Below are 55,471 nucleotides of genomic sequence, written 5' to 3'. Positions count from 1 at the left end.
CGAGCATCGCGTCCAGGTCGAAGGTGTGGTCGGTCAGCGGCACCTGCACCGGGGTGGCGCCGGCGGTGCGGACCTGCAGTGGGTAGATCTCGAAGCTGCGCCAGCCGAAGAGCACCTCGTCGCCGACGGTGGAGGTGATCTGGATCAACTGCTGACACAGGCTGACCGAACCGCATCCCACGGAGATGTGCTCCGGCGCGAAGTTGACGTGCTTGGCCAGGCGCTCCTTGAGCTCGACGTATCCGTTGTCGGGGTAGCGGTTGATGCCGTCGATGGCCGTCGCGATCGCGGCCCGCACGCTGGGCAACGGTCCGTGCACCGTCTCGTTGCTGGCGATCTTGATCGCGCCCGGCACCGTTCTGCCCGGGGTGTAGGCGGGGATATCGGCGAGCTCGGGGCGTAGGCGGACGGACACCCGATCAGTTTATGGCCCGCGCCCGCACCCCCTGCATCTGCTTTGCCTCCCGAGGTGGCCCCTGTGTACTCTCATCCAGCGGCGGTAAACGTCGGGAGGCGTGCCAGAGCGGCCGAATGGGACTCACTGCTAATGAGTTGTCCGTCTTAAAGCGGACCGGAGGTTCAAATCCTCTCGCCTCCGCGTACAACTGAACATGTAAGCGCCCGTAGCTCAACGGATAGAGCATCTGACTACGGATCAGAAGGTTAGGGGTTCGAATCCCTTCGGGCGCACACACACGAGCCGCGCCTAGTGTGCGGCCAGAGCGGAATTCGGGGCCGTCCGACGCGCTGAGTACACACTCGGTGAAGATGGTGACGTGCGCCTGCTGCTGATCGCCGACACGCATGTCCCGACCAGGGCGCGCGACCTGCCAGCAGTGGTCTGGGACGAGGTCGACGCCGCCGACGTGGTGATCCACGCCGGTGACTGGATGGCGCCGGAACTGCTCGACGCGGTGGAGGCCCGCTCCCGGCGGTTGGTGGCCTGCTGGGGCAACAACGACGGCGACGAGCTGCGAACTCGGCTGCCCGAGCGCGCCGACGTGGTGCTCGGCGGGCTCCGTTTCACCGTCACCCACGAGACGGGTGTCTCGACCGGTCGCGACGAACGGATGGCGAAGATGTACCCGGACACCGATGTGCTGGTGTTCGGACACAGCCACATCCCCTGGGACGGACTCTCGAAATCCGGTCTGCGGCTCCTCAATCCGGGTTCGCCGACCGACCGCCGCCGTCAGCCCCATTGCACGTACATGACTGCCACCGTGGCGGACGGTGAGCTGACCGGCGTGGAGCTGCACCGGTTGGACCGCAATGCGTGACCGGCCCGCCACCGAGGCGGACGTCCACGAGATCGCCTCGTCGATGCCGCACGTGACCCGGATCGAGGGCCCGAAGGCGGGCAACCCGATCTACCAGGTGGGCGGCAAGTCCTTCGTGTTCTTCCGCACACCGCGCCCGGATGCCGTGGATCCGGACACCGGGGAGAATTACCCGGATGTGATCGTGTTCTGGGTGGAATCCGAGGCCGACAAGCTCGCGCTGGTTCAGGACCCGGTGTCACCGTTCTTCACCACGGCGCACTTCGACGGGCACCTGTCGGTGCTGATCCGCGCCGCCAGGTTGGGCGAACTCGGGGTCACCGAGCTGCGGGAGGTCGTTCAGGATGCGTGGCTCTCACGGGCGTCGAAGCGCCGCGCGCAGCGCTGGCTCAACCGGGGCGCTTGACCTTTTCGTGGTGAGCCCCGCACACGAAGAGGGCCAGCCGCGCAGGCACGTCGCCCGGGTTCTTCCAGCGGTGCCGGGTGCCGTTCTGGACGACGGTGTCACCAGGGTTCAGTGTCATCTCGACCCCGTCGTCGAGTTCGAGGATCACGGTGCCGTCAAGGACCACCTCGAAGTCGATGGTGTCGGTGGTGTGCATGCCCGGATCGTCGAGTTCCATGTAGCCGAGCAGGCCGGGTAGCTTCTGCTCGCCATCGGCGATCGCCTCTTCGGTGCTGAGGTCGTCCGTCCTGGCCTCGGCGGTGCCGGGCGGCAGCGTGAACATCGAGAACCGGAATCCGCCGACGGGGGGAAAGTAGTTGTGCCAGTTGGGCATCGATCCGTCATCGGGGAACTGCGGCGTCGTGTCGCCACCCCACAGCATGGTGAACTCCGAACCGGGTAACAGCACCGGCTTACGTGGCGCGACGGACTCGTCGCTGACAAAAACTGACCTGCCGGACGCGTTGTGCCCGGTGACCACTCGGCGGACATCCATTACCTCAGTCAACCACCGGGGGCGACGCCGGCGTGGCAATCTCTGCAGACATGCAGAACAACCCGCCGACTCCAACCATCGAGGCCGCCCACCGTGAGCATCTGGGCGCTCTACCCTTCGACGACACCAGGGACTTCGCCGACGCCGACCGCGGGTTCATCGCCGCTCAGCAGCCATGCGTGATCAAGGCGGCCGACGGGCGGGTGGTGTGGGACAACGACGCCTACGCCTTCCTGAACGGCGAGGCCCCGACCAGCGTGCACCCCAGCCTGTGGCGGCAGTCGGCGCTGGTGGCCAAGCAGGGGCTCTACGAGGTCGTCGAGGGCATCTATCAGGTGCGGGGATTCGACCTGTCGAACATCACGTTCGTGGAGGGCGACACCGGCATCATCGTGATCGACCCTCTGGTGTCCACGGAGACCGCGGCGGCGGCACTGGCCCTGTACCGCCAGCATCGCGGCGATCGTGCCGTCCGGGCGGTGATCTACACCCACAGCCACGTCGACCATTTCGGGGGCGTGCTCGGCGTGACGACCCAGGCCGACGTCGATGCCGGAAAGGTCGCGGTGCTGGCGCCGGAGGGCTTCACCGAGCACGCGGTGCAGGAGAACGTCTACGCCGGAACGGCGATGGCGCGCCGCGCCGGGTACATGTACGGCGCCGTCCTGGAACGCGGCCCCCGGGGTCAGGTGGGGTGCGGGCTCGGGCAGACGCCCTCGACGGGTGAGGTGGCCATCATCGTGCCGACCCTCGACATCTGCGAGACGGGGGAGACCCACACCATTGACGGGGTGGAGATCGAGTTCCAGATGGCGCCGGGTACCGAAGCGCCGGCCGAGATGCACTTCTACTTCCCGCGCTTCCGCGCGCTGTGCATGGCCGAGAACGCCACCCACAACCTGCACAACCTGTTGACGCTGCGCGGGGCGCTGGTCCGCGACCCGCATGGCTGGGCCGGTTACCTCACCGAGGCCATCGACACCTTCGCCGACCGCGCCGACGTGGTGTTCGCGTCACACCACTGGCCCACGTGGGGTAGGGACCGGATCGTCGAATTCCTCTCCCTGCAACGGGATCTGTACGCATACCTGCACGATCAGACCTTGCGTCAGCTCAACCAGGGGTATACGGGGATCGAGATCGCCGAGACCTTCGCGATGCCGCCGGCGCTGGAGCAGGCGTGGCACGCTCGCGGGTACTACGGCTCGGTGAGCCACAACGTCAAGGCCGTCTATCAGCGCTACATGGGCTGGTTCGACGGCAACCCCGCCCGGCTGTGGCCGCACCCACCGGAAGCGATCGGACCGCGGTACGTCGCGGCGATGGGCGGTCTCGATCGTGTCGTCGAGATCGCCCGCGAAGCCTTCGGCGACGGTGACTTCCGCTGGGCGGCAACCCTGCTCGATCATGCGATGTTCACCGACGAGAACCACGCCGGGGCGCGGCAGCTCTACGCCGACACACTCGAGCAGCTGGCCTACGGCTCAGAGACGGCGACGTGGCGCAATTTCTTCCTCGCCGGGTGCACCGAGTTGCGGGACGGCAACTTCGGTACCCCGACAGCGACGTCGATGGCGATGGCGGCGCAGCTCTCGCCGGAGCAGATGTTCGACCTGCTGGCGATCAGCGTCGACGGGCCGCGCGCCTGGGACCTCGACCTGACGGTCGATGTCGTGTTCCTCGATGTCGACACCAACTACCGCCTCTCCCTGCGCAACGGAGTGCTGGTCTACCGGAAGACACCCGCCGACGAGTCCACGGCACAGGTGACACTGCGGCTGGCGACCAAGCTGCGGCTGCTCGCGCTCGCGGCAGGCGACAACACCTCACCCGGCCTGGAGATCACCGGCGACGCCTCAGTACTCGAGTCACTGGTCGGGGTGCTCGACAGGCCCGATCCCGGCTTCAACATCGTCACCCCGTAGGTCCTGGTCACGCCCCGCCGTCCGCACGCAAGATGGAGCCGGTGGTGAAGCTGGATGCGTCGGACATCAGAAACAATGCGGCACCGACGATTTCGCTGGGATCACCCGCACGTTGCAGCGCACTGCCCGCAAAGGGCGTGGCAGTGTCGTCGAACTTCCAAGCCTTGCTCACGTCGGTGAGGAACGGTCCGGGCATCAACGTGTTGACTCGCACCGTCGGTCCGAATGCCTTCGCCAGGCCCTCGGTCAGAGTGTTCAATCCCGCCTTCGACGCGGCATAGGGAAGGAAGGACGGGTCCGGCCGAAGCGAACCGTGCGTGCTGACATTGATGATCGACCCGCCGCCGTCAGCGACCATGCGCTCCCCGATCAGCGCCGACAACCGGAACGGGCCCTTCAGGTTGAGGTTCATCACCGCGTCGAACAACCTCTCGGTGACGTCGGTGAGCTCGTCGTAGAGCGGAGACATGCCGGCGTTGTTGACCAGTACGTCGACCCGGCCGAACCGGTCGTAGCACGCGTCGACCAACCCGTCGAGTTCGTCCCAGTGCCCGACGTGCACCTGGTACGGGAACACGGTCCGGCCGGTCGCGGCGCTGATCTCCTCGGCGGTGGCCACGCAGGCGTCGTACTTGCGGCTGGCCACGATGACGTCGGCACCGCACCGCGCGGCGGCGAAGGCCATCTCACGGCCCAGGCCGCGACTGCCGCCGGTGACCAGCACCACCCGGTCGGTCAGATCGAACAGCTGATCTGCATATCCGTCCATTGGCCATATGGTGTCACGGTGCAATTGCTTCTCGTCCGACATGCGCTGCCGTTGCGCAGCGAACCCGGGCAGGGTTCGGATCCGCACCTGTCCGCCGAAGGCGCCGAGCAGGCCGGCAGGTTGCCCGACGCCCTGGCCCGTTTCCCGATCCAGCGGGTGGTCAGTAGCCCCCAGGTGCGCGCAATCGAGACCGCGCAGCCGCTGGCCGACTCGCTGGGGGTGCGGGTCGAGGTCGACGAGCGCCTCGCCGAGTACGACCGCGACCTCGCCCACTACATCCCGGTGGAGCAGATCGCGAAGGAGAACCCGGCAGAGCTGGAGCGGCTGATCAACGGAAAGTTGCCCAGCGGTGTCGACGAGGCCGAGTTCCTGGGGCGCGTCGACGCGGCCGTCGCGGACCTGGTGGCCGCCGCCGCCCACGACGACACCGTCGCGGTGTTCAGCCACGGCGGCGTGATCAATGTGCTGCTGCACCAGATCCTGGGCACCGAGCGGCTGCTGTCGTTCCACGTCGACTACGCATCGGTGACCCGGCTGCTGTCGTCGCGCACCGGCCGGCTGGCCGTCGCCGGAGTCAACGCCACCGAACACGTATGGGACCTGCTCCCCGGAAAGCAGCGATGAGCGCTCGCGCGAAGAGCAGACAGCTGCAGGTGGTAGACAAGTCCGGTGACTGATCTCGATGGCCTGGATCTGGCCGCCCTGGATCGACACCTGCGCGAGACCGGGATCCCGCGCTCCGGAGAGCTGCGCGCGGAACTGGTCTCCGGCGGTCGGTCCAACCTGACGTTCCTGGTCTCCGACGACGCGTCGCGATGGGTGCTGCGCCGTCCGCCGCTGCACGGCCTGACACCGTCCGCGCACGACATGGCCCGGGAATACAAGGTGGTCGCGGCGCTGGCCGGGACTCCGGTGCCGGTCGCCCGTGCGGTGGCGATGCGCAACGACGACTCGGTGCTGGGTGCCCCGTTCCAGATGGTGGAGTATGTGCCGGGCCGGGTGGTGCGCCACACCGAACAGCTCGAGGCGCTCGGCGACCGGGCCACCATCGAATCGTGCGTGGACGCACTCATCACGGTGCTCGCCGACCTGCACGCGGTGGACCCGGACGCGGTAGGACTCGGCGATTTCGGCAAGCCCAGCGGTTACCTCGAACGCCAGGTGCGGCGCTGGGGCTCGCAATGGGACCTGGTCAGGCGCGACGACGATCCGTGTGACGACGATGTTCGCAGGCTGCACACCAAGCTCGGCGAGGGACTGCCTCCGCAGAGCCGGTCGGCAATCGTGCACGGCGACTACCGCATCGACAACACGATCCTCGACGCCGAGGACCCGACCAAAGTGGTCGCGGTGCTGGACTGGGAGATGTCGACACTCGGCGACCCACTCAGCGACGCTGCGCTGATGTGTGTGTACCGGCACCCGACCTTCCACTTCGTGCACGCCGACGCCGCATGGGCCAGCGAGCTGATCCCGCCGGCCGAGGTGCTCGCCGAGAAGTACTCCCGCGCGGCCGGTCAGGAACTGGACCACTGGGACTTCTACATGGCGCTGGCCTACTTCAAGCTCGCCATCATCGGGGCGGGGATCGCCTACCGGGCCCGCGAGAGCGGGGTCACCGACGACACCGACAAGGTGGCGGAGGCGGTCGCGCCGCTGGTCGCGGCCGGCCTCACCGAGCTTTCCTGACGTTTCGCTCCTAGTCTGCGTGGGTAGAGAGTCGCGTGGCCCGAAGAAGCGCCGTGAGACTGTTCCCCCGAATAGGAAGAAGGCGTGCGGCCATGAAGCGTGATGTCGCTGCGGAGTTGGACGTGGAAATCACCGCGCCGACCACTCTCGAGTTCCAGATCGCGGTGGCCCCCCAACCGGGCGCCGAGGTCACTGAGTCGCTGACTTTCGTGTTGGACGGCAAGGAGATTCCGGCCACCGGACCCTCGGGGGTCCAGGAGATCTCGGGCGAGCACGGCAACCGGATCCACAAGTTCGACGCCCCGGCGGGCAATCTCGAGGTCCGGTACTCGGCGACCGTGCTCGGCCATGCCGAGCCGGCGCCGCTGCGCGACATCGACCTGTCGACTTACCTGCGGCCCAGCCGCTACGCCGAGGCCGACAAGTTCTTCGGTTTCGCCGCAACCGAGTTCGGCGAGTTCGCGGACACCACCACCCTGCTGGAGAAGGTGTCGTCCTGGGTGGGCACCCGGTTGAGCTACGTGCCGGGGTCCAGCGACCCGATCGACGGTGCCGCCGACACGGTCCTGGCCGGCGCCGGGGTGTGCCGCGACTACGCGCATCTGGTGATCGCACTGCTGCGCGCGGTGAACGTGCCTGCCCGGCTGGTCTCGGTATACGCACCGGGCTGCCAGCCGATGGATTTCCACGCGGTGGCCGAGGCGTTCGTCGACGGACAGTGGCGGGTGGTCGATGCCACCTGCCTGGCGCCGCGGCAGTCGCTGGTGCGGATCGCGACCGGCCGCGATGCGGCGGACACCGCGTTCCTGGACAACCACAAGGGCGCCATCACGCTGAACAACATGACGGTCACCGCGACGGTCGACGGCGATCTCCCGCGCGACTCGCTCGAACAGCTGGTGTCGATCCGGTGACCGCTACAAGCCGGCCTTGAGGTTCGTCTTCGCCGCGCGGCGCAACTGGTGGATGCGCACTGCGCCTACCGCCACGGTGAGCAGCCCGCCCGCCACCGCCGCGAACAGGATCGCCACCCCCAGGGGCAGTGACCAGTGCCAGCCGAGGAAGGCGAACTCCGCCGACTCGGTGTTCTGCGCGATGAAGATCAACAGCACGATCAGGACCAGGAAGCCCAGGATCAGGGACACCCACATCGCAGCGGCCCTGGTGAACTTCACTGCCGACTCGGGGGGAGGCGCGGCGCGATCGCCTTCCGGAGGGTCCGAGTGGGCTCCTGCGGGCGGCGGATCCGCTGACGCGAACGGTTCGCTGGGCATAGCTCCAGTTTTGCCCTTTTGCCCTTCGAATGAAACCTCCACGCTGATGGAGTTATGGTCACGAAAGGCCTGTCGAGGCGAAAGGACGCCCGAGTGAGAAGTTCCCGACCGAAAATGCGGTACCGGATGCTCGCGGCATCGGTGGGCCTGATGGCACTGCTGACTGCACTCACCGCGTGTGGCAGTTCGAACCCGCTGGGTGGTGGCGAGGTCTCCGGTGACCTGAAATCGATCGTGGTCGGATCGGCCGACTTCCCGGAATCGAAGATCATCGGCGAGATCTACGCGCAGGCACTGGAGGCCAACGGTTTCACGGTGGGCAGGCAGTTCGGCATCGGTAGCCGGGAGACCTACATCCCGGCGGTGCAGGACAACTCGATCGACCTGATCCCCGAGTACACCGGGAACCTGTTGCAGTACTTCGACCCGGAGACCACGGTCACCACCCCGGATGACGTGCTGCTGGCGCTGTTCCGGGCGCTGCCCGGTGACCTGTCGATCCTCAACCCGTCGCCGGCCGAGGACAAGGACACCGTCGCGGTCAGCGAAGAGACCGCGCAGCGGTGGAACCTCACGACGATCGGCGATCTGGCGGCGCACTCCGCCGAAGTGAAGTTCGGTGGGCCGTCGGAGTTCCTCAACCGCGCCGAGGGCATCCCGGGGCTGCGGGAGAAGTACGGACTGGACGTGGCGCCGAGCAACTTCATCGCGATCAGCGACGGCGGCGGACCGGCCACCGTACGGGCGCTGACCGACGGAACCGTGACCGCGGCCAACATCTTCAGCACGTCGCCGGCGATCCAGGAGAACAACTTGGTGGTGCTGGAGGATCCGGAGAACAACTTCCTGGCCGCCAACGTGGTGCCACTGGTCAGCTCGCAGAAGAAGTCCGACGAACTCAAGACCGTGCTCGATGCGGTCTCGGCGGAGCTGACGACCGAGGATCTGATCGCGCTGAACACTCAGACATCGGGCAACGCCGGTATCAACCCGGACGAGGCCGCAGAGAACTGGGTACGGGACAAGGGCTTCGACAAACCGCTCCAGCCGTGAGCAGCAGAGGGTATCGATGATCGAATTCGCCGGTGTCACAAAGCAGTACCCTGACGGCACGGTAGCCGTCGACGACCTCGACCTGGTGGTTCCTGACGGTAATCTGGTGGTCTTCGTCGGTCCGTCGGGCTGCGGCAAGACCACTTCGATGCGGATGATCAACCGGATGATCGAGCCGACGTCGGGGACACTGACGGTCAACGGTGAGGACGTCAGCAAGGTCGATCCGGTGAAGCTGCGTCTGGGTATCGGGTACGTCATCCAGAGTGCCGGTCTGATGCCTCATCTGCGGGTGGTGGACAACGTCGCGACGGTGCCTGTGCTCAAGGGTGAGTCGCGACGCGCGGCCCGCAAGGCCGCACTGGGGGTGCTCGAACGGGTCGGGCTGGATCTCAAGCTCGCCGACCGCTACCCGGCGCAGCTGTCGGGCGGTCAGCAGCAACGGGTCGGGGTGGCCCGCGCGCTGGCCGCCGACCCGCCGATCCTGCTGATGGACGAGCCGTTCAGCGCGGTCGACCCGGTGGTGCGCGAAGAGCTGCAGACCGAGATCCTGCGCCTGCAAAGCGAATTGCACAAGACCATCGTGTTCGTCACCCACGACATCGACGAAGCCATCAAGATCGGGGACACCGTCGCCGTCTTCGGGCGTGGCGGCGTGCTGCAGCAGTACGACGAACCGCAGCGGCTGCTGTCCAACCCGGCGAACGATTTCGTCGCCGGGTTCATCGGTGCCGACCGCGGCTACCGGGGGCTGCAGTTCCGGCACGCCACCGGCCTTCGGATGCACGACATCCGGTCGACCGACGAGGCCGGAGTCGACGCACTTGAGCTTCGCGACGGGGAGTGGGTGCTGGTGACCAGACCCGACGGCGCCCCGTATGCGTGGATCGATGGCGCCGGCGTGGCGCTGCACCGATCGGGAAAGTCGTTGTACGACAGCACGACTGCAGGTGGCTCACTGTTCCGCCCGGACGACTCGTTGCGGCAGGCGCTCGACGCCGCGCTGTCCTCGCCGTCTGGACTCGGGGTGGCAGTGGATGCCGGCGGCAAGCCGATCGGCGGTGTGCTCGCTGACGACGTACTCGACGCGCTGAGAGAGCAGCGTTCGCGGTGAACTATCTGCTGAGCAACCTGGACGACGGGTGGGAGCTGACGGTCATCCACCTGCGGCTCTCGCTCGTCCCGATTGTGCTCGGGCTGCTGATCGCGGTCCCCCTGGGGGCGGTGGTGCAGCGCACCAGGACGCTGCGCAGGCTGACGACCGTCACCGCGAGCATCGTCTTCACGATCCCGTCGCTGGCGCTTTTCGTTGTGCTGCCGCTGATCATCCCGACGCGCATCCTCGACGAGGCCAACGTCATCGTCGCGCTGACGCTCTACACGACAGCACTTCTGGTGCGCGCGGTGCCCGAGGCCCTGGACGCGGTACCCGAACCGGTCCGCGACGCCGCCACCGCCGTCGGCTACCGACCCCTGATTCGGATGCTGAAAGTGGAGCTGCCGCTGGCCATTCCGGTTCTGATCGCCAGCCTGCGGGTGGTCGCGGTCACCAACATCTCGATGGTGGCTGTCGGTTCGGTGATCGGCATCGGCGGGCTGGGAACCTGGTTCACCGAGGGTTACCAGTCCAACAAGAGTGACCAGATCATCGCGGGCATCATCGCGATCTTCGTGCTGGCGATCGTCATCGACACGCTGATCATGTTGGCGGGCAAGGCCATGACACCCTGGACCAGAGCGCAGAAGGCGGCCGTGGCGTGAACTTCCTCGAACAGGCGCTCTCGTTCATCTTCACCGCGTCCAACTGGGCCGGCCCCGCGGGCTTGGCCGCGCGGATCGGTGAACACCTGGAGTACACGGTCATCGCGACGTTCTTCTCGGTGCTGGTCGCGGTGCCGATCGGGATGCTGATCGGGCACACCGGCCGGGGCACGTTCGTCGTCGTCACCGGCGTCAACGCGTTGAGGGCGTTGCCGACGCTGGGTGTGCTGCTGCTCGGTGTGCTGCTGTGGGGTCTGGGCCTGGTGCCACCCACCGTCGCGCTGATGCTGCTGGGGATCCCGCCGCTGCTCGCCGGCACGTACTCCGGGATCGCGAACGTGGATCGGGCGGTGGTTGATGCCGCCAGATCGATGGGGATGACGGAGACGCGCATCCTGCTGCGCGTCGAGACCCCGAACGCGCTGCCGCTGATCCTCGGCGGTCTTCGGACCGCGACGCTGCAGATCGTCGCCACCGCCACCATCGCCGCCTACGCCAGCCTCGGCGGTCTGGGGCGGTACCTGATCGACGGCATCAAGGTGCGGGAGTTCCACATCGCGTTGGTGGGGGCGTTGATGGTGACCGCGCTGGCGCTGATCCTCGACGCGGTGCTGGCGTTCGCGGTGTGGGCGTCGATGCCCGGCACCGGGCGGCTGGGCCGGATGCGTCGCATGCCACAGCCGCTGCTGGGCGACGAGGTCGCGCTGGAATCACGTCCGCGCGTCGGTTCACAGTCGAGTTCGCACCCCGGTTCGCCAGCCCGCCACGAACGAGGGGATCCGTCGCATACGGTAGAGGGATGAGTGAAGAAGGTCGCTCTGACGCGAGCTCTGGGACCTATCCGGCCATCCTGACATGGCGGGCACAGGACGTGCCCCGGATGGAGTCGGTGCGCGTTCAGCTCTCGGGCAACCGCATCAAGGCCTACGGCAGGATGGTGGCGGCAGCCACACCGTCGCATCCGGCGTTCAGCGCCTCCTACGACCTGGTCACCGACGAGGCCGGCGCGACGAAGAGGCTGTCGCTGACGGTCACCCTCGCGGAGCGGGAGCGCCAGCTCTCGATCGCGCGGGACGAAGAGAGCATGTGGCTGGTCCAGGACCACTCCGGCCAGACCAGCAGGTCCGCCTTCGACGGCGCCCTCGACGTGGATGTCATCTTCAGCCCGTTCTTCAACGCGCTGCCGATCCGTCGCACCGGGGTGTTCCGCGGTGACGGCGATTCGGTCACCATGCCCATCGTCTACGTCCGGCTGCCCGACCTGTCGGTCGACGTCGCGACGATCAGCTACAGCTCCGGCCCCGACGGTCTCAAAGTCCATTCACCGGTCGCCGAGACGGAGATCACAGTCGACGACGACGGGTTCATCCTCGACTATCCAGGGTTGGCAACGCGGATCTGACCACGCCACCGGCCCGTCCGGCGGCGGCGAGCTCGTCGCGCCATCCTTCGGCGCCGAGGACCGTGCCGATGATCTGGGGCCGGCTGAAGCTGTCGTAGCGGATCCGGGCGGCGTGACCGGCCTCGACGAGGTCTGAGACCGGCCGACCGGCCGCCAGTCGGTCACGGGCGTCACCGAGCAGGCGCAGTGTGTCATCGAGCACCGGCACCAGCTGTTCGGCGTTGGCCTCGCACATCGCCCGCACCAGATCCGGTGCAGTCGCCGCGACCCGGGTGCCATCACGAAACGACCCGGCCGCCAATGCGAACGCCAGCGGCACCCCACCCGCGGTGACGGCCAGGGCCTCGGCGAGCAGGTGGGGCAGATGCGAGATCGTCGCGGCGGCGGTGTCGTGTTCATCGGATCGGGCGGGGACGACGACAGCACGGCAGTCCAGGGCCAGTGCCATGACCTGGGCCCACACACCCGGGTCGACGTGGTCGTCGACGCTGATCACCCAGGGTGCGCCGACGAACAGTTCGGCCTCACCGGCCGTCCACCCCGAACGTGCGGTGCCGGCCATCGGATGCCCGCCGACATACCGCTCCAGCAGGCCGGCGTCGGCGACATCCCTGAGCACCGCACCCTTGACGCTGGTCACGTCGGTCAGCGGGCACTGCGGCGCGGTGTCGCGGACGTGGCGCAACATCGACGGCAACGCGGGAACCGGCACCGCCAGGACGATCAGCGCGGCGGTGGCGGCGGCCCGCGACAGCGCCTCGTCCAGGTTTACGGTGGCGTCGAAACCGTCGAATCGTGCCGCCTCGACCCCCTGCACCGACCGGTTGTAGCCGAACACCTCGCGCCCGGCGGCCCTGGCCGCACGCATGACCGAGCCGCCGATCAGTCCCAGACCGACCACACACACCGGTGTCTTCGTCACGCTCCAAGGTTGGCACACCGGATCGGCGGCCCGAGGTCAGGAGGGGCGGACTCGCTGGTCAAGGCCATGACTGGGGACTACCGTGGCTCCCATGGGAGCGCAGAGTGCACAGCCGCAGAAGAGGTCCGTGGATGTGCCTGACGGCTTCGGCGTCGCCGTCGTCTGGGAGGACGGCAAATGGCGATGCACTGCGATGCGGCGCGCAGCTCTGACCAGTCTGTCCGCCGCCGAGACGGAACTGTGTGAGATGCGCAGTGCCGGAGCTGTTTTCGGAATCCTGGACATCGACGACGAGTTCTTCGTGATCGTGCGTCCGGCTCCTTCGGGGACCCGGCTGCTGCTCTCGGATGCCACTGCGGCGCTGGACTACGACATCGCCGCCGAGGTACTGGAGAAGCTCGACGCCGACATCCAGGACGAGGACCTCGAAAGCGCCGATCCTTTCGAGGAGGGCGACCTGCGGGTGCTCTCCGACATCGGGTTGCCCGAGGCGGTGCTGGGAGTGATCTGCGACGAGAGCGACGATCTCTACGCCGACGAGCAGATCGGCCGGATCGCCAGAGAGATGGGTTTCGCGGACGAACTGGCGGCGGTTCTCGACCGCCTCGGCCGGTGACCCCCGCCGATAGCCGGTGACCGACGAGGACCTGATCCGCGCGGCCCTCGACGCGGCCGCTGCGGTGGGGCCCCGCGACGTGCCGATCGGCGCGGTCGTCCTCGGCGCCGACGGAACCGAGCTGGCCCGGGCGGCCAACGCCCGCGAGGAGCTCGGCGACCCCACCGCGCACGCGGAGATCCTCGCGCTGCGCGCGGCTGCGCGGGTGCTGGGCGACGGCTGGCGGTTGGAAGGAGCCACGCTCGCTGTCACCGTCGAGCCGTGCACCATGTGCGCGGGCGCGCTGGTGATGGCGCGGGTCGCCCGTGTGGTCTTCGGGGCGTGGGAACCGAAGACCGGCGCCGTGGGCTCGCTGTGGGATGTGGTGCGCGACCGCCGGTTGACGCACCGGCCCCAGGTGCGCGGGGGAGTGCTGGCCGAGGAGTGCGCCGACCTGCTGGAAGGGTTCTTCGCCCGCCAACGGTGACGCTGCCCTTCGCCGAGTGTGAACCCACGGCTGTGGTTGGGCCGGTTCAACGACCGCCAGTTCACTTTCGTGTGGCTGGCAGGCAGCGGTTTGGGATGTGGGGCGGTGCATCGGTAAGCTGCCACGCGGTGGCGTGTCCGAGCGGCCTAAGGAGCACGCCTCGAAAGCGTGTGACGGGTAACCCCCGTCCGAGGGTTCAAATCCCTCCGCCACCGCCAAGTCCGCCCGCCTGTGAGCGCAGGTGGGCGACTTCTGCGTTCTTCGCCGGGTGTGCGCATGCGGATATGGCATCGATCACACCCGAGGTGCTCTCGGGCTTGCGGCTGGCCTACTCGCTGCCGACGCCGTTGTGAACGCGGAATAGGTTGTCGGGATCCACATTCCGTTTGATCGACAACAGCCGGTCGTAGTTGGTGCCCCAGAAGGCATGCTGCCAATCGGGTTCGAAGTAGTCGGCTTCGTTGAAATAGGTGCCGGCTCCCGGGGTGGCGTCGCGGATGATTCCGATCGCGGCGTTCGTCTGCTCCGCGGCTTTGCGTCCGACTGTGAGGTCGGGTTCGTGGCCGACGATCCCGGGGTAGGCGGTGGGTTGTTGTGATCCGATCGTGGCGAACGCCGCCGCGGCCAGGCAGGCGGGGTTGATGCTTGTGGTCCGCTCCCGCGCCAGGACTTCTTCCGAGGCGCCGGCCAAGCCCTTGTTGATGTGGATGCTGACCCGGGCGAGCCGCGAAGCCTCGAATAGGGCGTCTACGAGATCGTCGGGAGTGTCGACGAACATCTTCAGCGGGAGCCACCGGGAGAGGTAGCTGAAGATGAACTGCGATACCTCGCCCTGATTACTCGCCCACCAGAACTGACCACTCGGCTGATCAGGGCGAGGATCGAGGGTGATCGTCTCGGGGGCGACCCGCTGCCAGTAGGCGGTATTCCACAAATCGCGGAACGGATGACTCTCGAAGTCGAGGTCGACGGTTGCCAGGCCGTCGGCCTGCAACTCGGAGGTGAAGGGCTCCCACACCGCGCGTGCCTGTTCGGTGGTCAGGTCCAGCCACACCACGGAGAGTTCTAGGGAGTTGTCGGGCTTGACCGCAATCTGCTCACCCCACGACCCGTCGATGAGCGCGCCGGGGAAGAACCTGACGAAGCGACCGAGCAGGTCCTTGAAGGCGTCATCCCCGGACGCTGTGATGGTGCCGCTGAGAGAACCCACGGTCTGCGGAATCGGATGCGCGAGGTAAGTGATTCGGCTGACGATGCCGAACGTGCCGCCGCCTCCGCCCCGCAGCGCCCAGAACAGATCGGCGTCCTGGGCCTCGTTGACGATGCGCACCTGCCCGTCCGCCGTCACGACCTCCATCTCAAGCACACCCCCGGCGCCGCTGCCGAAGCGCTTCGAGAAGTTACCGAATCCTCCGCCGAGGGTGAAGCCACCGCAGGCCCCGACCGAGGTGCAGCCGCCGCCCTGTACGTAGACCCCGTTCGCGGTGGCCTCCTGGTAAGCCTCCAGCCATCGGGCCCCAGCGGCGACGCTCAGCGCCGACACCGGCGGACGGGCGGCGTCTGCTCCGGCCGGGCGGAACTCGGGGTGGAAGGTGACCTCCCGCATATTTTGTGTCCAGACAAGCAGCGAATCGGGCGCGTTCGAACGGCCGAGATAGTCGTGCCCGGTGCCCTTCACGGCCAGCCGTACCCGCTTGTCGCGCGCGAAATTCACCGCAGCGGCGATATCGTCGGCACTCTCGGCCGCGACCGCGTACAGACTGACCTGGTTCTGCCACGCGCCCAGCCAACCGGTCGTCTGCGACACCCCGGGCTGCTCCTCGATCCAGAAGGGGTTTCTGAGGTTTTCCAGCACACTCGAACAGTCATCGCTCGTCATGTCTGCCGTGCAGGACGTCAGCGGCGATTCGACGTTGATCAGCCGGCCGCCGACCTCTTCGCGCAGCGCCGCCCACTCGGCTTCAGTCGGCAAGCCGTCCACGGGGGTGGCGCTCGTCGAGGCCGTGCCACCGCCATCCGACGGCGAACAGGCCGCGCTCACCAGCGCAAACGTCGATGCTCCAGCGAGGAAACCGCGCCGCGAGATGCCCGAGGCCCCCCAGTGATCGGCCATGTCGATGCAGCCTAGACCTCAGTGGGTTACCCGGACCCGAGTTCTGCAGGACAGGGCTGAACTCCCAGAGCCAAACGATGTCACCCGCCGTGCTGCAGACCAGAGGCCACTCCGACCGTCGACGCGACAGCCATGACCACGCCTGCACCGAGGAGCACGATCGTGTTGGCGAACGCCGGGATCGATTCTCCGCGGCGGCGTCGGTACCAGACCCAACCGGCCCCCATCACGACATAGATCTCCAGCAGCAGCGCACAGAGGTCGGCGGCGTGCACCAGTTCGGGCTCGCCGGTACGGGGCCCGACAGGTGCTGCCGCCGTCCGGGACAGGACCCACAGGGCGATGACTCCGATGTTGACCAGGACGCCGGCGGCCAGCACCGTCGAGCTCGTTCGAACCAGCACCAATTGTGCCCAGGTCAGCTGAAACACGGCGATGCAGACGAAGAACAGACCCGACGTCGGCCACTGCTGCCAGTGCGTCGCGGCGACCGCGAAGTGGATCAGCGCAACGCCGAGCGAGGCGAGCGCCGCCATCCGCGCAGCCAACTCGGTCTCTGTCGTCGTCGCTCTTCTCGATGGCACTCGACAGATGATGGCAGCGCCGTCGCCGTCCGTCGCCATGTGACATCGCATCGCCACCGGACCGAGACGCACCCGTCACCGACAGCAGTCAGCCCGCCACCTGACGGGGTGACGGGCTGACTCGGAGTCGGTGACGCGGTTACTTCTTGAACGCGTCCTTGACCTTCTCGCCGGCGTCCTTGAGGCTGGACTTCGCCTGGTCGATCTTGCCTTCGTTCTCGGTGTCCTCGTTGCCGGTCACCTTGCCGAGGCCTTCTTTGGCCTTGCCGCCGAGGTCGTCGATCTTGTTGCTGGTCTTGTCGTCAGCGCTCACTGGTGCGCCTCCTTCGGTCGAGATGGGTTGCGGCTCGTAGTCGAACCATGCAGGGCGGGTACCTCGGGGCCGCCCTGCTGAAACTCATCGGAGGTGTGACGTCACACTCGTCACTCGTCGACCCACGGGCTACACCCCCGCCGCGACCTCCGCGGGTGCCGGCTCCACGGTCACCTTGATGGCCTCGCCGTTCTTGACGATCTGGAATGCCTCGAGGACGTCGTCCAGCGGGATGTGGCGGGTGATCAGGTCCTTGACCGGAACCTGGCCGGTGGAGATGTACTCCAGGGCGCGCTTGTTGTGTTCGGGCGCAGACCCGTTGGCGCCGTGGATGTGCAGTTGGCGGTAGTGCACGACGTTCGAGTCGCAGCTGATGGTGGGATTCGTCTTGGGCAGCCCGCCGAAGAACGAGATGCGGCCGTTTCTGGCCGCCATCGAGATGGCCTGTTCCTGCGCGACGTTGGCCGCGGTGGCGGTGATGACGACGTCCGCGCCGCGCCCCCCGGTCAGCTCCATGACCCGCTCGACCACGTCGACCTCGGCGCCGTTGATGATCTCCTCCGGTGCGACCGCGTCGGCCGACATCTGCAGCCGGGCCGCGTTGACGTCGACGAGGTAGACCGGTCCGCAGTTGTGCACACCGCGCGCGATGCGGATGTGCATGCAGCCGATCGGGCCCGCACCGAACACCACCACGGTGTCGCCCTCTTCGATGCCGAGCAGTTCCTGGGCGTTGATGGCGCAGGCGAACGGTTCGGCGGCCGACGCCTCGTCGAAACCGACATTGTCCGGAATGCGGTTCAGGCCGTCGACTTTGAGCACCTGGCGAGGAACGATCATGTATTCGGCGAAACCGCCGTCGTACTGATAGCCCATCGAGGTCTGGTTCTGGCACACCGCCATCCAGCCCTTCCGGCACTCGTAGCAGTCGCCGCAGGGGACCGCGGCGATCACCTGGACGCGGTCGCCCACCTTCCAGTTGCTGCCGTAGGTCGCATTCACGTCGGCGCCGACCTCGACGATCTCGCCGGCGATCTCATGACCGATGGTGCGCGGCGGCGTCAGGTTCTGGTGGCCGTTGTAGAAGATCTTGACGTCGGTGCCGCATGTCGAACAGTTGCGGACCCGCAGCTTGACCTCGTCGGACGCGCACGCCGGTTCGGCCACGTCCTCCAGCCGGACGTCCTCGGGTGCGTAGAACCGCAATGCCTTCATGGGGTGATCCTCTCGACTAGACGACGCTGAGACCGCTGCGCAGCTGCTGTGCTCTAAAGCACTCTAACGCCGATCCGGGCATAAAACCACCGAAATTGCTGACCATTTTTGACCGAATGCTTGCATTGATGCCCGTTTGTCGGGTCTAATAACAACATGTGACCGGCGTCACCGGCCACGCAACAACACCAGGCAACGCCAGACACCGCCAGACAACACGGAACATCGCCGAACATCGCCGTCAGAATCGAGGACTTCAAATGTCAGCTCCAGCCATCCCGCAGGACGCGCCGCCGCGGACCGGGGCCCGAGTGCATGTGCAGAAGTTGGGCACCGCGCTGTCGAACATGGTCATGCCCAACATCGCGGCGTTCATCGCCTGGGGCCTGATCACCGCGCTGTTCATCGAGCAGGGCTGGCTACAGGGCATATTCGCCGAGTTGAGGGACCCGGACGGCTGGGTCGCCAAGATCGGCGGGTGGGGCGCCTACGACGGGGCCGGAATCGTCGGCCCGATGATCACCTACCTGCTGCCGATCCTGATCGGATACACCGGCGGCCGGATGATCCACGGAAACCGCGGCGCGGTGGTGGGCGCGATCGCGACCATCGGTGTCGTCACCGGCGCTGACGTGCCGATGTTCCTGGGCGCGATGATCATGGGCCCGCTCGGCGGCTGGTGCATGAAGAAACTCGACGCGCTGTGGGAGGGCAAGATCCGCCCCGGCTTCGAGATGCTGGTGGACAACTTCTCCGCGGGCATCCTCGGGATGATCCTGGCGATCTTCGGCTTCTTCGGGATCGGGCCCATCGTCTCGGCGTTCACCCGATTGGCGGGCAACGCGGTGGACTTCCTGGTCGAGAACAACCTGTTGCCGCTGACCTCGATCCTGATCGAACCGGCCAAGGTGCTGTTCCTGAACAACGCGATCAACCACGGGGTGCTGACCCCGCTGGGCACCACGCAGGCGCTGGAGACGGGCAAGTCGATCCTGTTCCTGCTGGAGGCCAACCCCGGCCCCGGGCTGGGACTCCTGTTGGCGTACATGGTCTTCGGCCGCGGTATCGCCCGGGCATCCGCGCCGGGCGCTGCGATCATCCAGTTCTTCGGCGGCATCCACGAGATCTACTTCCCCTACGTGCTGATGAAGCCGAAGCTGATCATCGCGACCATCCTCGGCGGCATGACCGGCGTGTTCATCAACGTGCTGTTCGGCTCGGGCCTGCGGGCACCCGCTGCGCCCGGATCGATCATCGCGGTGTACGCGCAGACCGCCAGCGACAGCTATCTGGGCGTGACGCTGTCTGTGTTCGGCGCGGCCGCAGTGTCGTTCGTGGTCGCCTCGCTGTTGTTGAAGACCGACAAGGCGACCGACGATCCGGACCTGGCCGCCGCGACCGCGGAGATGGAATCCCTCAAGGGCAAGAAGTCCAGCGTGTCGTCGGCTCTGGCCGGGCAGGGCGGAGTGGCCACCGCCACGCGTCCGATCTCCACCATCGTGTTCGCCTGCGACGCCGGCATGGGCTCATCGGCGATGGGCGCCTCGGTGTTGCGCAGGAAGATCCAGAAGGCCGGCTTCGGCGACATCAAGGTCACCAACTCGGCGATCTCCAACCTGAGCGACACCTACGACCTCGTGGTCTCGCACCGGGACCTGACCGATCGGGCCCGGCAGAAGACACCCTCGGCGGCGCACGTGTCCGTCGAGGACTTCATGAGCAGTCCCCGGTACGACGAGATCGTCGAGCAGTTGGAGCAGACCAACGGTGGCGGGGCCGCGCCGGCCGCAGCGGCCGAGGAGTCAGCGGCCGAGGAGTCCGCCGGTGATTCCGATGTGTTGGCGCTGGAGTCGATCGTGCTGAACGGGACGGCGAAGAACGCCGCTGACGCGATCACCGAGGCCGGTGAGCTGCTGGTGGCCGCCGGTGCGGTCGAGTCGGCCTATGTCGACGCCATGCATGAGCGCGAACGGTCGATCTCCACCTACATGGGCAACGGCCTGGCGATTCCGCACGGCACCAACGAGGCCAAGGACACCATCCGACGCACCGGTCTGTCATTCGTCCGCTACACCGAGCCGATCGACTGGAATGGCAAGCCCGCCGAGTTCGTCGTCGGAATCGCCGGAGCCGGCAAGGATCACATGGCGCTGCTCACCCAGATCGCCGGCGTGTTCCTCAAAGCCGACGACGTGGCCCGGTTGCGCGAGGCGAAGTCGGTGGAGGAGGTCAAGGCCATCCTCACCAGTGGTGAGAAGTAGCTGCCGACTACCGTGACGTCGGTGGATTCGGACACCCGGCAGACTCGGATCGTCGAGTTCGCGCGCACGCGTGGCCGGGTGGAGGTGGCCTCGCTCGCGACGGAGTTGGACGTCGCGAGCGAGACCATCCGCAGGGATCTGAAGGTGCTGGCCGGCCGCCGTCTGCTCAAGCGGGTGCACGGCGGTGCGGTTCCATTGGAGACGGCAGCGTTCGAGTCAGGGGTCGAGTACCGCAGCCAGGTCGATCTCGCGCAGAAGCACCGGATGGCAGCGCGCGCAGCGGAACTGCTGCACGGCGCCGAGACGGTCTATCTGGATGAGGGTTTCACGCCTCGGCTGATCGCCGAAAGGCTGGCCGAGCAGGATCTGACGATCGTGACGGCCTCGCTGCTGGCCGCCGAGGCGCTCGCACACAGCCGTTCGGTCACCGTGCTGCTGCTCGGCGGCCGGTTACGGGGTAGGACGTTGGCGACGGTGGATCACTGGGCACTGGACATGTTGGGCAGCCTGGTGATCGACGTGGCTTTCCTTGGCACCAACGGTATTTCGCTCGAGCACGGGCTGACGACACCGGATCCGGCGGTGGCGGCGGTGAAGAGCACGGCGGTCCGGGTCGCGCGGCGGCCGATCCTGGTGGCGGCCCACTCGAAGTTCGGGGAGAGCAGCTTCTGCCGCTTCGCGAAGGTGGCCGACTTCGAGTCGATCGTCACCGGCTCGGAACTCGACGCCGCCGAAGCGCGCCGGTACGAGGCGCTGGGGCCCGTTGTCATCCGGGCGTGACGGTCAACGCCGGGCGCAGCCGCGGTGTTGCGATGTCGGCGCCCGCGTCAAGATCGTCCACCAGCGCCGCGGCCCACGCCAGCAGGCCGTCGACGTCCACGGCGTGGGGCCGCGGCTGATCCACCGTGTCCAGATGCAGCGATCCGCGGCGAAGCAGCGTGATCGCACCGTCGACATTGCCGCGCTGGATGTGGGTGACGCCTACCGCCAGTTGGGCCAGGCCCTGCCACAACGGTCGCTCGTCGGCGGGGCCGTTCTTCCAGGCTGCCTCGAGCACTTCGTGCGCGTTGAACGCCAGGCCCTGGTTCAGCAGATCCTGCGCGTAGGAAAGCGATCGGGCCGGCGGTAGGTCCAGATCGTCGGGGATCCGGGGCACCCCGGCACTGCCCGCAGGCAGTGGCCGGCCCAGGGCGTCCCGGGCGCGGGTGTTGCGGGGCCGGCCGGATTCGTCGCGATCGCGGTTGTTCTGTTCGGTGATCAGGACCACCTTCTGTCGCCTAATCCTCGATGATGGAGTCGGCTTCTTCGTCTCCGGGGACGCGCTCCTTCTCGTCTTCGTCGACGACGGAGTAGAGCGAGTCGCCGTCCTCGGGCGTGCCGTCGATCTGCCCGGACGTCCTGTGGGTGGGCCGCTCGTCCTGGAATTCGCCGCGGGGCAATACATCGGGGACCTCGGCCGCGAGCCTCTCGTCGAGCGTCTCGTCCTCCTCGGCGTCGATCCACTCGTCGGGCGGATCGACGACGGTGTCGCCGTCGTTGTTGCGAACCTCGTCGGAGTCCAGCGACTCACTGGGGCCCAGGGTGCCGTCGGGGCCTGCGTCGTCCCTGTCGCCGTCCATGTCAGCGTTCATCTCCACGTTCATGCCCACGAGTGTGCCCCATTGCGCAACCGCTCAATCGAGCCGCGACCTGGCGTCGTGCAGGACCGCCTCGATGTCACCCCAGGTGCGGCGGACGATGTCCGCCACCGGATGGAGTTCGGTGATGCGCGACGACACCTGACCGGTGTTGGCCACGCTGGCCTCTAGGTCACCACCGAAGTACAGCTCGGTGATCCGTCCGAGCAACTGCGCGTCGGAGTCGTGTTCGCTCAGGCGCGCGGCGAGTCCGGTCCGCAGCACCCGCATCGTCGGGTTGCCGGGAACGTCGAGCAGCACTGTCCCGGCGTCGTCGGCGGCGACGATCGCGTCCTTGAAGTTGGCGTGCACCAGCGCTTCATTGCTGGCGAGCATGCGGGTACCCATCTGCACGCCCTCGGCCCCGAGCACCACCGCCGCCGCGGCCGACCGGGCGTCACACACCCCGCCGGCGCAGATGGCGGGCAGCCCGACGCGCTCCGCGATCAGCGGCAGCAGCACCATCGTCGAAGCGCCCAGCGCCGACTTGAATCCGCCGCCCTCGACTCCCTCGACGACAAGTGCGTCCACGCCGGCGTCGGCGGCCTTCATCGCTCCCTTCAACGAGCCCACGACGTGAACGACCGTCATGCCGGCGTCATGCAGCCGGGAGGTGAACAGCGCCGGATCCCCTGCCGAGGTGAACACGTGCTGCACACCCGCGGAGGCCAGCACGTCGACGATCGACGGATCCCGCTTCCATCCCTGGATCATCAGGTTGGCCGCCACCGCCCGGTCGGTGAGTTCGCGCACCCGCAGCAGGTCGGCCCGGCCCTCGGGAGTCAGCGTCTCGATCACGCCGAGCCCACCGCCCTCGGACACCGCCGCGGCGAGTTCAGCGCGGGCGATGTAGGTCATCGGGGCCTGGACGACCGGGAACTCGACACCGAGAAGCTCCTGAATTCGATTGGTCACCCCGCCCATCCTGCTACGGTCCGGGGCGTGTACCGGGTGATCCAGTGGGGGACAGGCGCGGTCGGAACCGAGATGATGACCGCCATCCTCGACCACCTCGACGATCTGCAGCTCATCGGCGCGAAGGTGTACTCCGAGGACAAGGGCGGCATCGACATCGGAACGCTCGCCGGTCGTGCCCCGATCGGCGTGCCGGCGACCACCGATGCCGACGCCATTCTCGCTCTCGAGGCGGACTGCGTGCTCTACACGCCGCGAACCGCGCGCGTCGACGAGGTGTGCGCGTTGCTGGCGAGCGGCAAGAACGTCGCCACCACGGCGTTCATGTTCCATCCGCAGCGGATGCAGGCCGCCGATCGCGACCGGGTACTTGCGGCATGTGAGGCGGGTGCGAGCTCGGTGCACGGCAGCGGTATCAACCCCGGCAACCTGTCCGGTGTGCTCCCGCTCGCGCTTTCCGGCATGAGCCGCACCATCGACAAGATCACCCTGCAGGAGCGGGCGGACTGGTCGGTGTACGAGAGCACCGGGATCACGTTCGACAACATGGCGTTCGGCCAGCCCGTCGACGCGATCAGCCCGACCGCCACCGAGTTCCTGGCGTTCAACAGTTCGATCTTCGCCGAACAGGTCTGGTTTATCGGCGACTCACTCGGTGCGCAGCTCGACGAGGTCACCGCGACGGTCGAAGCCGTTGCCGCGCAAGAGGATCACCAGATATTCGATCATCTGCTGCGCGCCGGCACCACGGCCGGCCAGCGGTGGAACTGGGCGGGCATGCGCGATGGGGTGCCGCTGGTGGAGATCGAAACCCTGTGGACGGTGGGCGGCGAGTACCCGAGGCACTGGCCGAGCCCGCAACACGGCTGGACGCTGACGATCGAGGGTGACCCGTCGATGCGCACCCACTTCCTGTCGCTGGCCAGCTTCAGCCGTGCGGCGAGCATGGAAGAGCATGTCCGATCGGCGAACGTGGCCACCGCGATGCAGGTGCTCAATGCGGTCCCGGCGGTCTGCGCCGCACCCCCCGGCTTCGCGACGACGGCGACGCTCCCGCTGATCCGCAGTCGTGCGGGCTTTTCGGCTCAGCCGTAGAACATCACCCAGTAGTCGGCGTTCCACGCCACGCCGTCGCACTTGAGCGGGACACCGTCGGGGCTCTGCGCGACCGCCGACGGCTCCGCGCACGGCGACCTCAGCGTGCGCACCCCGACCAGCGGCGTGAAGGACACCCACTGGCTCTTCGAGTTGCACGCCAGCGTATTGCCGGAAGCATCCATGCCGAAGTTGTAGCGCGTGGTCTGATTGCACTGCGCACCCAACTGCGCGCTGTGGTCCACATACGGCACGCAGTCGGCGCCGTCGCAGGTGGTCGGCGTCGCCGAGGCGGTACCCGCCCCGATGCCCAGCCCGCCCAGGGGCGCGGCGAGCAGACCAGCGACGATTACAGCCGTAGCCATCGACTTCATGGCCCATAGCGTAGGTCGCGGGGGCACGGTCGTGAGCGATGTTTGCTCGCATTGCCTCTCGCAGTGCCCTGGGAACCGCCACCTGCGGGCACGCCGAGGCGTAAGGTCATGTTCCATGAAATCGCTGGTAGGCGTGTTGTCAGTGGGTGTGATGTCCGGCGTGGTCGCAGCGGGCGCTCTCGTCTCGCCCCCGGCGGCCAACGCGGACACCGTCGCCTACCTGGTGAATGTGCACGTCCGGCCCGGGTACAACTTCCCCAACGCCGAGGCGGCGATCGGCTACGGCCAGAGCATCTGCGACCGGGTCTCGGCCAAGATGGGGTATTCCGAACTCGTCGACCAGGTGAAAGCCGACTTCCACACCACCGACTACTACCAGGCGGGCTACCTGATCAATCAGGCCGTCAACGAACTGTGCCCCGCGCAGATCTGGCAGTTGCGGCAGTCGGCCGCCGGCTACACGCCTTTCTAGCGCGCGCCGGCGGCCTGACCTGCTACGGGCAGGACACCTCGATTTCGAACGGCTTGTTCACCGGCTGCATCGGGTTGGCCATGTCGACACCCGTGGCGGTTCCGGAGATCTTGTAGGTGTTGCCGTCCTTCTCGGCCGTGGCCTCGCCCTGGCCGGTTCCGGCCTGGTAGCCGAGCGAGACACCGTTGACGTTGCCCAGGCCCACGGACTGGACGGTCGGATCGTCACCGGTGGTCACCACCGCGCCGATACCGGTCGTCGCGTCGCCGATCGCGATGTTGGTGTTGCCACCCATGTCCGAGCAGACGACCGTACCGGCGACCTCTTGGTCCTGGCCGTCGATCGTCACCGTGCTGGTGCCGTCCGCTGCGGCGGCAGACGATGTTTCTCCCGACGTTCCGGACTGCTCGTCCGACGAACAGCCCGACAGACCTGCGATGACGATCGCCGCACCGCCGACGGCGGCGACTACGAATCCACGCTTCACCAGGGTTCTCCTTTTGTCGTGTGGTCCGTCAACACCGGCGGACCATCTCACGCAGTATGGTCGGCGACTCGATGAGGTTCAGGTCGATTCCGAAAATCGGTCAGCGCAGGTGAGGCCCACCGGCAGGCTGCTCAGCAAGCGACTTTGATCTTGAACGTCCCTGACGTGCGAAAGCTCGGGTTCGCGGTCTCGAAGCCCTCGGCGGTGCCGTCGATGGAATAGGTGCGTCCGGCCATCGTCACCGTCGCTTCGCCGCCCAGTCCGGCGTTGAAGCTGCCCGTGAACCCGCCGAGGTCACGGACGCTGACGTTCTTGACGATGAGTTCGTCCTCGCTGGCCAGCAACGCCGAGATTCCGGCGGATTCGCCACCCTCGCCGGTGGTGATCGTGGTCAGGGGCCCGGCCTCGCTGCACTGCACCGATTCGGTGGTGCCGATGTCCTCACCGTTGACGGTCACCTGAGCCGTTCCCGCGATGAGCTCGCCCGGTGGTGGGTCGTACACGGGAGGCTGCGAGGACGAACACCCGGCGGCGAGGGCAACCGCCGCGATCCCGGCCGTCAGGGCCCATCGTGTGATCACAGTGCAGAATCTACGACGTGGCCGCCCCGAATGTCAGTGTTCCGTTTTTTCGCGTCGAAGCGGAACTGCCGGGGCGCCTGGGCCGGGCCGGGGTGATCCAGACCCCGCACGGCGAGATCCGCACGCCGGCGTTCATCGCGGTGGGCACGCAGGCCACCGTGAAGGCCGTGCTTCCCGAGACCATGAGAGAACTTGGTGCGCAAGCGGTTCTGGCGAATGCCTACCACCTGTACCTGCAGCCCGGTCCCGACATCGTCGACGAAGCCGGCGGTTTGGGCGCGTTCATGAACTGGTCCGGGCCGACCTTCACCGACAGCGGCGGGTTCCAGGTGATGTCGCTGGGTGTCGGGTTCAAGAAGGTGCTCTCGATGGACGCCACCCGCGTGCAGACCGACGACATCATCGCCGACGGCAAGGAACGCCTCGCCCACGTCGACGACGACGGCGTGACGTTCCGGTCGCACCTGAACGGGTCCACCCACCGGTTCACCCCTGAGGTTTCCATCGGGATCCAGCACCAACTCGGAGCCGACATCATCTTCGCGTTCGACGAACTGACCACGCTGGTCAACACCCGGGGTTACCAGGAACGCTCGGTGCAGCGCACCCACGAGTGGGCGGTGCGGTGTGTGGCCGAGCACCGCAGGCTGTCGCAGCTGCGCAGCGACAAGCCGCCGCAGGCACTGTTCGGGGTGGTGCAGGGCGCGCAGTACGAGGATCTGCGCAGGCAGGCCGCGCGCGGGCTCGCCGGGTTGGGCTTCGCCGGTTTCGGCATCGGCGGAGCGCTGGAGAAGCAGAACCTGGCCACCATCGTCGGCTGGGTCAGCAGCGAGTTGCCCGACGACAAACCGCGTCACCTGCTCGGGATCAGCGAGCCCGACGACCTGTTCGCCGCCGTCGAAGCCGGCGCCGACACGTTCGACTGCGTATCGCCCTCGCGGGTGGCACGCAACGCCGCGGTGTATTCGGCGACCGGGCGGTACAACATCACCGCTTCGCGCTACCGCCGGGACTTCACCCCGGTCGACGCCGACTGTGACTGCTACACCTGCGCCAACTACACCCGGGCCTACCTGCACCACCTGTTCAAATCCAAGGAGATGCTGGCCTCCACGCTGTGCACGATCCACAACGAGCGGTTCATCATCCGCCTCGTCGACGACATCCGGGATTCGATCGGGACCGGCCGTTTCGACGAGCTCCGTGAGCACGTGCTGGGTCGCTACTACTCGACGCGATCCTGACCAGCACCGTCTTGAACATGTGCACAATAAGAAGATGACCGCTGCCGCAGAACCGCAGTCGCTGCTCGTGCAGCTGCTCGATCCGGCCCATCGCGCCGACCCGTACCCGCACTACCGCCGGATCCGCGAACAGGGTCCGCTGCTGTTGCCGCAGAACAACCTGGCGGTGTTCTCGAGTTTCGCCGACTGCGACGAAGTGCTGCGGCATCCGGCCTCGGCGAGCGACCGGATGAAGTCCACCGTTGCGCAGCGGATGGTCGCGGACGGTGCCGCGCCCCGGCCGTTCGGCCCGCCGGGGTTTCTGTTCCTCGACCCGCCCGACCACACCCGGTTGCGCCGGTTGGTGAGCAAGGCGTTCGTCCCCAAGGTGGTCAAGGCGCTGGAACCCGAGATCACCGGTCTGGTGGACTCGCTGCTCGACGGGGCATCGGACCTCTTCGACGCGATCACCGGCCTGGCGTACCCGCTTCCCGTCGCGGTGATCTGTCGCCTGTTGGGCGTGCCGCTGGCAGACGAATCGGAGTTCAGCGCGGCGTCGGCGCTGCTCGCGCAGTCACTGGATCCGTTCGTCACTGTGACGGGTGAGGCCGACGGTGGCTTCGAGGAGCGGATGCAGGCCGGGTTGTGGCTGCGCGACTACCTGCGCGACCTGATCGGGCAGCGCCGGCGCGACCCCGGTGACGACCTGATGTCCGGACTGATCCAGGTGGAGGAGTCCGGTGATCAGCTCACCGAGGAGGAGATCGTCGCGACGTGCAATCTGCTGCTGATCGCCGGGCACGAGACGACGGTGAACCTGATCGCCAACGCGATCCTGGCGCTGCTGCGTGATCCGGCGCAATGGGAGGCGCTGGCCGACGACCCGTCCAGGGTCGGCGCCGTCATCGAGGAGACGCTGCGCTACGACCCACCGGTGCAGTTGATCGGCCGGATCGCGGCAGAGGACATGGTGATCGGGGAACTGGCAATTCCCAAGGGCGACAACATGTTGCTGTTGTTGGCCGCTGCCCACCGCGACCCGAGCAACGGTGAACGCCCGGACCGGTTCGACCCGGACCGCCCCACGATCCGCCACCTCGGATTCGGCAAGGGACCGCACTTCTGCCTCGGCGCGCCGCTCGCGCGACTGGAGGCCACGGTCGCCCTGTCGGCGCTGACGGGACGCTTCCCGAACGCCGCGCTGGCCGCCGAGCCGGAGTACAAGCAGAACGTCACACTCCGGGGCATGTCGACGTTGCCGATCACCCTCGGTCGTGGTGCGGGGTCCCGGTGACGGGCCCTACCTCAGTTCGTCGATGACGGCGTGGGCAGCCCGCTCGCCTGCCTCGACCGCGCCCTCCATGTAGGCGCTCCAGAAGGTGGCGGTGTCGGTGGAGGCCCAGTGGATCGCACCGATCGGCGCCGACAACGCGTGGCCGTAGGTGGTCCACACGTGCGGGCCGTGGTTGGCGTTGTAGCAGCCGCGGGTCCACTGCCGTTCGGACCATTCGCCATCGATGTAGAACTCGGGATCTGTTGCCCGGCTGCCGAAATGGCGCACCAGCTCAGCCGTCAACGCCGCCCGCCGGTCCTCCTGCGGCAACCGCCCGTAGGTGCGGGCCTGCTCGCCCTCGAGGAACAGCAGGATGACGCCGTGGTCGTCGCCGGGGATGCAGGTGTCATTGGACATCCGGGCCGGGCCGACGTCCGAGATGAGCTGGCCGTTGAGTCCGTCGGCACGCCAGAACGGTTCGTCGTAGACGAAAAACGCCTTCATCGCCGAGCCGTTCGGAAGCCGCTGCGTGAGCTGATCGCGCACCCCGGACAATGGTGGGTCGTACATGATGCGTCCGGCCAGCGTCGGCGAGATCGCGACAATGACCCTGCGGCCGCGGGCCACCAGCCCACCGCGGCAGTGCACCGTGACGTTGTCGGCGGTGTGCTCGATCAGCTGAACCGGGCTGTTGAGCACGATCTGGTCGGCGACGAGCGCGGCGAGCCGTTTGGGTATCTCGGCGGTGCCGCCGACGAACCGGGTGGTCTGTGCGCCACCCTCTGATTCGGCGAACAGTTCGGAGGTGACGCCGCACGTCTGGATCGTGAACAGCAGGTGCAGGAACGACACCTCGACGGTCGGCACCGCGAGGATTCCGACGGTGCAGATTTCCAACAGCGTGCGCGCGACCGGTGACAGACCCTGGCGGTCATACCAATCCGCGGCGGTCAGGATGTCCCACTCGGCGGCTTTCGGAGCCAGCCAGGGAGCTTCGACGGGAACCTCGGCGGCCAACTCGTCGAGCCGCCGCAACACCTTTTCCAGGTCGGCCAGCTCATCGGCGAACTGCTCGTGGAACTCGCGCTCCCGCAACGTTCCTGAGCCGACAAGATCATAGGACGTCTCACCCGAGTCGTACTGCGGGTAGGTCTCGACGCCGAGTTCGGCGGCCAGGGCGAACATCCGGTGATGGGTGTCGCCGATCCACTGCGCGCCCAGTTCGACCGGCAGGCCGGGCAGCACCTCCTCGGTGAGGATGCGCCCGCCGACCCGCTCGTCGGCCTCCACGAGCAGCGGGGTCAGGCCGGCATCGAGTAGCGTTCGGGCGGCGATCAGCCCCGAGAGGCCGGCGCCGACGACGATGACGTCCGCTTCATCACGTGCCATGGTGGACACCTTTCCACGCTCAGCAGTACGGCGAACAGCGCCAGCACCGCAACAAGGCCTCGTCGTGGATAGCCCATCGGCGGACGGTAACAACCGGCGGCCGTTGACCCACGGGTTCTGCTCATCCGGGGCGGTATACCCACGGACCGCGGGGTAACCGCTGCGGATCGAACTCGGCGAGCATGCCGTCGACCGTCGGCGAGGTGTAGCCCAGCGACTCGCCTATCTGGTGGACTGCCTTCGGCACGCCGATCTCGGCGAGGGTCACCGCACCGTCGCGCTTGGCCAGCCGTGTACCGGCGGCGTTGAGCACCAGCGGCACATGGGCGTACCCGGGCACGGGATGGCCGAGCAACCGCGCGAGATATGCCTGCCGCGGTGCGGACGTCAGCAGATCGTCCCCGCGGACCACCTGGTCGACCCCGGAGGCGGCGTCGTCGACGACGACCGCCAGGTTGTAGGCGGGCACCCCGTCCCCGCGCCGGATCACGAAGTCGTCGACCGCGCCGGTGTAGTCGCCGTGCAGCAGGTCGTGCACGGTGAACTCGGCCGTGTCGGTGCGCAGCCGCAGGGCCGGGGGGCGTCCGGTCTGGTGTCTACGGGCCCGTCGCTCGGCGTCGGTGAGATTCCGGCAGGTTCCCGGGTAGGCCCCCTCGGGGGCGTGGGGCGCGCGTGGTGCCTGCGCGATATCCCTTCGGGTGCAATAACACTCGAACAGCAGCCCGCGCCGGTCCAGCGAGTCGACGACGGCGGCGTAGCGGTGCGGATGGTCGGTCTGGCGGGTGGCGGGTCCGTCCCAGGTGAGACCGAGTGCGGCCAGGTCGGCCAGTTGCCGCTCGGCGATCTCGGCGTGGGTGCGGTCGTCGAGATCCTCGACGCGCATCAGGAACCGACGACCGGTGGACCGGGCGAACAACCAGGCGAGCACGGCGGTGCGCAGGTTTCCGATGTGCAGATCGGCAGACGGGCTCGGCGCGAACCTGCCCGCGCCGGGTGGGGGTGTCACCGTGCCAGCGCGTCGGCGAATGCCGAGCAGAACCAGTCCACGTCGTTCTGGGAGAACACCAGCGGCGGCCGGATCTTGAGGACGTGGCCCTGCGTGCCGCACACCGAGATCAGCACCCGTCGTTCCCGCAGTGCGTTGACCAGACTGATCGCCTCGGCGCGGTCAGGAGTCCTGGCGCGCGGGTCGCTGACGATCTCCACACCGATGTAGAGCCCCGCCCCGCGAACATCCCCGAGGCGGGGGTCGCCGATGCCGGCCAGCTCGCCGCGCAGCACCGCTCCGACCTCGCGGGCGTTGTCGAGCAGCCCGTCGTCGTCGATGACGTCGAGCACTGCGGTGGCTGCGGCCATCGACACCGGGTTGCCGGCGAAGGTGTTGAAATAGGCCACCCCCGTCGCGAATGGCGCGATCACCTCGGAGCGGCCGGCCATCGCGGCGACGGGCATCCCGTTGCCCATCGGCTTGCCCATGGTGACGAGGTCGGGCACCACCCGATGCCGGTCGAAGCCCCACATCGCCTCGCCGGTCCGAACGAAGCCGGGCTGCACCTCATCGGCGATGAACACGCCGCCGAACCGGCGCACCGCGTCGACGGCCGGACCCAGCACATTCGGGGTGGCGTACACGCCGTCGGAGGAGAAGATCGTGTCGAGGACCAGGCAGCTCACCCCGTGCCCCGCCGCGATCAGGTCCTCGGCTGCCCGGGACACGTCGGCGGCGAAGCGCTCGGCGAGCTCGTCGGCGGGCACCCGGTAGCTGTCCGGCGGCGGCACGGCCCGGACGTTGGCGCCGAGGGTCCCCGCACCCCCCAGCGACGGCGAGATCGCGGTGACCGCTGCGGTGTTCCCGTGGTAGGCGTCGGTGGTGATGATGACGCCGGTGGAGCCGGTGTACATGTTCGCGACCCGCAACGCCAGGTCGTTGGCCTCGGAGCCGGTGCATGCGTACATCACCTGGTCGACGGCGTCGGGCATGCCGGCGAGCAGCCGCTCGGAGTAGTCGAGGATCCCTTGGTGCAGGTAGCGGGTGTGGGTGTTGAGGGTGGACATCTGGCGGGTGACGGCGTCGACGACGCGGGGCTCACAGTGCCCGACGCTGACGACGTTGTTGTAGGCGTCGAGGTACTCGAGGCCGTCGGCGTCGTACAGACGCACCCCCCGGCCACGCACGATGTGCACCGGCCGCTCGTAGAACAACCGGTTCGCCGGGCCGAGCAGTCGTTCCCGCGCGACGATCAGCGGCTCGGTGTTGCCGGCGGGCGGCTGCCCCCGGTAACTGTTGGAATCCATGATGTTCGAGAAACTCATCGCACCTCAGTCTGCTGCATCGGGGGGCCTCCGTCAGAATTGTCGGGATGTCCGGACTGCCGCCTGATCACCAGCGCTACGCGCGCGCCGCGTTGCCCGCCTACGGCCGGGACCCGGATTCGGAGTTGTGCCTGCTCAGCCTCTCCGAGAACGCCACGTACCTGGTGACCGGCGACGAGCCGATGGTGTTGCGGGTGCACCGGCCCGGGTACCACTCGCTGGATGGGATCCGGTCCGAGCTCAGCTGGATGACCGCGCTGCGCACCCAGACGCCGGTCGCCACGCCGGAGTTGATCCCGGCCCGCGACGGCCGAGACGTGGTGGCCGCGCTCGTCGGGGAGCACATGCTGCACGTCGACGCGGTGACGTTCATCGAGGGCTGTACCGCCGAGGAGCGCCCGGAGGCGGTCGGGTTCGACGAGTTGGGCCGACTCTGCGCCCACATGCACTCGCACGTCCAGAGCTGGTCCATGCCGGAGTATTTCAGCCGGTTCCGGTGGGATGTGGAGGCAACTCTGGGGCCGGCTGCCCGGTGGGGCAACTGGCGCGAGGCCCCCGGTCTGACCTCTGACGGGGCGGCTGCCGTCGAGCGGGCGGCGGCGCAGGTGGCGACGGCGCTGGCGGAATTCGGACAGGAGTCCGACCGGTTCGGGCTGATCCACGCCGACCTGCGGATGGCCAACCTGATGATCAACCCGGGTGGGCGGGGCGGCATCACCGTCATCGACTTCGACGACTGCGGCTGGTCCTGGTACCTGGCCGACCTCGGCGCGGTGGTGTCGTTCATCGAGCACACGCCGGAGGCCGAACGCATGATCGCCGGCTGGCTGCGCGGCTACCGCGAGGTGCGGCCCCTCCCCGGCGGCCACCTCGACATGATCCCGACGTTCGTGATGCTGCGGCGGCTGATGCTGACCGCATGGGTGGCGTCCCATGCCGATGCCGACGCGGCGATCGCCTTCACCGACGGTTTCGCACCGGGAACGGTGGACCTGGCCGAGCGTTACCTCACCGACCCGGGGTGGATGCGGTACGTCTAGCCGAGCTCTGCGAGCTTGGGGACCGCCGGGGACATCGCGTCGATCCACGCTGCCGGGGCACCGGTCGTCGGCGTCACGATGGTGGTGTGCACCCCGAGCCGTGCGTAATCGGCCATCGAGTTGACGAACTCGTCGGGGTTCACGTGTTCAGAATCAGGTGCGTGGACCATCACGGTCTTGCGGATGCTGTCGTAGTCGCGGTCGGCGTCGTCACAGTGCCGGCGCAGCACGTCGAGTTTGTGGGCGACTTCCTCGGGAGACGTCGCGAACAGGTTGCACGCGTCGCCGTACTGGGCGACCAGCCGCAGCGTCTTGCGTTCCCCGCCCCCGCCGATCATCACCGACGGCTTGTTGATCGGCTGTGGGGAGCACAGCGTCTCCTCGAGCTGGTAGTGCTTGCCCACGAACGGGCCGTTGTCGTCCGGGTTCCACATCTGGGCGCAGATCTGCAAGGCCTCCTCGAGCCGCTCGAACCGCTCGGACAGCGTCGGGAACGGAACCCCGAGACCACGGTGCTCGCGCTCGAACCACGCGGCGCCGATGCCGAGTGCCGCGCGCCCTCCCGAGAGCACGTCGAGCGTGGTCACGATCTTGGCGAGCAGCCCCGGATGGCGGTAGGTGACGCCGGTGACGAGCAGGCCGAGGGTGACCGAGGAGGTGTGGGCGGCCAGGTAGCCGAGGGTGGTGTAACCCTCGAGCATGTTCGCCTCGGCCGGTCGCCCGGTCGGCTCGATCTGGAAGAAGTGGTCCATGAAGGACAACCAGGTCGCGCCTGCGGCCTCGGCGGCAGCCCCGACCTCGGCCAACTCACCGGCGATCGCGGTGGTCCCGCCGTCGATGTCGAAAATGGGTATGTGAAATCCAAGGTCCATGACTGGACACAAGAGGTCAGCGGTGGCGGGAATTCCCCGTGGACTCAAGAAGTCCGTCGAGCGCATGTGCGACGTGATCCCGCCAAAGTCCCGCCTCGATGCGATGCACCGCTGAATCACCCTGGAAGGCGCTCGATATCACCACGTCGGGTTCCAGATCGGCGAGGACACGCAAGCTTTGCGCCATCGCCTGCGCGTCGCTGATGCCCTCGATGTAGCCGGCCCACCAGTCGCCCTCGCGGTTGCGGATCAGGGTGTCGCCGGTGAACAGGTACCTTCCTTCGGCGCCGCGGATCAGGTAGCTGGTGCTGCCCGGCGAATGTCCCGGTGTCGGGATGACCTCGACACCGTTGCCGTCTGTGTGCCGGCCGCTCAGTGGAATGTCGACACGGGAGTGTTCGGCGATTTGCGGCAGTTCCGCCTCGGGTGCGTGTAGTGCCGAACCGAAGTGTCGGGCAATCGTTTTGAGCATCGGCCCGGCTTCGTCGCGGTGAGACAGGTACTGATCGGCGACGCCGCCGAGCTTCTCGAGTTCGCCGAACTCGGCGTCGGTGGCCATCGAGTAGAACAGGACGTTGGGTCCGGTCCACAGATAGGCGTGGGTGGTCAGACCCGGGAACGGGGAATCTGTCTGGGTTTCATGGAGATCGCTGAGTACTTTGTGCATGTACCCAGGCTGCAACCTCAACAAATGTTCAGGTCAAGGGCTTGTCGTGAGCAGACACAAACTCGCATGGATTCGGCTGAAACCGTGCGAGTTTGTGTCTGCTCGCGAGAGGGAGCCCTCAGCCGATCTCGGCGAGCTGCTTCACCGCCGGGGCGATGCTGTTGATCCACTTCGCCGGCGAGCCGGTGGGCGGAAAGACGATGACGTCATCGATGCCGAGCTTCGCGTATTCGCCCATGATGCGGACAAAATCGTCGCGCGTCTCGGGTCCCGGGCTGAGGTCGTTGATCATGATGGTCTTGCGAATGGTGTCGTAGTCGCGTGCCACGTCATCGCAGTGCCCCCGCAGCACCCGCAGCTTGTGGGCCACCTCGTCGGGAGAAGTGCCGAACAGGTTGCACGCATCGCCGTACTGGGCAACCAGCCGCAGCGTCTTGCGCTCGCCACCGCCGCCGATCAGTACCTTCGGCCGGCTGATCGGCTGCGGATTACACAGCGTCTCCTGCAGGTGATAGTGCTTGCCTACGAACGCGCCGTTGTTGTCCGGATCCCACATCTGGGCGCAGATCTGCACGGCCTCTTCGAGGCGTTCGAACCGTTCGGCGATCAGCGGATACGGCACGCCGAGGCCCAGATGCTCCCGCTCGAACCAAGCTGCGCCGATGCCGAGCACAGCCCGGCCGCCGGACAGCACGTCCACCGTCGTGACGATCTTGGCGAGCAGGCCGGGGTGGCGATAGGTGACCCCGGTGACGAGGAGCCCGAGGTCGATTTTCGACGTGTGCCCGGCCAGGTAACCCAGCAGCGTGTACCCGTCCAGCATGTTGGCCTCGGCGGGCAGCCCGGTCGGCTCGATCTGGAAAAAGTGGTCCATGAACCACAGGGAGGTGGCGCCCGCCTCCTCGGCGGCCCCGCCCACTCTGGCGAGCTCAGGTCCGATGGCAGTGGTGCCACCGTCGATGTCGAGGATGGGCACGCTGATTCCGAGGTCCATGCTGGGTACAACCCGTAGGTCGTCGAGGCATTCCGCTTTGGCAGCAACTTAGGCACTGGGCCCAGGGCCGCCAAAAGGCAGGCTGCACCCGCGACGATTGTCGACGTCAAGCGGTGCTTGGTCCCTAGGTCACCAGGCCCTGCTCGAGCAGCCAGTCGCGAGCCACCAGCGCCGGATCGTCACCGTCGTTGTCGACCTTTGCGTTCAGTTCGAGCATGGTCTCGTTGGTGAGTTTGGGGTTGAGTTGGCCGAAGATCTCGATCAGCTCGGGATGCGCGGCGAGCAGTTCGGAGTCGACGACCTCGGTGAGGTTGTAGAGCGGGAAGAACGTCTTGTCGTCCTCGAGAACTCGCAGGTTCAGCGCGGGGATGCGCCCGTCGGTGGTGAACACCTCGCCGAAGTTGCAAACCCCGTCGGCGGTCGCGGTGTAGATGACGCCGGTGTCGAGGGTCGTGACGCCACCGAGGTCCTCGCGGGTGAGCCCGTATGTCTGCAGCATCGGTATGAAACCGTCGTTGCGGCTGGCGAATTCGCTCTCCACGCAGAAGGTCAGCTCCGATCTGTCCAGCGCGGTCAGGTCGGAGAGCTTGGTGACCCCCAGACGCTCGGCGGCGTCTTCGCGAATCGCGAACGCGTAGGTGTTGTTCATCGGCGCCGGCGCAAGCCAGGTCAGCCCGTTGGCCTGATCCGCCTCGTTGACCGCCTGCCACTGGGCGATCTCGTCCTTGATGGGCTCCTCGTTGCCCAGATAGTTGATCCAGCCGGTGCCGGTGTACTCCGGTGAGATGTCGGCATCGCCGTTGAGCATGGCCTGGCGCACCCCAAAGCTGCCCGGCGTGTTGGTCAGGTTGGTGACGTCGGCTCCGGCGGTGCTCAGGATGGTTGACAGCATGTTGCCCAGGATCAGTTGCTCGGTGAAATCCTTGGCCGCGACGGTGATCGGCACACCTTCGAGTGACTCATAATGCTGGATGGTCCCCGGGTCGGCCGCCAGCACCGCACCGCTGGCCGAACGCAACCCGCATCCGGAGACCAGCACCAGACACGCGATGGCGCAGACGATCCTGGTCCAGCCGGCGGGGGGAGCGGTGTTGCGCATCAGAGTCCCTTGGGGGCGGCGATGATCTCGACGACACGGGCCAGCCAGTCGATGAACAGTGCCAGCGCGGCGACGAGGATGGCCCCGACCACCAGGGTCACGTTCTGCTGCAGCTTGATTCCCGTGGTGATCAGCTGCCCCAACCCGCCGCCGCCGGTGAACGACGCCAGGGCTGCGGTGCCGACGATGAGCACCAGAGCGGTCCGCACCCCGGCCACGATCACGGCGAGGGCCAACGGCAGTTCCACGCGGACAAGGGTGGCGAACGACGACATCCCCATGCCACGGGCGGCTTCGACGAGCCGTGAGTCGACACCGTCGAGGCCGGTCACTGTGTTGGCGATGATCGGCATCGCGCCGTACACCGTGAGCGCGACGATGGCACCCACCTGTCCGATGCCGAAGAGGACCGCGCCCAGCGCGATCAAGCCGATGGCGGGTGCGGCCTGGCCGAACCCTGCGACGGTGATGACCGGCTTGGAGTAGCGACGCATCGGGCCGCGGGTCAGCATGATGCCGATCGGTATGGCGATCACGCACGTCAGCACCGTCGCCGCGAGGCTGATCGTCATGTGCTCGCGCAGTAGCGTCAGCAGGTTCGGGATCCCCAGAGACCGCTGCTCGGAATCGGAGACGTCGGCGACGTTGACGTACACCAGCGAACCCACCACTGCCAGGACACACGCCAGTGGCTGAACCACCCAGCGGCCAAGACCGCGACGTCTGCCCCCGGGCGTCTGCGGACCGGATTGACTCCCGGTGTCCAGCGCCGGGACGGCTGCTGTCACGGCAGGGACTCCGCGGATCGGGCGGCGCTCTGCAGGCCGGCCATGGCTCCCATGAGCGTCTCGATCCGGATCACGCCCTGATAGGTGTTGCGACGTCCGGTGACGACGACGACGCCGTGCGACGAGGTCAGCATCTCGTCGAGAGCATCGTTGAGCGTGGACGCGAGGCTGACGGACTCCAGGTTCTCGTCGAGGGTCACCTGCGAGAGCGAATTCGGTTGCTGCAGTTCGGTGATCGACAACCACCGCTGCGGCCGCTCGTGGGCGTCGAGCACGATGACATGCTCACGGTCGCGGTCCCGGGCGGCCTTGACCGCCGCCGCCGGATCATCGCCGACGTGCGCGACCGCGGCTTCGTGGAGTTCCACGTCGCGCACCCGGGTGAGCGTGAGTTGCTTGAGCGCCGCACCATGGCCGACGAAATCGCTGACGAAGTCGTCGGCGGGGTGGGCGAGGATCTGTTCAGGGGTGTCGTACTGCACGATCTTCGAACCGACCTGCAGGATCGCGATGCGGTCGCCGAGCTTGACCGCCTCGTCGAAGTCGTGGGTGACGAACACGATGGTCTTGCGCAATTCGTCCTGCAGCCGCAGCAATTCGTCCTGCAGCCGCTGCCGGGTGATCGGGTCGACCGCGCCGAACGGTTCGTCCATCAGCAGCACCGGCGGGTCGGCGGCGAGCGCACGCGCGACGCCGATCCGTTGCTGCTGGCCACCGGACAGCTCCCGCGGATAGCGGTCCCGGTACTTGCCGGGCTCGAGGCTGACCAGGTCGAGCAACTCGTCCACCCGCTCGGCGGTGCGCTTCTTGTCCCACTTGAGCAGTCGAGGAACGATGGCGATGTTGTCGCCGACCGTCAGGTGAGGGAACAGCCCGGCACCCTGGATGACGTAGCCGATGTGGCGTCGCAGCTCGTCGGGGTTGCGATGTGTCACGTCGTCGTCGCCGATCAGGATGCGACCGGATGTCGGTTCGATGAGCCGGTTGATCATCTTCATCGTGGTGGTCTTGCCGCATCCTGACGGCCCGACCAGCATCACGATCTCACCGGCCGGAATCTCCAGCGTGACGTTGTCCACGGCGGGAACCGATTGTCCGGGGTACAGCTTGGTCACGCCGTCCAGCAGGATCCGGGCGCCGCCGGCCGAGCGGGGAGCGGCGGAGGAAGACTCCTTCGTTGCCGAGTCAGACACGGATCCCCCTTGGGGTGGTGAGTCGGGTGAGGACGTTGAGTACGGTGTCGAGGAGTACCGCGAGGATCAGGATGCCGACGGTGCCGGCGACGATGGAGTTGGTGGCGTTGGCCCCGCCGGTCCTGGAGATGCCGGAGAAGATGTAACCGCCCAGGCCTGGGCCGAGCGCGAACGCCGCGATCGCGGCGATGCCCATCAGCATCTGTGCCGACACCCGAACACCGGTCATGATCACCGGCCAGGCCAGCGGCAGTTCCAGCCGGACGAGCGTGGTGAGCCGGTTCATGCCCATGCCGCGGGCGGATTCGACCAGTGTCTTGTCCACCCCGTTGAGGCCGACGACGACGTTGCGCAAGATCGGGAAGAAACCGAAGAACACCAGCATGATGACCGACGGCAGGACCCCGATGCCGACGATTCCGACAAGGACGCCGAGCAGGGCGTACGACGGGATCGTCAGACCTACCGCGGTGATCGTGTTTCCCGCGGTGGAGCCCCACGGGGAGCGGTAGATCGCGACCCCGACGAGCAGGGCCAACACTGTCGCCGCCAGCAGTGTCTGCACCACGAGGCTCATGTGCTGGTAGGCCAGAAACGACAGGACCGCCCAGCGGTCGAGAACGAAGTCGAAGAAGCCCATCAGTCTTCAGACGCTAGTGGACGGTTGCAGCGCGGTGCAGCGAATTCATCTCGCCGGCAAAGGTCCGTCAACTCCTGCTGCATCGACGGTCCGTACCCACTCCCAGCGAAACGTATACGTTGCGGCGCCTGTGAACGGCGCGGTGCGCGGTCAGTTGTTGGACCAATCGAAGTCGTACAGGATCCAGTTCGTGTCCGTGAATCCGAGTCGGAGGCCCTCGGCCTCGACCTGGAAAGTCCCGATCCCACAGTCACCCTTGGTCCAGATGAAGCCGTCGGGCAGCACGATCTGAGCCTGGTGGGGCTCGCCGGTCACCGGGTTCTTGAAGGTGTCACCGGTGGCGCGGCCGTAGCCCTCGGCCGTCATCGTGGTCTGCAGTCCGTTGCCCTCGAAGCTGATCGGGGCCTTGGCAAGACCGACGACCTCGAAGGTCGTGCCGAGAATTCCCCACGGGTCACCACCGAGCTGCCCGGTATAGATCTGGGAGAGGCTTGCGATCTGGTCGTCGGTGGTATCCGGCTCGACGATGAACACTGCCCTGCCATTTCCCTCGTGAATGGCTTTCGGCCAGTCGATCACTGCGATCGCTTTGACCCCAGAGAGGTCGACATCGCCGCATTTTCCCTCCAGGATGTGGTTGCCGACCATCGCCTTGCAGCTGCCGTCCGGCGAGGTCGGAAAGCCGTGGAAATTGCACCCGCACCCGGGCGCGCAGTTGCAGAACTCATATCCACGCCCCTTCAGCTGCCACCGCGTGCGTTGTTCTGTTGTTGTCATTTTCACCCTCCAGCTAGATGAGACGGGTTACCAACGTGGGTTGCGCCAGCAGTACCACCCCCAGCACAAGAAGGGCTGCCCCGGATACTCGCGCGAGCTGCTCACCGAACGGCGCGATCTTCTCCAGCACGATGAGAACCGCGAGAACCAGCATCCACGCCAATTGCATTGTGCCGAAGGCGATTAGCACAGCCATCAACATCCAGCAGCAACCGACGCAGAACAGGCCGTGATGGGCTCCGGCTGCTAGTGCCCGTGCTGGACGGTCGAGATGCTTTCCGTGTCGCAGGAAGAACGACATCGGCGATCGACAGTGCCGCAGGCACACCGCCTTCAGCGGCGTGAGCTGATACAGGCCGGCGACGATCGCCACCGTGCCGGCGACTCTCCCCACCCAGGGACTGCCCTGCATCAGGGGCGCTTCCAAGCGTCGCCATGCGAAGTACGCGGGAATGCCCACGACAGCCCACAGCGCGATGTACCCCGTGACGAAGATCCCAACGGGCGCCACCTGGTCGTTGGCGGCCGCGCGGGCGTAGAGCCGGACAACGGGGACGACGGCGGGAAACATCATCGCCGCCATCATCGCCACCCAAGCCACCAGGAATGCCGCCAACGACATCGTCGGCATTGGCTGCATGGACATGCCGCCCGTGTCCATGTCGCCGGCGCTGACCACCGACCACCACCAGCCGACGGCCGCCAGGGTCAGCAGCGCCACCGGCATCCAGACGTCGGTCCGACCCGACTTACGTTGTTCGCCCAGTTTCACGATGGTCCCGCCGTTGGTGCCTCAACCAGTATCGCACCGGTGGCACGCGAAAGGAACAGGTTTGCCGGGCCGTGATCGGTGATGGCTCAGCCACTGTGTGCGCGAAACCCCGGAAGGATGTCGTCCAGCCGGTACGTCACCGGGTGCTCGAGCTGCTCGTAGGTGCACGAGTGCGGATCGCGGTCCGGGCGCCACCGGTTGAACTGGGCGGTGTGCCGGAACCTTTCGCCTTCCATGTGGTCGTAGCGCACCTCGACCACGCGTTCGGGCCGCAACGGCACGAACGACAGGTCCTTACCGGCATTCCAGCGGGACCCACCCCCGTACCTGCGGGCCTCGTCGGGATGGGCGGCGACGTGTGCCGCCCAGTTCCACGGATGCTTGTCGAATGTCGTGACCAGCGGCTGCAACTCGGAGAACAGTTCGCGGCGCCTCGCCATCGGGAACGCGCCGATGACACCGACAGACGCCAGAGTGCCGTCTGCCCGATAGAGGCCCAACAGCAATGATCCGATCGCATCGTCACCCGATTTGTGCAACCGGTACCCCGCCACCACGCAGTCGGCCGTCCGGGTGTGCTTGATCTTGAACATCACCCGCTTGTCCGGCTGGTACTGCCCGTCGAGTGGTTTGGCGATCACCCCGTCGAGGCCGGCACCCTCGAACTCGTCGAACCAGCGTTGCGCGGTCGCCGCGTCGGTGGTCGCCGGCGTCACGTGGAAGAACGGACCCGCCCCGGTCACCGCGTCGACGAGGGCCGCCCGCCGCTCGGCGAACGGGCGGTTCGTGTAATCGTCCTCGCCGAGCGCCAGCAGGTCGAAGACGATGAACGCAGCCGGTGTCTGCTCGGCGAGTAGGCGCACCCGCGACGCGGCGGGATGCAACCGCAGCTGCAGTGCCTCGAAGTCGAGTCCGGCGTCGGTGGCGATCACGATCTCGCCGTCGAGCACACACCGTTCGGGAAGCTCGGCTCTCGCGGCCTCAACGAGTTCCGGGAAGTACCGGGTCAGCGGCCGCACGTTGCGGCTGCCCAGTTCCACCTCGTTGCCATCGCGGAACAGGATCGATCGGAACCCGTCCCACTTGGGTTCGTAGGACAGCGCGGAGGGGCCCGCGGGGAATCCAGCCACCGATCTGGACAGCATCGGCGCGACCGGTGGCATCACGGGCAACTCCATCAGTGCATTGTGGCCCAGGTGAACTGTCCGCTACGCCCGCAGGCGTGCCAACAACGCGTCGAGTCCGTACTCGAAGACCGCGTCGTAGTCGGTGGGGGCCTGGAGGGCTTCGACAAGAGCCTGATCGGGCCAGGCGTTCGCCCAGAGTGAGGGATCTTCCTCGTCGTGTTTGGCGCCGCGCACCGCCGAGAACTGCATGACCGCTGACGAGATGACGTGCACCTGGATCGCCCGCAGGACGAGCGCGGCGTCGGTTCCGATCACTCCGAGGTCTGCCAGCTGTGCCGCCAGTGCCCGTTGAATGGGTAGGAACAGTTGCGGCGTGCGGTCGCGCTCATGGGCGATGCCGAGGAGGTGTTGCCGTTCGATGAGCACCTTGCGTTGCGAACGGGCAAGTGAGGCAATGCGTTCTAGGGGATCGTCACCTTCGACAGGCAGATTCGCCAGCTCGCCGAGCAGGCCTTCGACGAGGCTGTCCAGGAGTTGGTCGCGCCCGCCGATGTGCCAGTAGATGGATGTGACCGCCACGCCGAGTCGGTCGGCGAGGTTGCGCATGGTGAGCGCCTTGACGCCGTCGATCTCGATCAGCCGGGCTGCGGTCTGCAGGATGAGTTCCGCGGTGACGCCCGGATCACCGACGGGTTTGCGGCGTGGGGGCGCCATCGGTCTCACCCCCGGTCATTCGATCCGCTTCCGGCACATCCAGATATCGTTCGAGGTTGCGGTGCATGTTGATGATGCGGCGCTCTTCATTCGACAACACGACGTGCGTCAGTCCCGGCTGGTGCAGTCCACGCTGAAGCCCGGGCAATACCGCGATGTCCTGGCTGAGCACCAGGCCGGGGTGGGCCTCGTCGGCACTGAGCCGGACGTCTGCCGGCTTCGTCCGCGGCGCGCCGGGGGGCATCCTCATCCACAGCGTCATCACCAGTTTGCCCCGGTCGGGATCGACCCCGGGGCGGGAGGTCAGCACCGTCAGGTGGTCGGCATTGGTCAGCACCGACAAGTTGGGGAACACGTTGTACTGGTGCAGCCGCATGATCTGATCGTCGGTGGCCCATGCCAGGTCGACGCCTCGCTCGGCGGCGAAGGCTCTCGTCCGCCCGGCGATCACTTCGGAGGCTGACGCCGCGGGTGTCTGCTCGGCCGGAAACGAAGTGCCCTCGGCGACGCCTATGAGCGCGCCCTGCGTGCACACGTAGGCGTCCCACACCGCGGCGTCGGCCACGCTCTCCTTGAGGTGCGGGCTTGGCACCCCGTAGAGCTGTTCGGACTTGCCTGTGTGCCCCCAAATGGTCTGCGGTGCAAAGACGTCGTCCATGCACCGGTGGAGTTCGGGGTGCAGCGTCTGGATGTGGTAGGTCTCGCTGAACCCGTCGGCGATCGTCTTCCAGTTGGCGTCGACGTCGATGGTCATGGTGGCGTAGCAGCGGAACTCGCTCAGCCGGTTCCACGCAATGTCGTCCGGCACCGCCTCGAGGTACTCACTCAGCGGCATCGCGGATTCGTCGAGATTGACGAACACCAGCCGCTCCCACGTGTCGACCTGCGCCGCGATGAGCGGGAACTCACTCATCGCCAGCGCGCCGAAACCCTTGCGGTGCGGCACCCGTCGCAGCGCGCCCCGCAGATCCCATGTCCAGCCGTGATACCCACACCGGAGCTCCCGCAATTGGGAACCGGCACCGGTGCACAGGCTGTTGCCGCGGTGCCGGCAGACGTTCTGGAATGCCCGGAGCTCACCGTCGTCACCGCGCACGACCAGCACCGAATATGCGCCACAACGGTATTCGAAGTAGTCACCCGGTTCGGCGACATGGTCGACGGTGCAGGCGAACTGCCAGACCCTGGGCCACATCCGTTCGGCCTCCAGCCGGGCGAACACCGCCGAGTGGTAGCGCTTCGCCGGCACCAGGGTCGGACGCGGTGGTGGCGCACCGATGGCGTCCTCCCGCTGAGTGCGAGCGTGGAGGCGGGGTTGCGCGGTGTGCGTCATGACTCGTCCTTCGGAGAATTCGCTTCGCAACGCTATTACATTCGACTCTGTAACGGTGTTACATTCACGAAGAAGTCGGCTGACGTATGCCCTCGAGGAGGAACCCGTGTTCGACGTGAAGATCACCGGCGGCACCGTGGTGGACGGCACAGGGGCGGACCGATTCACCGCCGACGTGGCGGTGAAGGACGGCAAGATCGTCGAGATCCGTCGGCGTGGTCCGGGCGACCCGCCGCTGGAGGGCGACGCCGCCGAGACGATCGATGCCACGGGGAAGATCGTGGCGCCGGGCTTCGTCGACATCCACACCCACTACGACGGCCAGGTCAGCTGGGACAGCGTGCTGGAACCGTCCAGCAACCACGGGGTGACGACCGTCGTGGCCGGCAATTGCGGCGTCGGCTTCGCGCCGGTGCGGCCGGGTAGTGAGGAATGGCTGATCGCGCTGATGGAGGGCGTCGAGGACATCCCGGGGACGGCACTGACCGAGGGCATCACCTGGGGCTGGGAGAGCTACGCGGAGTACCTCGACGTGATCGGCCGGCGCGAACTGGCCGTCGACTTCGGCAGCCAGATCGCCCATGGCACGGTGCGCGCGTACGCGATGGGGGAGCGAGGCGCCCGCAACGAGCCCGCGACCGCAGAGGACATCGCGGCGATGAGCCGGCTGGTCCGCGAAGCCGCCGAGGCGGGCGCACTGGGCTTCTCGTCATCGCGCACGATCGCGCACCGCGCCATGGACGGGGAACCCGTGCCGGGGACGTATGCCGCCGAGGACGAACTGTTCGCCCTCGGCCATGCCATGGCCGCCGGCGGCGCCGGCGTGTTCGAGCTCGCGCCGCAGGGCGCGGCAGGGGAGGACATCGTCGCCCCGAAGAAGGAACTGGAGTGGATGCAGCGGCTCGGCGCCGAGATCGACTGCGCCCTGAGCTTCGCGTTGATCCAGGTCGACGCCGACCCGAATCTGTGGCGTGAACAACTCGACATCTCGGCAGCCGCGCACGAGGCGGGCAGCCGACTGCACCCGCAGATCGCGGCGCGCCCGTTCGGCATGCTGCTCGGCTTCCCCGGCCACCACGCGTTCACCCACCGCCCCACCTATCGAAAGCTGAAGGCGGAGTGCACCCGTTCCGAACTCGCCGCCCGGCTGGCCGAGCCCGCCGTGCGGGCTGCGATCCTGGCCGAAGACGATCTGCCGATCGATCCGAACAAACTCTTCGACGGCATGTTCGCGCTGGCGCAGAACGTGACGGAGCGGCTGTACTACCTCGGCGAGCCGCCGAACTACGAACCCACCGACGAGGACACCGTGGCGGCGATCGCGCGCGAGCGTGGCCAGGATCCGCTGGCGGCGATGTACGACCTGATGCTGGAGGCAGACGCGGGCAACATGCTGATGTTCCCGATGTTCAACTACTCCAACGGAAACCACGACGCGATTCGCGAGATGATCACCCACCCCGCCGGTGTGATGGGACTGTCCGACGGGGGCGCGCACTGCAGCATGATCTGTGACGCGTCTTATCCGACGTTCCTGCTGACGCACTGGGCGCGAGACCGTCACCGCGGTGCCACACTGCCGCTGGAGTACGTCATCCGCAAGCAGGCGCACGACACCGCACAGCTGTTCGGCCTGACCGACCGCGGCGTCATCGGCGTCGGCAAGAAGGCCGACGTGAACGTCATCGACATGGAGGCACTCACGCTGCACGCCCCGCGGATGGCTTACGACCTGCCTGCGGGTGGCCACCGATTGGTCCAGGGCGCGTCCGGTTACGACGCCACGGTCGTCAGCGGAGTCGTGACCCGCCGCCACGGCGCCGACACGGGTGCGCGCCCGGGTCGGCTGGTGCGCGGAGCCCGCTGAGTATCTGGGCGAGCTTAGCGACGGAGAATGACAGCTTTCCGGTACGACCCACGCATCCGTGAGGCCGTTCACGATTTGCCATCGAACAAACGTAAATCGACGACCTGCAGCGCCGCCTCGAATCTGCCCGCTGGCCGGTGGAGATCGACGGGCGGGAAAACGATTACGGGACCGACCAGACCTTCCTGCGTTCGGTGATCGAGCGGTGGACAAGCGGCTACGACTGGCGGGCAACCCAAGCCGAACTGAACCGATGGGGGTCGTTCACCACTACCGCCGCGGGGCGGCAAGTCCATCTGCTGCACGCTCGATCAGCCGACCCCGATGCCATCCCGGTGGTTCTCACCCGTGGCTGGCCCGACCGGCTAGGCCGCGTGTTCGTGCGAGATCCTGCTGACACCACTCGTCTGGGCGGAAAAGCACTACAAACTGGTGCACCACACGCATCAGCACCGCGGCGGGCACTTCGCCGAATTCGAGCAGCCCGGGCTGTTCGCCGCCGATCTCGTCGCCTACGGAACGGTTGCTCCGCGACGGAGGTCTGTTGCGCTGAGTTGACCGGAACTGGTCTTCGCAAGCCGCTGGCGTCTCGAGTGGCAGTGGCGATCCGAGCACGGCCTCCGATTCGATCCTTCTAATCGACACAATCCGGCGCAAAGGTTCCTGCGCCGCCATAGGGTTGATGACGAGAGGCGCAAGGCAACGGAGGCTGCGATGGGATTGACGGAATACCAAGCAGGAAGCACATTTCCGGGCCGGATCGGCCGCACGGTCGGTGAATCGGATCCTGCGTGGCCCAGACCTAATCGGGCGGTGCCGGGCGCACCCAACGTCGTCTACATCGTGCTCGACGACACCGGCTACGGACAGTTCGGTTGCTACGGATCGCCGATCAATACGCCGAACTTGGACCGCCTGGCGCAGAACGGCTTGCTGTACACGAACATGCACACCACCGCTTTGTGTTCGCCGTCGCGGTCGTGCATGTTGACCGGGCGCAACCACCACTCCAACGGGATGGCGTGTATCACCGAGGGCTCCACCGGATTTCCCGGATCAAACGGGGCGATCCCATTCGAGAACGGCTTTCTGTCGGAGATGCTGCTACCGCATGGTTACGCCACGTACTGTGTCGGAAAGTGGCACCTGACCCCGGCCGAACAGGTCAGCGCGGCCGGACCGTACGACCGCTGGCCGCTGGGCCGTGGCTTTGAGCGCTACTACGGTTTCCTCGGGGGCGACACCCATCAGTACTATCCCGACCTCGTCTTTGACAATCATCAGATAGAGCCGCCGAAGACGCCAGAGGAGGGGTACCACCTCACCGAGGATCTGGCCGACCGGGCGATCAACTTCATCGCCGATCTGAAGCAGGTGGCTCCGGACAAGCCGTTTTTCCTGTATTTCGCCACCGGCGCGAACCACGCACCGCACCAGGCGCCGCCGCAGTGGGCAGAGAAGTACCGCGGGATGTTCGACGACGGGTGGGACGCATACCGCGAGAGGGTGTTCGCCCGGCAGAAAGAGCTCGGAATCGTGGCCCAGGATGCGTTGCTGTCCCCCCATGATCCGGACGTACAGCAGTGGGACGAACTGTCTGCTGACGAGCACCGGCTGTATGCCCGGATGATGGAGGTGTTCGCCGGGTTCTTCGAGCACACCGACCACCAGATCGGCCGGCTGCTGGACTATCTGGACAGCACGGGTCAACTGGACAACACGCTGATCATGGTGATCTCCGACAATGGCGCCAGCGCCGAAGGCGGGCCATACGGGTCGGTCAACGAGAACAAGTTCTTCAACAATGTCCCTGATGATCTCGAGCAGAACCTCGCCGCAATCGACGAACTCGGCGGTCCCAAGCACTTCAACCACTATCCGTGGGGTTGGACGTTTGCCGGCAACACCCCGTTCCGGCGGTGGAAACGCGAAACCTATCGGGGCGGGGTCGCCGACGGGTTCATCGCGCACTGGCCCGCCGGCATCACGGCCAAGGGCGAGATACGCCACCAGTACGGGCACGTCGTCGACATGGTGCCAACGGTGCTGGAGGCGCTCGGGGTGGACCCGCCGACCGCGGTCCGCGGCGTCACCCAGTCCCCGATCGAGGGTGTGAGCCTCGCGCATACCTTCAACGACGCAGACGCCCCCACCAAGCACCACACCCAGTACTTCGAGATGTTCGCCCACCGTTCCCTGTACCACGACGGTTGGCGGGCGGTGTGTCCCTTCCCCGGGACGTCTTTCGCCGAGGCCGGGGTGAGTTTCGGGGAGCTCGAGTTGACCGCCGAGCAGTTGCGTGAACTCGACGCCACCGGGTGGGAGCTTTACCACGTCGACGTCGACCCCGCCGAGACCAATGACCTCGCCGAGCAGGAACGGCCGCGGCTGATCGAGATGATCGCACTCTGGTACACCGAGGCTGGCCGGTACAACGTGCTACCGCTGGATAGCCGGGGCACAGTGCGTTTCGCCGACCCGCGGCCCCAGGTCAGCCCGGCCAGGGAGACCTACGTCTATCACCCAGGTACTCAGGTGGTGCCTGAAAACGTCGCAGTCAAGGTGCTCAACCGCGCGCACACCATCACCGCCGAGGTCGTACTCAACGACACCGACGAGGGCGTGGTGATCTGTCACGGCAGCAACATCGGCGGCTACACCCTGTACGTGCAAGGCGGCAAGCTGCACTACGTGCATAACTACGTCGGGGCACAGGAATTCCACCTGGCCTCCGAGGAAGTCATCGGCGCCGGGAAGCGCACGCTGGCCTATGAGTTCGAGCCCACCGCGGAACCTGATATCCGCAACGGGAAAGGCACCCCCGGTCATGCCCGGCTATCCGTCGACGGAACGGTGGTCGCCGAAGCGGATTTCCCAGTGACGATCCCGTTGTCGATCGGCATCGGCGGCGGCCTGGTCGTGGGCCGCAATGCCGGCTCGCCGATCACCCGGATGTACACCTCGCCGTACACCTTCACCGGCACCGTCGAGAAGGTGATCATCAGCGTCGCTGCGCCGCAGCCGCACGACGAGGCCGAGGTGAAGCGCGCTGAGGGACGAATCGCTATGGCACGTCAATGATTTGGACAAGCTCACATCATGTTGTGAAAGGACCGACAGGTGAATGCCGACAACAGTTCCGAGTTTCCCCTGCATCTTGACCGTTATCACCTCCCGAAACCGGAGTGGACGTTCCCAAACGCCAAGATCAATCTGTACGCCCAGGATTCCGAGTCTGACTTCCCTCCGACGCGTGAAGCGCCGGAAGGCTCACCGAACATTCTGCTGGTGCTGCTCGATGACGTCGGGTTCGGCTGGCCGAGCGTCAACGGCGGCCTGGTGCGGATGCCGACCGCCGAACGGCTCCACCAGCGGGGCTTGTTCTACAACCAGTTCCACACCACCGCGTTGTGTTCACCCACCCGCGCCGCACTGCTGACCGGGCGCAACCACCATTCGGTGGCCACCGGCGTCATCCAGGAGATGGCGACCGGATACCCGGGCTACTGCGGCATCATCCCGAAGAGCTGCGCCACGATGGGCGAGTTGCTCAAGCAGGCCGGCTATACCTGTGGCTGGTGGGGCAAAAACCACAACGTCCCCGACAACCAGACCAGCCCCGCCGGACCGTTCGACAACTGGCCCACCAACCAGGGTTTCGACTACTTCTACGGTTTCATCTCCGGGGAGACCGACCAGTTCTATCCGTCGTTGATCCGCAACACCACCCCGATCGAACCACCCGCGCGGCCCGAGGACGGCTACCACCTCACCCGCGACCTGGCCGACGATGCCATCGGGTGGATCCGCCAGCAGAAGGCCATCGCGCCCGACCGGCCGTTCTTCGGCTACTTCTCCACCGGCGCCGCGCATGCTCCGCACCAGCCGCCGCTGGACTGGCGCGGACGCAACGCGGGTCGCTTCGACATGGGCTGGGACGAGTACCGCACGACTGTGCACCAGAACCAGCTCGAAATGGGCATCATTCCCGCGGGCACCGCACTCACCGAACGGCCCGAGCAGATCCCCTCGTGGGACAGCCAACCCGCTGAGCACCAGGCGCTGTTCACCCGCCAGGCCGAGAACTTCGCCGACTTCCTCGAGCACACCGACTACGAGATCGGTCGTGTCGTCGATGCCATCGAGGCGATTGGCGAACTCGACAACACCATCGTCATCTACATCCTCGGCGACAACGGCTCCTCCGGTGAGGGCTCGCTGATCGGCACCCCCAACGAATTGATGAGCCTCAACGGCCAGCAGCCCACCATCGAGCAGTCGCTGAGTTTCATGGACCGCTGGGGGCTGCCGGGCACCTCACCGCACTATGCGGTCGGCTGGGCACACGCCGGCGACACCCCGTTCCAGTGGACCAAGCAGGTCGCGTCGCACTTCGGCGGCACCCGCAACAGCATGGTGGTGTCATGGCCGGACCGGATCTCCGATCAGGGTGCGGTCCGCTCGCAGTTCCACCACGTCATCGACGTGCTGCCGACGCTGCTGGAGGTCGTCGGCATCCGCGAACCGGTGCAGGTCAACGGGCATATCCAACGGCCCATCGAAGGCGTCAGCATGGCGTACTCCTTCGCCGACGGTGACCAGAGCAGTGCCCACGACAAGCAGTATTTCGAGATGATGGGCAACCGGGCGATGTATCACGACGGTTGGATCGCGTGCTGCCGCCACGGTCGACTGCCGTGGGAGACCGCGGGCAGCTGGTCCTACGACGACGACACGTGGGAGCTCTACAACATCGCCGACGACTACAGCGAGTCGGTGGACCTCGCCGAGCGGCATCCGGAGAAACTGGCCGAACTCAAGGACATGTTCCTGGCCGAGGCCGCGAAGTACAACGTACTACCCATCGACGACCGCTTCGCCGAACGGCTCGACACGACGCTGCGGCCCAGCTTCTTCACCGGCCGCAAGGAGGTCACCTTCTACCCTGGCATGATCCGTTTGCCGGAAGGCTCGGCGCCCAAGATGATCGGCGTCCCGCACACCATCACGGTGCCGGTCACCATTCCTGAGGGCGGCGCCGACGGTGTGCTCGCCGCGCTCGGCGGTGATGGCGCCGGCTTTGCCCTGTTCCTCTGGGAGGGCAGGGTCCGCTACCACTACAACTACTTCGGGCTGGAACGCTACGACGCCGTCGCCGACGAGCCGCTGAGTCCTGTCGAACACACCGTCGTCGTCCACTTCGCACCCGACAGTCCTCAACCCGGATGCCCTGCGACGGTGACCGTCTCGGTCGACGGCACCCAGGTCGCGCAGACCCGCATCGAGAAGCAGGTCCCGCAACGATGCGGCACTGAATGCTTCGACGTCGGGATGGATTGCGTGTCCCCGGTCTGCGACGACTATGCCGACAAGGCTCCGTTCCCCTTCACCGGCACTTTCGAGTCGGTCACCTTCACCTTCGGTGACCACGACGAACCCTCCGGAATGGACCGCCTGGAACTAGCCACCAAGATGGACTGATCGGGTCGCAATTCGCTGCAAATGCCGATACGGACTGGCAGGCGACCGAACGGGCGATGACATTGTCTGGGTACACAGGTCTACGTGAGTATGGACACCATGGATCTGCCTGTGCAGCCACCGCTGGAGCCGATGCTGGCCAAGGCGCAGACCAAGGTGCCGTCCGAGACGGGAGTGTGGTCCTACGAACCCAAGTGGGACGGCTTCCGCGCGCTGGTGTTCCGCGACGGTGATGACGTGGTGCTGCTTTCCCGAAGCGGCAAGGACCTGGGTCGCTACTTCCCCGAGGTCATCGACTCCGTGCGCGACGAACTGGCGCCGCGTTGCGTACTGGACGGCGAGATCGTCGTCCCCCGCGAGATAGCCGCCGACGCGAGGAGCGAAACGGCCGAGAGTCGCACCCGGCTGGACTGGGAGTCGCTGAGCCAACGCATCCATCCCGCCGAGTCGCGGGTGCGCAAGCTGTCCGTGGAGACGCCGGCCCACTTCATCGGTTTCGATGCGCTGGCCACCGGCGACGCCTCGCTGGTCAAGGAACCGTTCCGGTTGCGTCGCGAGGCGCTCATCGAGGCGGTCCACCACAAGCAGTGGTGCCATGTCACCCGCACCACCGAGGATCCCGAGTTGGCTGCGCGGTGGCTCGAGGAGTTCGAGGGCGCGGGCCTGGACGGGGTGATCGCCAAGCGTCTCGACGGCCAGTACCTTCCGGGCAAGCGCGAGATGGTCAAGGTCAAGCACGCCCGCGATGCCGACTGTGTGGCGATCGGGTACCGGATCCACAAGAGCGGCGAGGGCGTCGGGTCGATCCTGCTCGGGCTCTACCACGACGACGGCGAGCTGCAGATGGTCGGCGGCGCCGCTTCCTTCACCGCCAAGGCACGGCTCGCGCTGCTGGCGGATCTGGAGCCGCTGCGCGTCGGCGACGATGTCCGCGACGGTGAGCCCAGCCGGTGGAACTCCGCCGCGGACAAGCGCTGGATCCCGGTGCGCCCGGAGAAGGTGTGTGAAGTCGCCTACGACCAGATGGAGGGAAACAGCGGTGCCCAGCGCTTCCGGCACGCAGTGAAGTTCGTGCGTTGGCGTCCTGACCGTGACCCCGCCAGTTGCACCTTCGATCAACTCGACGTTCCGCTGAACTACGACCTCTACGACGTGCTGGAGAAGTCCTGATGGCAACCGCTGCAACCGAAGTCGACGTCGCCGGCGTCATGGTCCGGCTCACCAACCCCGACAAGCCGTATTTTCCGAAGCTGGGCGCCGAGGGCACCAAAGGCAGGTTGTTCGACTACTACGTCTCGGTCGCCGACCGCATGGTGGCGCTGCTGCGGGACCGGCCGGTGCACCTGCAGCGATTCCCCGACGGCATCGACGGCGAGGAGATCTACCAGAAGCGGGTTCCACAGAAACACCCCGACTATCTGCAGACCTGCACGGTGACCTTCCCTTCCGGGCGGACCGCCGACGCCCTGAAGATCACCCACCCGTCGGCGATCGCGTGGGCGGCGCAGATGGGAACGGTCACCCTGCACCCGTGGCAGGTGCGCTGCCCGGATACCGAGCACCCGGACGAACTCCGCATCGACCTCGACCCGCAACCGGGCACCGGCTTCAAGGAGGCGGCCGGAGTAGCTGTTGATGTGCTCAAGCCGCTGCTCGACGAACTCGGGCTCGTCGGCTACCCGAAAACCTCGGGCGGTCGCGGGGTGCACGTCTTCCTGCGAATCCGGCCCGACTGGGACTTCGTCGCGGTGCGCCGGGCCGGGATCGCGCTGGCCCGGGAGGTCGAGCGGCGCACCCCGGACGCTGTGACGACGTCGTGGTGGAAGGAGGAGCGGGGCAAGCGGCTGTTCATCGACTACAACCAGAACGCCCGGGACCGGACCTTCGCGTCGGCGTACTCGGCGCGCAAGACCCTGATCGCCACCGTGTCGATGCCGCTGACCTGGGAAGAACTGCGCGACGCCGATCCTGATCACTACACCATCAACACGGTTGCGGACTTCCTCGCCGGACGTGCCGACCCGTGGGCGGACATCGACACCAACGCGCAGTCGATCGAACCGCTGCTGGAGATGGTGGCGGCCGATGAGGACCGAGGCCTCGGTGACCTGCCCTATCCGCCGAGTTACCCCAAGATGCCCGGCGAACCACCCCGGGTGCAGCCGAGCAAGAAGGTCGCCGCGCACTGGGACGAACACGGCAACCGCGTCGCCGACTAGGGCCGCCCGTTACCCTGCTCGGGTGGCCATCCGTAAAGTGCTCGCGACCATTGCGATCTTCGGGATGCTCGCCAGCGGCGTCGGGATCGCCTCGATCATGATCTTCAGCAATCCGACACAACAGCAGTCCGAGCCGCCGCGCCGCAATCCGCCCCAGCCGCCGCCCCCGTCGGTCCCGACGGCCGACGAGTTCCTGATCGGGGTGGTTGTCACCGCCCAGAACTGCGATCCTGCGGGAACATGCATGTACACCTACACTATCGATCCGAAATATGTTGGCCTGCATCCTTTTCCGGAGGCCCCCTTCACGGTGGAGTACGAGGTCACCGGCGGGAACCAGCCACAGCCGGGAAACTTCACGGTCCAGGGTCAGCAGGCGCAGATCCTCAAGGACGTCATGATCGAGGGTCCGCCCGGCGCCCAGCTGCAGGCCACCGTGCTGCGGGTCTTCGAGCAGCCCCCGGCGCCGCCCGGAGAGCCGCCGCCACCAGGTCCTCCCGGGGAAGCGCCCCCTGCCGCCGAACCCGCGCCCGGCTCATGACGCCGCCGCAGTCCAGTCCCTGGGTTCGCAACTTCCATTCCGCGCCCGACGCCGCCACCAGGCTCATCTGCCTGCCGCACGCCGGCGGCTCTGCCAGCTATTACTTCCCGCTGTCCGCCGCGCTGACTCCGGAATTCGAGGTGTACAGCGTCCAGTACCCGGGCCGCCAGGATCGCCACAAGGAGCCGTTCGTCGACTCCATCGAGGCGATGGCCGACGAGGTCCACGCCGCGATCGGCACGCTGCCAGAGGCGCCGACGGCGTTCTTCGGGCACAGCATGGGCGCGGTGCTGGCGTTCGAGGTCGCGCGCCGATTCGAGACGCTCACCGGACGGCAGGCGGTGACGGTGTTCGCCTCGGGGTCGCGCGCCCCCAGTCGCTACGGCGACGAGGGGGAGTACAAAGACGACGCTTCGCTCGTCGAGGTGATGCGCCAACTCGGCGGCACCGATCCGCGGGTGCTGAACAACCCGGAACTGCTGGACACGTTCCTGCCTGCGTTCCGCAACGATTACCGCGCGCTGCAGGCCTATCACCGTCCCCCGACGGTCGGCATCGGCGCGCCGGTGGTCGTGATGACGGCGACCGACGACCCGAAGACCAGCCTGGCCGACGCGCGCGCATGGCATGAGCACACCACCGGCGGAGGTGACGTGCACACCTTCACCGGAGGCCATTTCTATCTGGAGAAGCAGAGCCAGCGGGTCATCGACATCGTCGCCTCGACGTTGCGGAACGTGGGCCGGTAACGCGGCCGGTTTTTGTCGGACCTGTCTGTGATGATGGGGTCATGTCTTCGGCGGCAACTTCTTTGGCTCCTAAGGAGCGGCTTGAGGTGTTGTTCGCCGAGCTGGCGGAGCTGGCTGGTCAGCGTAATGCGATCGACGGGCGGATCGTGGAGCTCGTCGCCGAGATCGACCGCGACGAGCTGTGTGGGTTGACCGGGGCGCGGTCGCTGGAAGCGC

At 66.9% G+C, this 55,471-nt stretch carries 57 protein-coding genes, 3 tRNA genes and 1 pseudogene (1 of these 61 cut by a window edge); 31 read left to right on the top strand and 30 right to left on the bottom strand.

Features of this window, described 5'->3' with window-relative positions:
* Positions 1-415: the start of a histidinol-phosphate transaminase gene (hisC, locus tag BEMPMBAN_RS07005; protein WP_159229631.1), read on the bottom strand. Its footprint begins 635 nt before the window's first position; only the first 415 of its 1,050 coding nucleotides appear in the window; its start codon is at positions 413-415; its stop codon lies beyond the left edge, outside the window.
* A 94-nt stretch (positions 416-509) separates the two neighbouring features.
* Between hisC and BEMPMBAN_RS07000 the strand changes: the two genes are divergently transcribed.
* The 4 genes from BEMPMBAN_RS07000 (at position 510) to BEMPMBAN_RS06985 (ending at position 1,686) form a co-directional block, all read left to right on the top strand.
* Positions 510-598, top strand: a tRNA-Ser gene (locus BEMPMBAN_RS07000).
* 19 nt (positions 599-617) lie between these two features.
* Positions 618-690 (top strand) — tRNA-Arg (locus tag BEMPMBAN_RS06995).
* Positions 691-776: 86 nt separating this feature from the next.
* A complete protein-coding gene (locus BEMPMBAN_RS06990) occupies positions 777-1,280 on the top strand; it encodes a metallophosphoesterase family protein (RefSeq protein ID WP_159229630.1) in 504 nt (167 codons plus the stop codon).
* Complete coding sequence (locus tag BEMPMBAN_RS06985; RefSeq protein ID WP_159229629.1) at positions 1,273-1,686, top strand: MmcQ/YjbR family DNA-binding protein; 414 nt, start codon at positions 1,273-1,275, stop codon at positions 1,684-1,686. Before BEMPMBAN_RS06990 ends, BEMPMBAN_RS06985 begins: the two co-directional genes overlap by 8 nt.
* Here BEMPMBAN_RS06985 and BEMPMBAN_RS06980 read toward each other — a convergent pair.
* Entirely contained in the window at positions 1,670-2,221 is a 552-nt protein-coding gene (locus BEMPMBAN_RS06980; protein ID WP_159229628.1) for a cupin domain-containing protein, read from the bottom strand. The two genes, BEMPMBAN_RS06985 and BEMPMBAN_RS06980, sit on opposite strands and share 17 nt — an antisense overlap.
* 50 nt (positions 2,222-2,271) lie before the next feature.
* On the opposite strand from BEMPMBAN_RS06980, the gene BEMPMBAN_RS06975 reads away from it, so the two are divergent.
* Positions 2,272-4,146, top strand: a complete 1,875-nt coding sequence (locus BEMPMBAN_RS06975; RefSeq protein ID WP_159229679.1) for an alkyl/aryl-sulfatase — start codon at positions 2,272-2,274, stop codon at positions 4,144-4,146.
* A gap of 7 nt (positions 4,147-4,153) precedes the next feature.
* Here BEMPMBAN_RS06975 and BEMPMBAN_RS06970 read toward each other — a convergent pair whose 3' ends face one another.
* Entirely contained in the window at positions 4,154-4,915 is a 762-nt protein-coding gene (locus BEMPMBAN_RS06970) for an SDR family NAD(P)-dependent oxidoreductase (protein ID WP_159229627.1), read from the bottom strand.
* An 18-nt stretch (positions 4,916-4,933) separates the two neighbouring features.
* On the opposite strand from BEMPMBAN_RS06970, the gene BEMPMBAN_RS06965 reads away from it, so the two are divergent.
* The 3 genes from BEMPMBAN_RS06965 to BEMPMBAN_RS06955 all read left to right on the top strand — a co-directional run bounded on the left by BEMPMBAN_RS06965 (position 4,934) and on the right by BEMPMBAN_RS06955 (position 7,518).
* Positions 4,934-5,539 (top strand): histidine phosphatase family protein, encoded by a 606-nt coding sequence (locus tag BEMPMBAN_RS06965; protein ID WP_159229626.1) that lies wholly within the window; start codon positions 4,934-4,936, stop codon positions 5,537-5,539.
* A 45-nt stretch (positions 5,540-5,584) separates the two neighbouring features.
* The gene (locus tag BEMPMBAN_RS06960; RefSeq protein ID WP_159229625.1) at positions 5,585-6,604 is read left to right on the top strand and encodes a phosphotransferase family protein; all 1,020 of its coding nucleotides are present in this window, start codon (positions 5,585-5,587) and stop codon (positions 6,602-6,604) included.
* Between the two features lie 92 nt (positions 6,605-6,696).
* Positions 6,697-7,518, top strand: a complete 822-nt coding sequence (locus tag BEMPMBAN_RS06955) for a transglutaminase-like domain-containing protein (RefSeq protein WP_159229624.1) — start codon at positions 6,697-6,699, stop codon at positions 7,516-7,518.
* A 3-nt stretch (positions 7,519-7,521) separates the two neighbouring features.
* On the opposite strand, the gene BEMPMBAN_RS06950 is transcribed toward BEMPMBAN_RS06955, so the two are convergent.
* Positions 7,522-7,878 (bottom strand): LapA family protein, encoded by a 357-nt coding sequence (locus BEMPMBAN_RS06950; RefSeq protein WP_159229623.1) that lies wholly within the window; start codon positions 7,876-7,878, stop codon positions 7,522-7,524.
* Between the two features lie 93 nt (positions 7,879-7,971).
* On the opposite strand from BEMPMBAN_RS06950, the gene BEMPMBAN_RS06945 reads away from it, so the two are divergent.
* Genes BEMPMBAN_RS06945 through BEMPMBAN_RS06925 form a run of 5 tightly spaced genes read left to right on the top strand, consistent with a single transcriptional unit; the run spans position 7,972 to position 12,094 of the window.
* Positions 7,972-8,931, top strand: a complete 960-nt coding sequence (locus tag BEMPMBAN_RS06945) for an ABC transporter substrate-binding protein (protein ID WP_200845902.1) — start codon at positions 7,972-7,974, stop codon at positions 8,929-8,931.
* Positions 8,932-8,947: 16 nt separating this feature from the next.
* Positions 8,948-10,045, top strand: a complete 1,098-nt coding sequence (locus BEMPMBAN_RS06940; protein WP_159229621.1) for an ABC transporter ATP-binding protein — start codon at positions 8,948-8,950, stop codon at positions 10,043-10,045.
* The gene (locus BEMPMBAN_RS06935; protein ID WP_159229620.1) at positions 10,042-10,692 is read left to right on the top strand and encodes an ABC transporter permease; all 651 of its coding nucleotides are present in this window, start codon (positions 10,042-10,044) and stop codon (positions 10,690-10,692) included. Before BEMPMBAN_RS06940 ends, BEMPMBAN_RS06935 begins: the two co-directional genes overlap by 4 nt.
* Entirely contained in the window at positions 10,689-11,495 is an 807-nt protein-coding gene (locus BEMPMBAN_RS06930) for an ABC transporter permease (protein WP_159229619.1), read from the top strand. Before BEMPMBAN_RS06935 ends, BEMPMBAN_RS06930 begins: the two co-directional genes overlap by 4 nt.
* Positions 11,492-12,094 (top strand): putative glycolipid-binding domain-containing protein, encoded by a 603-nt coding sequence (locus tag BEMPMBAN_RS06925; RefSeq protein WP_159229618.1) that lies wholly within the window; start codon positions 11,492-11,494, stop codon positions 12,092-12,094. The genes BEMPMBAN_RS06930 and BEMPMBAN_RS06925 overlap by 4 nt, the downstream gene beginning before the upstream one ends.
* Here BEMPMBAN_RS06925 and BEMPMBAN_RS06920 read toward each other — a convergent pair.
* Complete coding sequence (locus tag BEMPMBAN_RS06920) at positions 12,057-13,016, bottom strand: prephenate dehydrogenase (RefSeq protein WP_159229617.1); 960 nt, start codon at positions 13,014-13,016, stop codon at positions 12,057-12,059. The two genes, BEMPMBAN_RS06925 and BEMPMBAN_RS06920, sit on opposite strands and share 38 nt — an antisense overlap.
* Positions 13,017-13,107: 91 nt before the next feature.
* Here BEMPMBAN_RS06920 and BEMPMBAN_RS06915 point away from each other — a divergent pair, with 91 nt between their 5' ends.
* The 3 genes from BEMPMBAN_RS06915 to BEMPMBAN_RS06905 all read left to right on the top strand — a co-directional run bounded on the left by BEMPMBAN_RS06915 (position 13,108) and on the right by BEMPMBAN_RS06905 (position 14,316).
* The gene (locus BEMPMBAN_RS06915) at positions 13,108-13,632 is read left to right on the top strand and encodes a tRNA adenosine deaminase-associated protein (protein WP_159229616.1); all 525 of its coding nucleotides are present in this window, start codon (positions 13,108-13,110) and stop codon (positions 13,630-13,632) included.
* A gap of 16 nt (positions 13,633-13,648) precedes the next feature.
* The gene (locus tag BEMPMBAN_RS06910) at positions 13,649-14,098 is read left to right on the top strand and encodes a nucleoside deaminase (protein ID WP_159229615.1); all 450 of its coding nucleotides are present in this window, start codon (positions 13,649-13,651) and stop codon (positions 14,096-14,098) included.
* A 127-nt stretch (positions 14,099-14,225) separates the two neighbouring features.
* Positions 14,226-14,316, top strand: a tRNA-Ser gene (locus BEMPMBAN_RS06905).
* Positions 14,317-14,426: 110 nt separating this feature from the next.
* Here BEMPMBAN_RS06905 and BEMPMBAN_RS06900 read toward each other — a convergent pair.
* From BEMPMBAN_RS06900 to BEMPMBAN_RS06885, 4 genes and pseudogenes are all read right to left on the bottom strand, one after another.
* On the bottom strand, positions 14,427-16,211 hold the full coding sequence (locus tag BEMPMBAN_RS06900) for an FAD-dependent oxidoreductase (protein WP_159229614.1): 1,785 nt from the start codon (positions 16,209-16,211) through the stop codon (positions 14,427-14,429).
* Between the two features lie 86 nt (positions 16,212-16,297).
* Positions 16,298-16,834, bottom strand: a pseudogene (locus BEMPMBAN_RS06895) (hypothetical protein); the annotation flags it as partial.
* Positions 16,835-16,934: 100 nt separating this feature from the next.
* Positions 16,935-17,108, bottom strand: coding sequence for a CsbD family protein (locus tag BEMPMBAN_RS06890; protein ID WP_159229612.1), 174 nt, complete (start codon positions 17,106-17,108; stop codon positions 16,935-16,937).
* Between the two features lie 129 nt (positions 17,109-17,237).
* On the bottom strand, positions 17,238-18,323 hold the full coding sequence (locus tag BEMPMBAN_RS06885) for a zinc-dependent dehydrogenase (RefSeq protein WP_159229611.1): 1,086 nt from the start codon (positions 18,321-18,323) through the stop codon (positions 17,238-17,240).
* A 260-nt stretch (positions 18,324-18,583) separates the two neighbouring features.
* Here BEMPMBAN_RS06885 and BEMPMBAN_RS06880 point away from each other — a divergent pair, with 260 nt between their 5' ends.
* The gene (locus tag BEMPMBAN_RS06880) at positions 18,584-20,584 is read left to right on the top strand and encodes a PTS mannitol transporter subunit IICBA (RefSeq protein ID WP_159229610.1); all 2,001 of its coding nucleotides are present in this window, start codon (positions 18,584-18,586) and stop codon (positions 20,582-20,584) included.
* A gap of 21 nt (positions 20,585-20,605) precedes the next feature.
* Positions 20,606-21,364, top strand: a complete 759-nt coding sequence (locus tag BEMPMBAN_RS06875) for a DeoR/GlpR family DNA-binding transcription regulator (protein ID WP_159229609.1) — start codon at positions 20,606-20,608, stop codon at positions 21,362-21,364.
* Here the strand turns inward: BEMPMBAN_RS06875 and BEMPMBAN_RS06870 are convergent.
* From BEMPMBAN_RS06870 to BEMPMBAN_RS06860, 3 genes are read right to left on the bottom strand one after another with little or no spacing between them, the layout of a single operon-like run.
* The gene (locus tag BEMPMBAN_RS06870; RefSeq protein ID WP_159229678.1) at positions 21,351-21,842 is read right to left on the bottom strand and encodes a DUF309 domain-containing protein; all 492 of its coding nucleotides are present in this window, start codon (positions 21,840-21,842) and stop codon (positions 21,351-21,353) included. The genes BEMPMBAN_RS06875 and BEMPMBAN_RS06870 overlap by 14 nt on opposite strands.
* Positions 21,843-21,861: 19 nt before the next feature.
* The gene (locus BEMPMBAN_RS06865; protein ID WP_159229677.1) at positions 21,862-22,203 is read right to left on the bottom strand and encodes a hypothetical protein; all 342 of its coding nucleotides are present in this window, start codon (positions 22,201-22,203) and stop codon (positions 21,862-21,864) included.
* Between the two features lie 54 nt (positions 22,204-22,257).
* The gene (locus BEMPMBAN_RS06860; RefSeq protein WP_159229608.1) at positions 22,258-23,175 is read right to left on the bottom strand and encodes an NAD(P)H-dependent flavin oxidoreductase; all 918 of its coding nucleotides are present in this window, start codon (positions 23,173-23,175) and stop codon (positions 22,258-22,260) included.
* A gap of 72 nt (positions 23,176-23,247) precedes the next feature.
* On the opposite strand from BEMPMBAN_RS06860, the gene BEMPMBAN_RS06855 reads away from it, so the two are divergent.
* The gene (locus BEMPMBAN_RS06855; RefSeq protein WP_159229676.1) at positions 23,248-24,270 is read left to right on the top strand and encodes an NAD(P)H-dependent amine dehydrogenase family protein; all 1,023 of its coding nucleotides are present in this window, start codon (positions 23,248-23,250) and stop codon (positions 24,268-24,270) included.
* Here BEMPMBAN_RS06855 and BEMPMBAN_RS06850 read toward each other — a convergent pair.
* A complete protein-coding gene (locus tag BEMPMBAN_RS06850) occupies positions 24,261-24,644 on the bottom strand; it encodes a hypothetical protein (RefSeq protein WP_159229607.1) in 384 nt (127 codons plus the stop codon). The genes BEMPMBAN_RS06855 and BEMPMBAN_RS06850 overlap by 10 nt on opposite strands.
* 115 nt (positions 24,645-24,759) lie before the next feature.
* Here BEMPMBAN_RS06850 and BEMPMBAN_RS06845 point away from each other — a divergent pair, with 115 nt between their 5' ends.
* A complete protein-coding gene (locus BEMPMBAN_RS06845) occupies positions 24,760-25,116 on the top strand; it encodes a DUF732 domain-containing protein (RefSeq protein ID WP_159229606.1) in 357 nt (118 codons plus the stop codon).
* Between the two features lie 22 nt (positions 25,117-25,138).
* On the opposite strand, the gene BEMPMBAN_RS06840 is transcribed toward BEMPMBAN_RS06845, so the two are convergent.
* Together BEMPMBAN_RS06840 and BEMPMBAN_RS06835 are read right to left on the bottom strand one after the other, a co-directional pair.
* Complete coding sequence (locus tag BEMPMBAN_RS06840; protein WP_159229605.1) at positions 25,139-25,603, bottom strand: lipoprotein LpqH; 465 nt, start codon at positions 25,601-25,603, stop codon at positions 25,139-25,141.
* Between the two features lie 131 nt (positions 25,604-25,734).
* Positions 25,735-26,184: a lipoprotein LpqH gene (locus BEMPMBAN_RS06835; protein WP_159229604.1), complete on the bottom strand. Its 450-nt coding sequence runs from the start codon at positions 26,182-26,184 to the stop codon at positions 25,735-25,737.
* A 17-nt stretch (positions 26,185-26,201) separates the two neighbouring features.
* Here BEMPMBAN_RS06835 and tgt point away from each other — a divergent pair, with 17 nt between their 5' ends.
* Together tgt and BEMPMBAN_RS06825 are read left to right on the top strand one after the other, a co-directional pair.
* Positions 26,202-27,428: a tRNA guanosine(34) transglycosylase Tgt gene (gene tgt / locus BEMPMBAN_RS06830; protein WP_159229603.1), complete on the top strand. Its 1,227-nt coding sequence runs from the start codon at positions 26,202-26,204 to the stop codon at positions 27,426-27,428.
* A gap of 34 nt (positions 27,429-27,462) precedes the next feature.
* Positions 27,463-28,701, top strand: coding sequence for a cytochrome P450 (locus tag BEMPMBAN_RS06825; RefSeq protein ID WP_159229602.1), 1,239 nt, complete (start codon positions 27,463-27,465; stop codon positions 28,699-28,701).
* A gap of 6 nt (positions 28,702-28,707) precedes the next feature.
* Here BEMPMBAN_RS06825 and BEMPMBAN_RS06820 read toward each other — a convergent pair whose 3' ends face one another.
* From BEMPMBAN_RS06820 to BEMPMBAN_RS06810, 3 genes are all read right to left on the bottom strand, one after another.
* Positions 28,708-30,069: a flavin monoamine oxidase family protein gene (locus BEMPMBAN_RS06820; RefSeq protein ID WP_159229601.1), complete on the bottom strand. Its 1,362-nt coding sequence runs from the start codon at positions 30,067-30,069 to the stop codon at positions 28,708-28,710.
* Positions 30,070-30,190: 121 nt separating this feature from the next.
* Positions 30,191-31,075: a tRNA glutamyl-Q(34) synthetase GluQRS gene (gluQRS, locus tag BEMPMBAN_RS06815; RefSeq protein ID WP_159229600.1), complete on the bottom strand. Its 885-nt coding sequence runs from the start codon at positions 31,073-31,075 to the stop codon at positions 30,191-30,193.
* Positions 31,072-32,382, bottom strand: a complete 1,311-nt coding sequence (locus tag BEMPMBAN_RS06810; protein ID WP_159229599.1) for an aspartate aminotransferase family protein — start codon at positions 32,380-32,382, stop codon at positions 31,072-31,074. The genes gluQRS and BEMPMBAN_RS06810 overlap by 4 nt, the downstream gene beginning before the upstream one ends.
* Positions 32,383-32,429: 47 nt before the next feature.
* Between BEMPMBAN_RS06810 and BEMPMBAN_RS06805 the strand changes: the two genes are divergently transcribed.
* Positions 32,430-33,422, top strand: a complete 993-nt coding sequence (locus tag BEMPMBAN_RS06805; protein WP_159229598.1) for a phosphotransferase enzyme family protein — start codon at positions 32,430-32,432, stop codon at positions 33,420-33,422.
* Here BEMPMBAN_RS06805 and BEMPMBAN_RS06800 read toward each other — a convergent pair.
* The 12 genes from BEMPMBAN_RS06800 to BEMPMBAN_RS06745 form a co-directional block, all read right to left on the bottom strand.
* A complete protein-coding gene (locus BEMPMBAN_RS06800) occupies positions 33,419-34,294 on the bottom strand; it encodes an LLM class F420-dependent oxidoreductase (RefSeq protein ID WP_159229597.1) in 876 nt (291 codons plus the stop codon). The genes BEMPMBAN_RS06805 and BEMPMBAN_RS06800 overlap by 4 nt on opposite strands.
* A 16-nt stretch (positions 34,295-34,310) precedes the next feature.
* Positions 34,311-34,961 (bottom strand): MBL fold metallo-hydrolase, encoded by a 651-nt coding sequence (locus tag BEMPMBAN_RS06795; RefSeq protein ID WP_159229596.1) that lies wholly within the window; start codon positions 34,959-34,961, stop codon positions 34,311-34,313.
* A 118-nt stretch (positions 34,962-35,079) separates the two neighbouring features.
* Entirely contained in the window at positions 35,080-35,955 is an 876-nt protein-coding gene (locus tag BEMPMBAN_RS06790) for an LLM class F420-dependent oxidoreductase (protein WP_159229595.1), read from the bottom strand.
* Between the two features lie 124 nt (positions 35,956-36,079).
* Complete coding sequence (locus BEMPMBAN_RS06785; RefSeq protein ID WP_159229594.1) at positions 36,080-37,054, bottom strand: glycine betaine ABC transporter substrate-binding protein; 975 nt, start codon at positions 37,052-37,054, stop codon at positions 36,080-36,082.
* Complete coding sequence (locus BEMPMBAN_RS06780; RefSeq protein WP_200845900.1) at positions 37,054-37,842, bottom strand: ABC transporter permease; 789 nt, start codon at positions 37,840-37,842, stop codon at positions 37,054-37,056. Before BEMPMBAN_RS06780 ends, BEMPMBAN_RS06785 begins: the two co-directional genes overlap by 1 nt.
* Complete coding sequence (locus BEMPMBAN_RS06775) at positions 37,839-39,035, bottom strand: ABC transporter ATP-binding protein (RefSeq protein WP_159229593.1); 1,197 nt, start codon at positions 39,033-39,035, stop codon at positions 37,839-37,841. The genes BEMPMBAN_RS06780 and BEMPMBAN_RS06775 overlap by 4 nt, the downstream gene beginning before the upstream one ends.
* Positions 39,028-39,675, bottom strand: coding sequence for an ABC transporter permease (locus BEMPMBAN_RS06770; RefSeq protein ID WP_159229592.1), 648 nt, complete (start codon positions 39,673-39,675; stop codon positions 39,028-39,030). The genes BEMPMBAN_RS06775 and BEMPMBAN_RS06770 overlap by 8 nt, the downstream gene beginning before the upstream one ends.
* A 150-nt stretch (positions 39,676-39,825) precedes the next feature.
* Entirely contained in the window at positions 39,826-40,452 is a 627-nt protein-coding gene (locus BEMPMBAN_RS06765; protein ID WP_159229591.1) for a DUF1326 domain-containing protein, read from the bottom strand.
* Between the two features lie 13 nt (positions 40,453-40,465).
* Entirely contained in the window at positions 40,466-41,224 is a 759-nt protein-coding gene (locus BEMPMBAN_RS06760; RefSeq protein WP_234897331.1) for a DUF2182 domain-containing protein, read from the bottom strand.
* A gap of 86 nt (positions 41,225-41,310) precedes the next feature.
* Positions 41,311-42,402 (bottom strand): ATP-dependent DNA ligase, encoded by a 1,092-nt coding sequence (locus BEMPMBAN_RS06755; protein ID WP_159229590.1) that lies wholly within the window; start codon positions 42,400-42,402, stop codon positions 41,311-41,313.
* 30 nt (positions 42,403-42,432) lie between these two features.
* Positions 42,433-43,065: a TetR/AcrR family transcriptional regulator gene (locus BEMPMBAN_RS06750; RefSeq protein ID WP_159229589.1), complete on the bottom strand. Its 633-nt coding sequence runs from the start codon at positions 43,063-43,065 to the stop codon at positions 42,433-42,435.
* On the bottom strand, positions 43,034-44,398 hold the full coding sequence (locus BEMPMBAN_RS06745; protein WP_159229588.1) for an aromatic ring-hydroxylating oxygenase subunit alpha: 1,365 nt from the start codon (positions 44,396-44,398) through the stop codon (positions 43,034-43,036). The genes BEMPMBAN_RS06750 and BEMPMBAN_RS06745 overlap by 32 nt, the downstream gene beginning before the upstream one ends.
* Before the next feature lie 106 nt (positions 44,399-44,504).
* Between BEMPMBAN_RS06745 and BEMPMBAN_RS06740 the strand changes: the two genes are divergently transcribed.
* The 8 genes from BEMPMBAN_RS06740 (at position 44,505) to BEMPMBAN_RS06705 (ending at position 55,255) form a co-directional block, all read left to right on the top strand.
* Complete coding sequence (locus tag BEMPMBAN_RS06740; RefSeq protein ID WP_159229587.1) at positions 44,505-46,265, top strand: N-acyl-D-amino-acid deacylase family protein; 1,761 nt, start codon at positions 44,505-44,507, stop codon at positions 46,263-46,265.
* A gap of 95 nt (positions 46,266-46,360) precedes the next feature.
* Positions 46,361-46,903, top strand: a complete 543-nt coding sequence (locus tag BEMPMBAN_RS06735) for an epoxide hydrolase N-terminal domain-containing protein (protein WP_159229673.1) — start codon at positions 46,361-46,363, stop codon at positions 46,901-46,903.
* A gap of 76 nt (positions 46,904-46,979) precedes the next feature.
* Positions 46,980-49,346, top strand: coding sequence for an arylsulfatase (locus BEMPMBAN_RS06730; RefSeq protein WP_159229586.1), 2,367 nt, complete (start codon positions 46,980-46,982; stop codon positions 49,344-49,346).
* Between the two features lie 39 nt (positions 49,347-49,385).
* Complete coding sequence (locus BEMPMBAN_RS06725; RefSeq protein ID WP_159229585.1) at positions 49,386-51,746, top strand: arylsulfatase; 2,361 nt, start codon at positions 49,386-49,388, stop codon at positions 51,744-51,746.
* 90 nt (positions 51,747-51,836) lie between these two features.
* A complete protein-coding gene (locus tag BEMPMBAN_RS06720) occupies positions 51,837-52,916 on the top strand; it encodes an ATP-dependent DNA ligase (RefSeq protein WP_200845904.1) in 1,080 nt (359 codons plus the stop codon).
* Positions 52,916-53,965 (top strand): non-homologous end-joining DNA ligase, encoded by a 1,050-nt coding sequence (gene ligD, locus BEMPMBAN_RS06715; protein WP_159229584.1) that lies wholly within the window; start codon positions 52,916-52,918, stop codon positions 53,963-53,965. Before BEMPMBAN_RS06720 ends, ligD begins: the two co-directional genes overlap by 1 nt.
* 22 nt (positions 53,966-53,987) lie before the next feature.
* A complete protein-coding gene (locus BEMPMBAN_RS06710; RefSeq protein WP_337761672.1) occupies positions 53,988-54,506 on the top strand; it encodes a hypothetical protein in 519 nt (172 codons plus the stop codon).
* A complete protein-coding gene (locus BEMPMBAN_RS06705) occupies positions 54,503-55,255 on the top strand; it encodes a thioesterase II family protein (RefSeq protein WP_159229583.1) in 753 nt (250 codons plus the stop codon). Before BEMPMBAN_RS06710 ends, BEMPMBAN_RS06705 begins: the two co-directional genes overlap by 4 nt.
* The last annotated feature ends 216 nt before the right edge of the window (positions 55,256-55,471 follow it).

Origin of the sequence: Mycolicibacterium austroafricanum (assembly GCF_902705885.1) — a bacterium.
GTDB lineage: Bacteria > Actinomycetota > Actinomycetes > Mycobacteriales > Mycobacteriaceae > Mycobacterium > Mycobacterium vanbaalenii_A.
The sequence above is the reverse complement of the archived record's forward strand: the minus strand, read 5'-3'. Positions and strand labels throughout refer to the sequence as shown.

Coding starts and splice junctions, on each gene's coding strand:
- BEMPMBAN_RS06790 (WP_159229595.1), bottom strand. CDS start 35,955: ATGGACCTCGGAATCAGCGTGCCCATCCTCGACATCGACGGTGGCACC.
- BEMPMBAN_RS06770 (WP_159229592.1), bottom strand. CDS start 39,675: ATGGGCTTCTTCGACTTCGTTCTCGACCGCTGGGCGGTCCTGTCGTTT.
- BEMPMBAN_RS06805 (WP_159229598.1), top strand. CDS start 32,430: ATGTCCGGACTGCCGCCTGATCACCAGCGCTACGCGCGCGCCGCGTTG.
- BEMPMBAN_RS06825 (WP_159229602.1), top strand. CDS start 27,463: ATGACCGCTGCCGCAGAACCGCAGTCGCTGCTCGTGCAGCTGCTCGAT.
- BEMPMBAN_RS06850 (WP_159229607.1), bottom strand. CDS start 24,644: ATGAAGTCGATGGCTACGGCTGTAATCGTCGCTGGTCTGCTCGCCGCG.
- BEMPMBAN_RS06865 (WP_159229677.1), bottom strand. CDS start 22,203: ATGGACGGCGACAGGGACGACGCAGGCCCCGACGGCACCCTGGGCCCC.
- BEMPMBAN_RS06900 (WP_159229614.1), bottom strand. CDS start 16,211: ATGGCCGATCACTGGGGGGCCTCGGGCATCTCGCGGCGCGGTTTCCTC.
- BEMPMBAN_RS06730 (WP_159229586.1), top strand. CDS start 46,980: ATGGGATTGACGGAATACCAAGCAGGAAGCACATTTCCGGGCCGGATC.
- BEMPMBAN_RS06855 (WP_159229676.1), top strand. CDS start 23,248: ATGATGACCGCCATCCTCGACCACCTCGACGATCTGCAGCTCATCGGC.
- BEMPMBAN_RS06880 (WP_159229610.1), top strand. CDS start 18,584: ATGTCAGCTCCAGCCATCCCGCAGGACGCGCCGCCGCGGACCGGGGCC.
- BEMPMBAN_RS06925 (WP_159229618.1), top strand. CDS start 11,492: ATGAGTGAAGAAGGTCGCTCTGACGCGAGCTCTGGGACCTATCCGGCC.
- BEMPMBAN_RS06795 (WP_159229596.1), bottom strand. CDS start 34,961: ATGCACAAAGTACTCAGCGATCTCCATGAAACCCAGACAGATTCCCCG.
- BEMPMBAN_RS06940 (WP_159229621.1), top strand. CDS start 8,948: ATGATCGAATTCGCCGGTGTCACAAAGCAGTACCCTGACGGCACGGTA.
- BEMPMBAN_RS06980 (WP_159229628.1), bottom strand. CDS start 2,221: ATGGATGTCCGCCGAGTGGTCACCGGGCACAACGCGTCCGGCAGGTCA.
- BEMPMBAN_RS06755 (WP_159229590.1), bottom strand. CDS start 42,402: ATGGAGTTGCCCGTGATGCCACCGGTCGCGCCGATGCTGTCCAGATCG.
- BEMPMBAN_RS06705 (WP_159229583.1), top strand. CDS start 54,503: ATGACGCCGCCGCAGTCCAGTCCCTGGGTTCGCAACTTCCATTCCGCG.
- BEMPMBAN_RS06765 (WP_159229591.1), bottom strand. CDS start 40,452: ATGACAACAACAGAACAACGCACGCGGTGGCAGCTGAAGGGGCGTGGA.
- BEMPMBAN_RS06785 (WP_159229594.1), bottom strand. CDS start 37,054: ATGCGCAACACCGCTCCCCCCGCCGGCTGGACCAGGATCGTCTGCGCC.
- BEMPMBAN_RS06720 (WP_200845904.1), top strand. CDS start 51,837: ATGGACACCATGGATCTGCCTGTGCAGCCACCGCTGGAGCCGATGCTG.
- BEMPMBAN_RS06745 (WP_159229588.1), bottom strand. CDS start 44,398: ATGACGCACACCGCGCAACCCCGCCTCCACGCTCGCACTCAGCGGGAG.
- BEMPMBAN_RS06750 (WP_159229589.1), bottom strand. CDS start 43,065: ATGGCGCCCCCACGCCGCAAACCCGTCGGTGATCCGGGCGTCACCGCG.
- BEMPMBAN_RS06885 (WP_159229611.1), bottom strand. CDS start 18,323: ATGAAGGCATTGCGGTTCTACGCACCCGAGGACGTCCGGCTGGAGGAC.
- BEMPMBAN_RS06800 (WP_159229597.1), bottom strand. CDS start 34,294: ATGGACCTTGGATTTCACATACCCATTTTCGACATCGACGGCGGGACC.
- BEMPMBAN_RS06985 (WP_159229629.1), top strand. CDS start 1,273: ATGCGTGACCGGCCCGCCACCGAGGCGGACGTCCACGAGATCGCCTCG.
- BEMPMBAN_RS06975 (WP_159229679.1), top strand. CDS start 2,272: ATGCAGAACAACCCGCCGACTCCAACCATCGAGGCCGCCCACCGTGAG.
- ligD (WP_159229584.1), top strand. CDS start 52,916: ATGGCAACCGCTGCAACCGAAGTCGACGTCGCCGGCGTCATGGTCCGG.
- BEMPMBAN_RS06915 (WP_159229616.1), top strand. CDS start 13,108: ATGGGAGCGCAGAGTGCACAGCCGCAGAAGAGGTCCGTGGATGTGCCT.
- BEMPMBAN_RS06955 (WP_159229624.1), top strand. CDS start 6,697: ATGAAGCGTGATGTCGCTGCGGAGTTGGACGTGGAAATCACCGCGCCG.
- BEMPMBAN_RS06820 (WP_159229601.1), bottom strand. CDS start 30,069: ATGGCACGTGATGAAGCGGACGTCATCGTCGTCGGCGCCGGCCTCTCG.
- BEMPMBAN_RS06970 (WP_159229627.1), bottom strand. CDS start 4,915: ATGGACGGATATGCAGATCAGCTGTTCGATCTGACCGACCGGGTGGTG.
- BEMPMBAN_RS06845 (WP_159229606.1), top strand. CDS start 24,760: ATGAAATCGCTGGTAGGCGTGTTGTCAGTGGGTGTGATGTCCGGCGTG.
- BEMPMBAN_RS06950 (WP_159229623.1), bottom strand. CDS start 7,878: ATGCCCAGCGAACCGTTCGCGTCAGCGGATCCGCCGCCCGCAGGAGCC.
- BEMPMBAN_RS06810 (WP_159229599.1), bottom strand. CDS start 32,382: ATGAGTTTCTCGAACATCATGGATTCCAACAGTTACCGGGGGCAGCCG.